The sequence below is a fragment of the Stenotrophomonas sp. 2619 genome (genome assembly GCF_040548725.1).
GTDB classification, from domain to species: Bacteria; Pseudomonadota; Gammaproteobacteria; order Xanthomonadales; family Xanthomonadaceae; genus Stenotrophomonas; species Stenotrophomonas maltophilia_AP.
On sequence record NZ_JBEPSF010000024.1, the window covers coordinates 1 to 57671 of the forward strand.

Annotated in this window: 46 protein-coding genes and 1 rRNA gene (1 of these 47 running past the window's edge); 34 read left to right on the forward strand and 13 right to left on the reverse strand. The window is 68.6% G+C overall.

Annotation, left to right across the window (positions count from 1 at the left end):
• Window positions 1–76 (forward strand): 5S ribosomal RNA (gene rrf / locus ABIA71_RS20880); the annotation flags it as partial.
• Window positions 77–580: 504 nt separating this feature from the next.
• Here rrf and ABIA71_RS19400 read toward each other — a convergent pair.
• The 4 genes from ABIA71_RS19400 to hemH all read right to left on the reverse strand — a co-directional run bounded on the left by ABIA71_RS19400 (window position 581) and on the right by hemH (window position 4568).
• Entirely contained in the window at window positions 581–2347 is a 1767-nt protein-coding gene (locus tag ABIA71_RS19400) for a methyl-accepting chemotaxis protein (RefSeq protein WP_354287457.1), read from the reverse strand.
• A 14-nt stretch (window positions 2348–2361) separates the two neighbouring features.
• Entirely contained in the window at window positions 2362–2523 is a 162-nt protein-coding gene (locus ABIA71_RS19405; protein ID WP_354287459.1) for a hypothetical protein, read from the reverse strand.
• Between the two features lie 237 nt (window positions 2524–2760).
• Entirely contained in the window at window positions 2761–3609 is an 849-nt protein-coding gene (locus tag ABIA71_RS19410; RefSeq protein WP_354287461.1) for an alpha/beta fold hydrolase, read from the reverse strand.
• The gene (gene hemH / locus ABIA71_RS19415) at window positions 3606–4568 is read right to left on the reverse strand and encodes a ferrochelatase (RefSeq protein ID WP_354287463.1); all 963 of its coding nucleotides are present in this window, start codon (window positions 4566–4568) and stop codon (window positions 3606–3608) included. The genes ABIA71_RS19410 and hemH overlap by 4 nt, the downstream gene beginning before the upstream one ends.
• A gap of 185 nt (window positions 4569–4753) precedes the next feature.
• Here hemH and ABIA71_RS19420 point away from each other — a divergent pair, with 185 nt between their 5' ends.
• The 4 genes from ABIA71_RS19420 (at window position 4754) to tatC (ending at window position 7260) form a co-directional block, all read left to right on the forward strand.
• Window positions 4754–5644: a lipid-binding SYLF domain-containing protein gene (locus ABIA71_RS19420; RefSeq protein WP_354287465.1), complete on the forward strand. Its 891-nt coding sequence runs from the start codon at window positions 4754–4756 to the stop codon at window positions 5642–5644.
• 75 nt (window positions 5645–5719) lie between these two features.
• Window positions 5720–5947: a Sec-independent protein translocase subunit TatA gene (gene tatA, locus ABIA71_RS19425; RefSeq protein ID WP_038685414.1), complete on the forward strand. Its 228-nt coding sequence runs from the start codon at window positions 5720–5722 to the stop codon at window positions 5945–5947.
• Window positions 5948–5962: 15 nt separating this feature from the next.
• Window positions 5963–6517: a Sec-independent protein translocase protein TatB gene (gene tatB, locus ABIA71_RS19430; RefSeq protein WP_354287466.1), complete on the forward strand. Its 555-nt coding sequence runs from the start codon at window positions 5963–5965 to the stop codon at window positions 6515–6517.
• Window positions 6514–7260, forward strand: coding sequence for a twin-arginine translocase subunit TatC (tatC, locus tag ABIA71_RS19435; protein ID WP_038685419.1), 747 nt, complete (start codon window positions 6514–6516; stop codon window positions 7258–7260). The genes tatB and tatC overlap by 4 nt, the downstream gene beginning before the upstream one ends.
• Window positions 7261–7314: 54 nt before the next feature.
• Here tatC and ABIA71_RS19440 read toward each other — a convergent pair whose 3' ends face one another.
• The 3 genes from ABIA71_RS19440 to ABIA71_RS19450 all read right to left on the reverse strand — a co-directional run bounded on the left by ABIA71_RS19440 (window position 7315) and on the right by ABIA71_RS19450 (window position 10889).
• Window positions 7315–8217, reverse strand: coding sequence for a BPSS1780 family membrane protein (locus ABIA71_RS19440; RefSeq protein ID WP_354287468.1), 903 nt, complete (start codon window positions 8215–8217; stop codon window positions 7315–7317).
• A 130-nt stretch (window positions 8218–8347) separates the two neighbouring features.
• On the reverse strand, window positions 8348–9067 hold the full coding sequence (locus ABIA71_RS19445) for a glutamine amidotransferase (protein ID WP_354287470.1): 720 nt from the start codon (window positions 9065–9067) through the stop codon (window positions 8348–8350).
• Window positions 9039–10889 (reverse strand): GspE/PulE family protein, encoded by a 1851-nt coding sequence (locus tag ABIA71_RS19450; protein WP_354287472.1) that lies wholly within the window; start codon window positions 10887–10889, stop codon window positions 9039–9041. The genes ABIA71_RS19445 and ABIA71_RS19450 overlap by 29 nt, the downstream gene beginning before the upstream one ends.
• Window positions 10890–11005: 116 nt before the next feature.
• On the opposite strand from ABIA71_RS19450, the gene glyQ reads away from it, so the two are divergent.
• The 6 genes from glyQ (at window position 11006) to ABIA71_RS19480 (ending at window position 25791) form a co-directional block, all read left to right on the forward strand.
• Window positions 11006–11917 (forward strand): glycine--tRNA ligase subunit alpha, encoded by a 912-nt coding sequence (gene glyQ, locus ABIA71_RS19455; protein ID WP_354287473.1) that lies wholly within the window; start codon window positions 11006–11008, stop codon window positions 11915–11917.
• On the forward strand, window positions 11914–14010 hold the full coding sequence (gene glyS, locus ABIA71_RS19460; protein ID WP_354287475.1) for a glycine--tRNA ligase subunit beta: 2097 nt from the start codon (window positions 11914–11916) through the stop codon (window positions 14008–14010). The genes glyQ and glyS overlap by 4 nt, the downstream gene beginning before the upstream one ends.
• Window positions 14011–14258: 248 nt before the next feature.
• Complete coding sequence (locus tag ABIA71_RS19465) at window positions 14259–16064, forward strand: autotransporter assembly complex protein TamA (protein WP_502961286.1); 1806 nt, start codon at window positions 14259–14261, stop codon at window positions 16062–16064.
• Window positions 16061–19903, forward strand: a complete 3843-nt coding sequence (locus tag ABIA71_RS19470; RefSeq protein WP_354287479.1) for a translocation/assembly module TamB domain-containing protein — start codon at window positions 16061–16063, stop codon at window positions 19901–19903. The genes ABIA71_RS19465 and ABIA71_RS19470 overlap by 4 nt, the downstream gene beginning before the upstream one ends.
• Window positions 19904–20010: 107 nt before the next feature.
• Complete coding sequence (locus tag ABIA71_RS19475) at window positions 20011–22158, forward strand: S46 family peptidase (RefSeq protein ID WP_354287481.1); 2148 nt, start codon at window positions 20011–20013, stop codon at window positions 22156–22158.
• A 183-nt stretch (window positions 22159–22341) separates the two neighbouring features.
• Window positions 22342–25791: a hybrid sensor histidine kinase/response regulator gene (locus ABIA71_RS19480; RefSeq protein ID WP_354287482.1), complete on the forward strand. Its 3450-nt coding sequence runs from the start codon at window positions 22342–22344 to the stop codon at window positions 25789–25791.
• A 25-nt stretch (window positions 25792–25816) separates the two neighbouring features.
• On the opposite strand, the gene ABIA71_RS19485 is transcribed toward ABIA71_RS19480, so the two are convergent.
• The 3 genes from ABIA71_RS19485 to acs form a co-directional block, all read right to left on the reverse strand.
• Entirely contained in the window at window positions 25817–26395 is a 579-nt protein-coding gene (locus ABIA71_RS19485) for a manganese efflux pump MntP (RefSeq protein ID WP_128098162.1), read from the reverse strand.
• Window positions 26396–26759: 364 nt separating this feature from the next.
• The gene (locus tag ABIA71_RS19490) at window positions 26760–27425 is read right to left on the reverse strand and encodes a response regulator transcription factor (RefSeq protein WP_128098161.1); all 666 of its coding nucleotides are present in this window, start codon (window positions 27423–27425) and stop codon (window positions 26760–26762) included.
• Window positions 27426–27604: 179 nt separating this feature from the next.
• Window positions 27605–29548: an acetate--CoA ligase gene (acs, locus tag ABIA71_RS19495; protein ID WP_354287483.1), complete on the reverse strand. Its 1944-nt coding sequence runs from the start codon at window positions 29546–29548 to the stop codon at window positions 27605–27607.
• A 426-nt stretch (window positions 29549–29974) separates the two neighbouring features.
• Here acs and ABIA71_RS19500 point away from each other — a divergent pair, with 426 nt between their 5' ends.
• From ABIA71_RS19500 to ABIA71_RS19510, 3 genes are all read left to right on the forward strand, one after another.
• Window positions 29975–31402 carry a DcaP family trimeric outer membrane transporter gene (locus ABIA71_RS19500; protein WP_354287485.1) on the forward strand — a complete coding sequence of 476 codons (1428 nt, stop codon included), beginning with the start codon at window positions 29975–29977 and terminating at the stop codon, window positions 31400–31402.
• Window positions 31403–31502: 100 nt separating this feature from the next.
• Complete coding sequence (locus ABIA71_RS19505; RefSeq protein WP_354287487.1) at window positions 31503–33152, forward strand: MFS transporter; 1650 nt, start codon at window positions 31503–31505, stop codon at window positions 33150–33152.
• A gap of 277 nt (window positions 33153–33429) precedes the next feature.
• Window positions 33430–34845: a coniferyl aldehyde dehydrogenase gene (locus ABIA71_RS19510; protein ID WP_354287489.1), complete on the forward strand. Its 1416-nt coding sequence runs from the start codon at window positions 33430–33432 to the stop codon at window positions 34843–34845.
• Between the two features lie 36 nt (window positions 34846–34881).
• Here the strand turns inward: ABIA71_RS19510 and ABIA71_RS19515 are convergent, their stop codons facing one another.
• Window positions 34882–35208: a hypothetical protein gene (locus tag ABIA71_RS19515; RefSeq protein ID WP_354287491.1), complete on the reverse strand. Its 327-nt coding sequence runs from the start codon at window positions 35206–35208 to the stop codon at window positions 34882–34884.
• A 64-nt stretch (window positions 35209–35272) separates the two neighbouring features.
• On the opposite strand from ABIA71_RS19515, the gene xth reads away from it, so the two are divergent.
• A complete protein-coding gene (gene xth / locus ABIA71_RS19520) occupies window positions 35273–36040 on the forward strand; it encodes an exodeoxyribonuclease III (protein ID WP_354287493.1) in 768 nt (255 codons plus the stop codon).
• Between the two features lie 79 nt (window positions 36041–36119).
• Here the strand turns inward: xth and ABIA71_RS19525 are convergent, their stop codons facing one another.
• Window positions 36120–36371, reverse strand: coding sequence for a GlsB/YeaQ/YmgE family stress response membrane protein (locus ABIA71_RS19525; RefSeq protein ID WP_038685456.1), 252 nt, complete (start codon window positions 36369–36371; stop codon window positions 36120–36122).
• A 90-nt stretch (window positions 36372–36461) separates the two neighbouring features.
• Here ABIA71_RS19525 and ABIA71_RS19530 point away from each other — a divergent pair, with 90 nt between their 5' ends.
• The 14 genes from ABIA71_RS19530 (at window position 36462) to ABIA71_RS19595 (ending at window position 50952) form a co-directional block, all read left to right on the forward strand.
• Window positions 36462–37061: a 4'-phosphopantetheinyl transferase family protein gene (locus tag ABIA71_RS19530; protein ID WP_354287495.1), complete on the forward strand. Its 600-nt coding sequence runs from the start codon at window positions 36462–36464 to the stop codon at window positions 37059–37061.
• 119 nt (window positions 37062–37180) lie between these two features.
• A complete protein-coding gene (gene rsmG, locus ABIA71_RS19535) occupies window positions 37181–37819 on the forward strand; it encodes a 16S rRNA (guanine(527)-N(7))-methyltransferase RsmG (RefSeq protein WP_038685460.1) in 639 nt (212 codons plus the stop codon).
• Window positions 37820–38030: 211 nt separating this feature from the next.
• Window positions 38031–38828, forward strand: a complete 798-nt coding sequence (locus ABIA71_RS19540; RefSeq protein WP_038685462.1) for a ParA family protein — start codon at window positions 38031–38033, stop codon at window positions 38826–38828.
• On the forward strand, window positions 38828–39751 hold the full coding sequence (locus ABIA71_RS19545) for a ParB/RepB/Spo0J family partition protein (protein ID WP_038685464.1): 924 nt from the start codon (window positions 38828–38830) through the stop codon (window positions 39749–39751). Before ABIA71_RS19540 ends, ABIA71_RS19545 begins: the two co-directional genes overlap by 1 nt.
• Window positions 39752–39786: 35 nt before the next feature.
• On the forward strand, window positions 39787–40095 hold the full coding sequence (locus ABIA71_RS19550) for a helix-hairpin-helix domain-containing protein (protein ID WP_128095871.1): 309 nt from the start codon (window positions 39787–39789) through the stop codon (window positions 40093–40095).
• 41 nt (window positions 40096–40136) lie between these two features.
• Window positions 40137–40862, forward strand: coding sequence for a suppressor of fused domain protein (locus ABIA71_RS19555; protein WP_354287497.1), 726 nt, complete (start codon window positions 40137–40139; stop codon window positions 40860–40862).
• Between the two features lie 50 nt (window positions 40863–40912).
• On the forward strand, window positions 40913–41878 hold the full coding sequence (locus ABIA71_RS19560; RefSeq protein WP_354287499.1) for an NAD-dependent epimerase/dehydratase family protein: 966 nt from the start codon (window positions 40913–40915) through the stop codon (window positions 41876–41878).
• A gap of 87 nt (window positions 41879–41965) precedes the next feature.
• Window positions 41966–42688, forward strand: coding sequence for a glycosyltransferase family 2 protein (locus ABIA71_RS19565; RefSeq protein ID WP_354287501.1), 723 nt, complete (start codon window positions 41966–41968; stop codon window positions 42686–42688).
• A complete protein-coding gene (locus ABIA71_RS19570) occupies window positions 42688–43029 on the forward strand; it encodes a lipid-A-disaccharide synthase N-terminal domain-containing protein (protein WP_128095875.1) in 342 nt (113 codons plus the stop codon). The genes ABIA71_RS19565 and ABIA71_RS19570 overlap by 1 nt, the downstream gene beginning before the upstream one ends.
• A 141-nt stretch (window positions 43030–43170) precedes the next feature.
• A complete protein-coding gene (locus tag ABIA71_RS19575) occupies window positions 43171–44955 on the forward strand; it encodes a DUF885 domain-containing protein (protein WP_354287502.1) in 1785 nt (594 codons plus the stop codon).
• A gap of 100 nt (window positions 44956–45055) precedes the next feature.
• Window positions 45056–45424 carry a DUF2946 family protein gene (locus ABIA71_RS19580; protein WP_354287504.1) on the forward strand — a complete coding sequence of 123 codons (369 nt, stop codon included), beginning with the start codon at window positions 45056–45058 and terminating at the stop codon, window positions 45422–45424.
• Between the two features lie 56 nt (window positions 45425–45480).
• The gene (locus ABIA71_RS19585) at window positions 45481–46776 is read left to right on the forward strand and encodes a TolC family protein (RefSeq protein ID WP_354287505.1); all 1296 of its coding nucleotides are present in this window, start codon (window positions 45481–45483) and stop codon (window positions 46774–46776) included.
• The gene (locus ABIA71_RS19590; protein WP_354287506.1) at window positions 46773–47750 is read left to right on the forward strand and encodes an efflux RND transporter periplasmic adaptor subunit; all 978 of its coding nucleotides are present in this window, start codon (window positions 46773–46775) and stop codon (window positions 47748–47750) included. Before ABIA71_RS19585 ends, ABIA71_RS19590 begins: the two co-directional genes overlap by 4 nt.
• Entirely contained in the window at window positions 47740–50952 is a 3213-nt protein-coding gene (locus ABIA71_RS19595; protein ID WP_502961287.1) for an efflux RND transporter permease subunit, read from the forward strand. Before ABIA71_RS19590 ends, ABIA71_RS19595 begins: the two co-directional genes overlap by 11 nt.
• A 534-nt stretch (window positions 50953–51486) precedes the next feature.
• On the opposite strand, the gene ABIA71_RS19600 is transcribed toward ABIA71_RS19595, so the two are convergent.
• The gene (locus ABIA71_RS19600; protein WP_354287507.1) at window positions 51487–52746 is read right to left on the reverse strand and encodes a glycosyltransferase; all 1260 of its coding nucleotides are present in this window, start codon (window positions 52744–52746) and stop codon (window positions 51487–51489) included.
• A gap of 307 nt (window positions 52747–53053) precedes the next feature.
• On the opposite strand from ABIA71_RS19600, the gene rpmB reads away from it, so the two are divergent.
• The 5 genes from rpmB to bla form a co-directional block, all read left to right on the forward strand.
• Window positions 53054–53290, forward strand: a complete 237-nt coding sequence (gene rpmB, locus ABIA71_RS19605) for a 50S ribosomal protein L28 (RefSeq protein WP_005411638.1) — start codon at window positions 53054–53056, stop codon at window positions 53288–53290.
• A 10-nt stretch (window positions 53291–53300) separates the two neighbouring features.
• The gene (rpmG, locus tag ABIA71_RS19610; protein WP_172407465.1) at window positions 53301–53468 is read left to right on the forward strand and encodes a 50S ribosomal protein L33; all 168 of its coding nucleotides are present in this window, start codon (window positions 53301–53303) and stop codon (window positions 53466–53468) included.
• 659 nt (window positions 53469–54127) lie between these two features.
• A complete protein-coding gene (gene cls, locus ABIA71_RS19615) occupies window positions 54128–55546 on the forward strand; it encodes a cardiolipin synthase (protein WP_354287509.1) in 1419 nt (472 codons plus the stop codon).
• A 36-nt stretch (window positions 55547–55582) separates the two neighbouring features.
• Window positions 55583–56983, forward strand: coding sequence for an FAD/NAD(P)-binding protein (locus ABIA71_RS19620; RefSeq protein ID WP_354287553.1), 1401 nt, complete (start codon window positions 55583–55585; stop codon window positions 56981–56983).
• Between the two features lie 146 nt (window positions 56984–57129).
• Window positions 57130–57671, forward strand: the 5' portion of a protein-coding gene (bla, locus tag ABIA71_RS19625; RefSeq protein ID WP_354287511.1) for a subclass B3 metallo-beta-lactamase. Its footprint extends 466 nt past the window's final position; only the first 542 of its 1008 coding nucleotides appear in the window; the start codon lies at window positions 57130–57132; the stop codon falls past the right edge of the window.

Here is a 57671-nt window from a genome sequence, read left to right on the forward strand (position 1 = left end):
CCGAACTCGGAAGTGAAACGCAGCTGCGCCGATGGTAGTGTGGCTCAAGCCATGCGAGAGTAGGTCATCGCCAGGGTTTATACCCAAAAACCCCGCTGCTCACGCAGCGGGGTTTTTTCTTTGTGCGTTTCGCACGCCCGGTAGAGCCGACCGTTGGTCGGCTGCACGTCGTGATGGCGTTGTGGCGTACGTGGAATGCCCCTGCCGACCAACGGTCGGCTCTACCCCCGAGGGTGTCACAGGGAAGCCGACCAACGGTCGGCTCTACCCCCGAGGGTGTCACAGGGAAGCCGACCAACGGTCGGCTCTACCCCGGAGGTGTCGCAGGGAAGCCGACCAACGGTCGGCTCTACCCCGAAGGTGTCACAGGGAAGCCGACCAACGGTCGGCTCTACCCCGAGCGTGTGACAGGGAAGCCGACCAACGGTCGGCTCTACCCCCGAAGGTGTCACAGGGAAGCCGACCAACGGTCGGCTCTACCCCCAGGGTCACACGCAAACAAAAACGGCGCCCTCACGGGCGCCGTTTTGTTGTGTCAGCTGCTGCCCGCGCCACGCGCGGGCCAGCCGGGACGCTCGCCTCAGGCTACGGCGGCGATTGCACGCCGCGCCGGCGCTGCCGTCTGTGTGGCCTGTCCATGCCGGAATACCGCAACCGCTTCGCTCAGCTCTGCCGCCTGCTCTTCCAGCAGGCGAGCCGCAGCGCTGGCCTCTTCGACCAGGGCAGCATTCTGCTGGGTGGCATCGTCCATCTGAACCACCGTCTGGTTGACCTGGTCGATGCCGCTGGCCTGCTCCTGCGATGCGGAGGAGATCTCGGCCATGATGCCGCTGACCGCCGCGACGCTGCCGACGATCTCGGCCATGGTCCTGCCGGCATCCTGCGCCAGGTGCGCGCCGTCGGCGACCTGCTCCACCGATGCATCGATCAGGCCCTTGATCTCCTTGGCCGCCTCGGCGGAGCGTTGCGCCAGCGTGCGCACTTCGCTGGCCACCACTGCGAACCCGCGGCCCTGCTCACCGGCACGTGCTGCTTCCACTGCCGCGTTCAAGGCCAGGATATTGGTCTGGAACGCGATCCCGTCGATGACGCGGGTGATGTCGCCGATCCGCCGCGACGCGGTCTGGATGGCCTCCATGGTGGTGACTACCTGGCCGACCACCGCGCTGCCGCGGCCGGCCACGTCCTGCGCGCCCTGGGCCAGCGTGCTGGCCTGGCGCGCGTGCTCGGCGTTCTGGCGCACGGTGGAGGTCAGCTCTTCCATCGAGGCGGCGGTCTCTTCCAGGTGCGCGGCCTGGCGCTCGGTGCGCTCGGACAGGTCACTATTGCCGCTGGCGATCTCGCCGGCGGCCTGCGCGATGGCGCCGGTGCACTGCTGGATACGCTGCACCATGGCGGTGAGCTGTTCGGCGGTGGCATTGGCATCGCGCTGCATGGCAGCGAACGCGCCCTCGAACTGGCCGTGCATGCGCTGGTCCAGGTCACCGCGGGCCAATGCAGCCAGCACGCGGCGCACTTCGCCCACGGTGCCCCCCACGCTCTGCAGCAGCTGGTTGATGCCGCCGGTGAGGCCGTCGAGGAAGCTGGCCGTGCCCTCGGCCGACGGCAGGCGGCGGTCCAGGTCGCCCTTGGCGGCCGCGGCGACGATGTCGGCCACGGCAGTTTCCAGCTGCAGTTCCGCCGTGCGGTCATGCCATTCCACGGCAAAGCCGAGGCGTTGGCCATGGTCATCGAACACAGGCGTCACCACCTGGGCGAAATGCACCGGGCCGATCCGCACGCGGCCGTGGTGCACCTGCTGCAGCGTATTGAGGATGGCGCGGATGCGATCGGGGTTCACGTGGAAGCGGTGGATGCTGCTGCCCACCAGCGTGTCGACGTCGAAGTCGGGGAACGCCTCACGCAGGCTGGCCTGCTGGTTGCGCAACAGCGTCACCACCGACCGGTTCACGTAGCGGATCACGTGGTCGTTATCGGCGAGCATCATCGCGGTACGTGAGACATCCAGTGCGCGGTGGATCTGCGCGTCCTCGGCATGCACGGCGGCGGCGCGCTGCTGCTGGTCGGCCAGTGCACGCGCGGCGGCGTCGGCCTGCTGCAGGTCGCGCTGCCAGCGCTCGGCCTGCCGGCGGGTACGCAGCGCCAGCACGGCCAGCAGCACCGTGGCCACCAGGATGGTCAGCGCCACCCCCCACTGCCGCTGCCACAGCGCGGTACCGCAGCCAGCGGCCAGCAGCAGCGCGGCGGCGACCGCGACGGTGCCATCCAGGCGCTGCAACAGGGTGGGCGGACGGGCCGCGCGGGCACGGTCGGGTGGGCGCGGTGCAACAAGCGGAAGGGCAGACATGGCGACTCCGGGATTCAGAAACAGGGACGGCCGGTCGCGCGCGGACGCGGACAGGCCAAGGGCGCGCCGATCACCGTCGATGCGGTGGGCGCTGCGGGGAAGACGAGGAGGGAAGAAGCGCGCAGGCCGCGTGCCATCGATACCGACGCGTCGACGGTGCGGAACACCGCCGGCATGGCCCGGTCCTGTGGGCGATGGCACGGCCAACACGGCATTGCGACGACCTTCCCTGAAGCCTTGGAGTGATGCGCGGCTTCGCGACGGCGGAGCAAGCGGCGACACAGGCCGAACGTGCCGGTCTGCCTTACGGGTATCGGCCGGGCAGCGGGGAAGTTGAGTGCGTCAGGATGCCGCAGGGCAGTCCGCAGGGGCCGGCCGCGGTACGGCGCGGGACAGGCGACCGATGGCCGCCGTCAGCCGGCGAGGAAGGCGTTGATGACTTCGGCCACCACCTGCGGATGTTCCATGTGCAGGTGGTGGGTGCCGGGGAACACGGACAGCCGGCCATCGCGCAGCAGGCCGATGCGCTCGCTGCGCAGGGGTTCGGGGTAATACGACTGCGCGGGCGTGGCGTAGATCACCTGGGTGGGGCACGCGATCGCCGCCAGCAGGTTGTCGATCTGCGCTTCGCTCAGGCGCAACGCGGTGGGCAGCATCAGGCGCGGGTCGCTGCACCAGCTGTAGCCGCCCTCGACCGGCTTGACCCCGCGTTCGACCAGCAAGCGGGCGCAGGGCTCGCTGAGCTGGTTGGCCATCATCCGTGCGCGGATCGGCGCGGCCAGGTCGGCAAACACCCGCAGGTTCCTGCCCGGCAGCGCACGGGCGGCGCGCACGTGGTCGCGCAGCCGCTGCGCGGTTTCATCCTCGGGACCGCGCAGGCCGCCGAGCGCTTCGATCGCCACCAGGCGCTCGACCCGCTCCGGCGCGGCCGCGGCGGTGAGGCTGGCGATGCCGGCGCCCATCGAATGGCCGAGCAGGGTGAAGCGGTCCCAGCCCAGTGCATCGGCGACATCCAGCACGTGGCAGATCGCGCCGGGCGTGTTGTATTGGGTGCCCGGCGGCAGGTGGGCGCTGTGGCCGTGGCCGGGCAGGTCCAGGGCGACCAGGTCCAGCGCCGGCAGCTGCGCTGCCAGCGGTACGAAGCTGGCCGCGTTGTCGAGCCAGCCGTGCAGGGCCAGCACCCGCGTGCCCTGGCGCTGTGGCGCACGCAGTCCCGCGGCGTGCACGCCCTGCACCTCCAGCGTGAAGGGCTGCAGGGTCATGCGAGCGCGGCGATGCTCAGCCGCGACAACGCCAGGGCGTGTTCGGGCGCCGCATTGAGGCAGGGGATGTAGCGCATCTGCGCGCCGCGCGCGGCTAGGGTTTCGGTGAAGCCCAGCGCCACTTCCTCCAGCGTTTCCAGGCAGTCGGTGGCGAACCCGGGGCAGACCACGTCGATGCGGCGCACGCCACTCTCGGCCATGGCCCACAGGGTGGGTTCGGCATAGGGCTGCAGCCACTTCTCGCGGCCGAAGCGCGACTGGTAGGTCAGCTGCCAGGCATCGTCGGGCAGGCCCAGTGCGTCGGCGATGGCGCGCGCGCTCGCTTCGCAGCGCTGCGGGTAGGGATCGCCCGCGTCGGCCAGGCGCTGCGGGATGCCGTGGAAGGAAAACACCAGCTTTTCGCCGCGACCGTGCTGCTGCCACGCCTGCTGGATGCTGCCGGCCACGGCCGCGACCCAGTCCGGGTCCACCGCGTAATCGCGCACCAGGGTGACGGTGACGGCAGGGTGGCGCGGCTGCCACGCGCGCACCTGGTCTTCAATGGAGGCGGTGGTGGTGGTGGAATACTGCGGATACAGCGGCAGCACCACGATCCGGCGCATGCCTTCGGCGGCCAGCCGGTCCAGCTCGGCGGTCAGGGCCGGGGCGCCGTAGCGCATCGCATGGCGTACCCGCAGGGTGGGCATCAACGCCTGCATGGCCTGCGCCAGCTGGCGCGTGTAGACCATCAGCGGGGAGCCGTCGGGCAGCCACACCTGGGCGTACTTGGCCGCCGAGCGACCGCTGCGCAGGGGCAGGATAAGCCCGTACAGCAAGGGTTTCCACAGTATCGGCGGGATCGCGACCACGCGCGGATCGCTGAGGAATTCAGCCAGGTAGCGACGCACCGCCGGGGCGGTTGGCGTCTCGGGCGTGCCTAGATTGACCGCCAGCACGGCGGTGTCGGGTGCGTCGAGCATGGGCCCATTCTCGCAGGTCTGCGCGATTGGCGGGATGGATTCCACCCATCGTTGTCATGCGTTCGGCATATCGATAGGCGGCATCACTCATTGCGGATTCATCGCCGGGCTTCTAACGTCGGGAAGCGTATCGACCAATGGTCCTACCTACCGCTATCTTGTGTGATCGACTTCTGGAGCCACCCATGCGCCGCCTCAGCCTTGTTCTGCTGATCTCCGCCAGCCTGCTGCTGTCCACCCAGGCAATGGCCGGACCACAGGAAGACCAGCGCGCCCGCAATGCGGTGCGTGTGCTCAATGAAATCCAGAACATCCCCGAACAGGGCATCCCGGACAAGCTGCTGGACGAAGGCCGCGCGATCGTCGTCATTCCGGACACGATCAAGGCCGGCCTGGTGATCGGCGGGCGCCGGGGCCATGGCCTGATGTCGGTGAAGAACGCCGATGGCAGCTGGTCCAACCCGGTGTTCGTGAAGCTCACCGGCGGCAGCATCGGCTTCCAGGCCGGTGTGCAGTCCTCGGACGTGGTGCTGGTGTTCCGCAACGACCGCAGCCTGGACAACCTCGTCAACGGCAAGTTCACCCTCGGCGCCGACGCCGGCGTGGCGGCCGGCCCGGTGGGGCGCAATGCGGCGGCGGCTACCGATGGCCAGCTGAAGGCCGAGATCTGGTCGTGGTCGCGTGCCCGTGGCCTGTTTGCCGGTGTCGCGCTGGATGGCGCGGTGCTGCAGATCGACGATGCCGCCAACCTGGACGCCTACGGCAGCAACACCACGCCGCGGATGGTGTTCGAGGGCCGCATGGGCGAAGCGCCGTCTATCGACGTAGTCGCCTTCCGCGACCGCCTGGAAGAAGCCACCTACACCGCCCGCGAGAAGCGCGGCACCGCTGGCAGCGCCCCGGCGCCGGCCGTGCGCCAGGCCGCTCCGGTCGCCGCACCCGTGGCTGAACAGGCACCGGCGTCGGGTGCGACCACGGCACCGCTGCAGCCGACCCCGGCCCAGCCCGCCGCCCAGCAGGGCTTCCAGTCCGTGGGCGAAGGTGAAGTACGCACCGAATCGCTGGACGGCAACTGACTTTCGTCACGCGCGCCGGCTAACACCCGGTGCGCTATGCTCAACCGTCTGATCACTACGTAACGCGAGCGGCTCATGGGCAGTTTCAGCATCTGGCATTGGTTGGTCGTGCTGGTCATCGTTCTGCTGGTGTTTGGCACCAAGAAACTGACCAGCGGCGCCAAGGACCTTGGCAGCGCCGTCAAGGAATTCAAGAAGGGCATGCACGACGAGGACAAGCCGAAGGCGCAGCTCAACGACGCCTCGCGCCCGCAGGACTCGACGACGACGTCGCAGACCGAGCACGATCGCGACCCGCGCTGATCGGGACCGGCGGGCGTGTTCGATATCGGTTTCAGTGAACTGCTGGTCATCGCGGTCGTGGCCTTGGTCGTGCTCGGTCCCGAGCGCCTGCCCAAGGCCGCGCGCTTCGCCGGGCTGTGGGTGCGGCGTGCGCGCACCCAGTGGGATTCGGTGAAGCAGGAGCTGGAGCGGGAACTGCACGCCGATGAGATCAAGCGGCAGTTCCGCGACGTGCAGGCGTCGGTGCAGGACACCGAGGCGCAGCTGCGCGCCAGTGGCGAAGCAGTGCGCCGCGAAGCCGAGCTGATGCGCCAGGACGTGGCCCGACGTGGCGATGACCTGGTCGCTGCGGCGGACGAGCCGGTGATGACCGGCCCCGCGCCCGGTTCCCCGGCGAGCGTGGCCCAGCACGTGGTGGCGGACGATCCCATCGACGTGGCCGCGCCGGTGCGTGACGCGATGGCCCCGCCCGGCATCGATGGCACTGCGCCGCGTGCGGCCCACACGGTGGAACCGGCGCCGGTTGGCGCGCTCCACCCCGACACCGCACAGGACGCGCCGCTGCCGCGCGACGAGCAGGCACCGCGATGAGCGAACACGAGTACCCGGAAAGCTCGCTGGTGGAACACCTGATCGAGCTGCGTGCGCGCCTGGTGCGCGCGATCGTCGGCCTGCTCGCGGTACTGCTGGTGCTGCTGCCGTTCTCGCGCAAGATCTACACGTGGCTGGCCGAGCCGCTGATCTCGCAGCTGCCCAACGGGCAGACGATGATTGCGACCAACCCGGCCGGCGCCTTCTTCGCGCCGTTGAAGCTGACCTTCTTCGTGGCCCTGTTCGTGGCCGTGCCGTGGCTGCTGTACCAGCTGTGGTCGTTCGTGGCGCCCGGCCTGTATGCGCGCGAAAAGCGCCTGGCGGTGCCGCTGCTGGCGTCGTCGGTGCTGCTGTTCTACCTGGGGTGCGCGTTCGCCTACTTCCTGGTGCTGCCGGCGGTCTTCCACTTCCTGACCACCTTCCGCCCCGAAGTGATTGCGATCACCCCGGATGCCAACGCCTACCTGGATTTCGTGCTGGCGATCTTCTTCGCGTTCGGCACCAGTTTCGAGCTGCCGGTGGCGATGGTGATCCTGGTGCTGCTGGGCTGGGTGTCGCCGCAGCAGTTCAAGGAAAGCCGTGGCTATGCGGTAGTGGGCATCTTCGTGGTGGCCGCGGTGTTGACCCCGCCGGACGTGGTGTCGCAGCTGCTGTTGGCCATCCCGATGTGCGTGCTGTACGAGCTGGGCATTCACGCGGCGCGGTGGCTGGTGCCCTCGTCGGTGGTGAAGCCGGCCGGGTGATCGGGTCGCACACAAAAAACCCCGGCAGATGCCGGGGTTTTTTGTGGGTGTCGATCAGGCCGCGAACACGTTGCCGGGGCCGCCCGGCACCGGCGGTGGGGTGCGACCGCGGTGCGCGAACATCTGCTTCCAGGCGGCGTACACCGCGCCGACGTACAGCGGCATGATCACGGTGGTCATCGACAGCTGCATGACGAATGCGGCCGCTCCCATGCCGCCGAGCAGCAGCGCCACCTGCATCAGCACGAACACCAGGAAGTAGATGCACATCGCCGCGATCAGGCCCAGCACCATGAACACGGCCATGGCCGGGAAGTTCTCGATGCAGCCCTGCAGGCTCATGCGCAGCGCATGCATGCCGCTCTGGCGGTCGAACACCACCAGCGCCGGCTGCGCGAACATGGCCATGCTCAGCGCCACGAAGGTGGCGAAGGCGATCAGGATCCACAGCATGATGCGCTTGACCGGCACGTTGGCCATCAACGCCAGGGTCTCTTCGTTGCTGAGCTGCTTGCCGGACTGCTGCAGTTCCTGCGCGCGGTGCAGCAGGTCGTTGAAGGCACCGAAGCCTTCGCTGCCGATCAACGCAAACAGCAGCGTGCCCAGGGCGATGATGGCAATCAGCTGGATCGCCAGTGGCACCAGCAGGTGGGTGACGCGACGGTCGCGGATGGGCTGCAGCAGGTGGGTCGGCAGGCCGGGACGGCCCTGGTCGATCTCGCTGACGGCCCACAGCATGCCGCCGAACATCAGCGGGCCTACCGCCAGCGACAACAACTGCACCATCAGCCCCAACCAGCCCGGCAGCAGCTGGGCCAGCAGCAGGATCAGCGAGGTGGTCAGCATCCACACCACGCCGATCACGGCCAGTTGCATCGGTGCGCGGGCATACAGGGAAAACGCGTCCAGCAGCCATTGGGCGCCGGCCGATGCGGGCAGCTTGCGAATCTCGCTCATACCATTCCGGAAGCAGGGGGAAGGGGCGCAGCCGCCCCGAATCCGTTCGATTATCCCTGTTTTCCGGACGCGCCACCTGAAGGCCGGGCCGCATCGCCGGGACGCTGCGTCGCAGTGCCCGGCAGGCGGCTCAGGCGTTGCGGGCCTGGCGCACGAAACGACGCAGCAGCTGCCGCGCCAGCGGGGCCGCGCTGACCCCGCGGGCCACGCTGCGGGCGCAGCCGCCGTGGCTGCGGATGCACTCGGCGCGGGCACGCACGTAGCCGCGCATGTGGTGGGTGGCGAACTCCGGGTGGAACTGCACGCCCCAGGCCTGGCGGCCGAAACGGAAGGCGTGGCAGTTGTCCTGCGCCGAGCGCGCCAGGATCGACGCGCCCTCCGGTGCGCGCAGCACCGTCTGCATGTGGGTGGCGTGGGCCGGGAAGCGCTCGGGCAGGCCGGCAAACAGCGGGTCGCTGCTGGCCGACGGGTCCAGGGCCAGCTCGATGGTGCCGGACTCGCGGCCAGCCGGGTTGTAGGCCACCTCGCCGCCCAGGGCGTGGGCCAGCAGCTGGTGGCCGTAGCAGATGCCAAACACCGGGCGCTCGTCGTGGACCGCGCCGCGCAGCCACTGCGCGCTGCGCTCGCTCCAGTCGGCACGATCGGTGACGTAAGCGGCCGAGCCGGTGACGATCACCCCGGCGAAGTGGCGGTGGTCGGGCAGGGCGCCGCCATGTTCGACGTCCACCACCACCGTTTCGTCGGCATCCAGCCCGGCGGCGACGCGGATCCAGTGCGGAAAACGCCCGTACCGACGCAGCGAGGCGACGGGTTGGCCGGTTTCAAGAATCAGGAACGGGGCGGAATTCATCCGGGGGCGGCAGCACTGACAGGACTTCCTCGATTGTAGTCAGCCCTGCGGCCACCTTTTCAAGTCCCGCGCGGCGCAGGGTTCGCAGCCCTTCAGCGCGCGCGGCACGGTTGAAAGCGGCCAGATCCATGTCCGCGCGGATCAGGCTGCGCAGGCGCGAACCCAATGGCAGCAACTCATACAGCCCTACCCGGCCCAGGTAACCGGTACGCCGGCAGTCGATGCAGCCGGCCGGTGCATATGGCGTGGGTGACTCAGGTAATGCTTCATCGGCATCAGCCAGCACCGCCCATTGGGCGGCGCTGAGCGGGCGCGGCACCTTGCAGTTGGGGCACAGGGTGCGCACCAGGCGCTGGGCCAGGATGCCGTTGAGGGTGGACGCCAGCAGGTAGTGCGGCACGCCCAGGTCGAGCAGGCGGGTGATCGCCGAGGGCGCGTCGTTGGTGTGCAGCGTGGACAGCACCAGGTGCCCGGTGAGCGAGGCCTGCACCGCCATCTGCGCCGTTTCCAGGTCGCGGATTTCGCCGATCATGATGATGTCCGGGTCCTGCCGCAGCAGGGTGCGCACGCCGCTGGCGAAATCCAGGTCGATGTTGGTCTGCACCTGCATCTGGTTGAATTCCGGCGCGATCATCTCGATCGGGTCTTCCACCGTGCACACGTTGACGTCCGGCGTGGCCAGCCGCTTGAGCGTGGAATACAGGGTGGTGGTCTTGCCCGAGCCGGTGGGGCCGGTGACCAGCACGATGCCGTGCGGGCGCTCGACCAGGGCGGTCCAGCCGGCCGCTTCCTGCGGGCTGAAGCCGAGCTGGTCGATGCTCTTGAAGGCGGCATCCGGGTCGAAGATGCGCATCACGCACTTCTCGCCGAACGCGGTGGGCATGGTGGACAGGCGCATTTCGACCTCGCGCCCGCCCGGCGAGCGGGTCTTGATGCGGCCGTCCTGCGGGCGCCGGCGCTCGGCCAGGTCCATGCGCCCGAGCACCTTGATGCGGCTGACCACGGCGGTCATCACCGCCGGCGGCACTTCGAACACCTTGTGCAGCACCCCGTCGATGCGGAAGCGCATGCGGCCCATGTCGCGGCGCGGCTCCAGGTGGATGTCCGAGGCGCGCTGTTCGTAGGCGTACTGCAGCAGCCAGTCGACGATGTGCACGATGTGCTGGTCGTCGGCGTTGACGTCGCCGGCGCGGCCCAGTTCCACCAGCTGCTCGAAGCTGGGCAGGGTGCCGTTGGTTTCGCCGCGCACGTCGCCACGCGCGCCGCGCACCGAGCGGGTGACCCCGAAGAACTCCATGGTGTAACGGTGCAGGTCGAGCGGGTTGACCATCGCCAGCTCGATGCGGCGCCGGGTCAGGTGCTGCAGGTCGCTCAGCCATTCCTGCACCAGCGGCTCGCTGGTGGCCACCAGCAGGCGCTCGCTGTCCACCGCCAGCGGCAGGAAGCGGTGGCGGCGTGCGTAGGCATGGGACACCACGGCGGTCACCGAGGCCACGTCCACGCGGGTCGGGTCGATGCGCAGGTAGCGGCTGCCGGTGCGGGTGGCCAGCCATTCGGTCAGCCGCTCCAGCCCGAGTTCACCGCCGCCGGCGGCGGCCAGCTTGAGGTTGGCCAGCAGCACCAGCGGGTGCACTTCACTGGCGTTGCGCGCGCCCTGGGCGGAAAAACGGATGCGCTCCAGGTCGGTCTCGGCCACCAGGCCATCGGCCACCAGTGCGGCGGCCACCTGGTCGAAGCCCAGCCGGCCCGGCGGCAACGGCACCGACGCGGCGGGACCGGGGCCTGCGGCGGGGGCGAAAGATACTGGGGGGCGCTGATCCATCCGCCAAAGTCCTCGAAGCGCGCCAGGCGCGCAGTAATGGGGTGGGCCGTCCGGAAGGCGGCAACGCGGTCGCTGGCTATACTAGCGCACCCCTCCTGCAGGCAAGAATCCGCCGCATGTCCGTCACCACGAACGTTGCCATCACTTTCCAGGGCCTGATCCAGACCCTCAACCAGTATTGGGCGCAGCAGGGCTGCGTGCTGATCCAGCCGCTGGACCTGGAGGTCGGTGCGGGCACCTTCCACCCGGCCACGTTCCTGCGCTCGATCGGTCCGGAAAGCTGGAATGCCGCGTACGTGCAGCCTTCGCGCCGTCCCACCGACGGCCGCTATGGCGAAAACCCGAACCGCCTGCAGCGGTATTACCAGTACCAGGTGGCGATGAAGCCCAGCCCGGACAACATCCAGCAGCTGTATCTGGATTCGCTCAAGGCGCTGGGCATCGACCCGCTGGTGCATGACCTGCGCTTTGTCGAGGACAACTGGGAATCGCCCACGCTGGGCGCCTGGGGCCTGGGCTGGGAAGTGTGGCTCAACGGCATGGAGGTGACCCAGTTCACCTACTTCCAGCAGGCCGGTGGCCTGGAGTGCAAGCCGGTGCTGGGCGAGATCACCTACGGTCTTGAACGCCTGTGCATGTACCTGCAGAACTGCGACAACGTCTATGACCTGGTGTGGACCTACGGGCCGGACGGCACGCCGGTGACCTACGGCGATGTGTACCTGCAGAACGAGATCGAGCAGAGCACCTACAACTTCGAGTACGCCGACGTGGAGGAAATGTTCCACCGCTTCGACGCCTGCGAAAAGGAAGCCCAGAAGCTGGTCGATGTGGGCCTGCCGCTGCCGGCGTACGAGCAGGTGTGCAAGGCCAGCCATGCCTTCAACCTGCTGGACGCGCGCCGTGCGATCAGCGTGACCGAGCGCCAGCGCTACATCCTGCGCGTGCGCGCGCTGGCCCAGGCGGTGGCCAGGCTGTACGAGGCCAAGCGCCTCGAAGCCGTCGCCGCCAAGGAGGTGCAGGCATGAGCACGATGCAGCCTCTGCTGATTGAACTGGGCACCGAAGAATTGCCGGTGAAGGCGCTGCCGGGCCTGGCCCAGGCGTTCTTCGATGGCGTGGTCGATGGCCTGGCCAAGCGGGGCGTGGCCGTTGAACGCGGCGATGCCAAGCCGTTGTCGACCCCGCGCCGGCTGGCCGTGCTGCTGCCCGGCGTGGCCGTGGAGCAGCCCGAACAGCACAGCGAAGTGCTGGGCCCGTACCTGAACATCGCGCTGGATGCCGAGGGCCAGCCGACCAAGGCGCTGCAGGGCTTCGCGGCCAAGGCCGGGATCGACTGGAGCGCGCTGGAGCGCACCAGCGACGCCAAGGGCGAGCGCTTCGTGCACCGTTCCACCACCCCGGGCGCGCGCACCGCCGCACTGCTCCCGGAGATCCTGCGCGAGGCAATCGCGGCGATGCCGATCCCCAAGCCGATGCGCTGGGGCAGCCACGCCTACGGTTTCGCCCGCCCGGTGCATTGGCTGGTGCTGCTGCACGGCACCGAGATCATCGAGGCCGAGGTGCTGGGCCTGAAGGCCGACCGCATGAGCCGCGGCCATCGCTTCATGCACGACAAGACCGTGTGGCTGTCCTCGCCGGAGGACTACATCAGCTCGCTGCAGGCCGCCTTCGTGCTGGTGGACGCCGACGTGCGCCGTGCGCGCATCGTCGAGCAGGTCAACGCCGCTGCTGCCACGGCCGGTGGCCAGGCGCGGATCACCGATGACAACCTGGACCAGGTGGTCAACCTGGTGGAATGGCCGGCACCGGTGCTGTGCAGTTTCGAACGCGAGTTCCTGGCGGTGCCGCAGGAAGCGCTGATCGAGACGATGGAGATCAACCAGAAGTTCTTCCCGGTGCTCGATGCCGGCGGCAAGCTGACCGAGAAGTTCATCGGCATTGCCAACATCGAATCGAAGGACGTGAACGAGGTGTCCAAGGGCTACGAGCGGGTGATCCGCCCGCGCTTCTCCGACGCCAAGTTCTTCTTCGACGAAGACCTCAAGCAGGGCCTGGAATCGATGGGCGACGGCCTGACGACCGTGACCTACCAGGCCAAGCTGGGCAGCGTGGCCGACAAGGTGGGCCGGGTGGTGGCGCTGGCCGGGGTGATCGCCCCGCAGGTGGGCGCCGATCCGGTGCTGGCCAAGCGCGCCGCGCTGCTGGCCAAGAACGACCTGCAGTCGCGCATGGTCAACGAATTCCCGGAGCTGCAGGGCATCGCCGGCCGGCACTACGCGCTGACCGGCGGCGAGTCGCCCGAGGTTGCGCTGGCCATCGACGAGGCTTACCAGCCCCGCTTCGGCGGCGATGACATTGCGCTGTCGGCGCTGGGCAAGGTGCTGGCCATCGCCGAGCGGCTGGATACGCTGGCCGGTGGCTTCGCCGCAGGCCTGAAGCCGACCGGCAACAAGGACCCGTTCGCGCTGCGCCGCAATGCACTGGGCCTGGCCCGTACGATCATCGAATCGGGGTTCGACCTGGACCTGCGCGCGCTGGTGGACAGCGCCCTGGCCGGCCTGCCGGCCGCCGTGCAGCCCAGTGCCGAGCGCAAGACCGAGGCGCTGCCGCAGGAACTGTACGACTTCATCCTGGACCGCCTGCGCGGCTACTACGCCGACAAGGGCGTGCCGGCCACGCACTTCAACGCGGTGGCCGAGCTGAAGCCGGCGTCGCTGTATGACCTGGACCGTCGCATCGACGCCATCGGCATCTTCGCGGCGCTGCCCGAAGCCGATGCGCTGGCCGCGGCCAACAAGCGCATCCGCAACATCCTGCGCAAGGCCGAGGGTGACATTCCCGGCATGGTCGACCCGGCGCTGCTGGCCGAGCCGGCCGAGAGCGAGCTGGCCGAGGCGGTGGAAGCGGCCATCGACGACAGCAACGCCAGCCTGCACCACAAGGACTACGTGAGCGTGCTGAACCGCCTGGCGCGCCTGCGCCCGCAGGTGGATGCGTTCTTCGATGCGGTGATGGTCAATGCCGAGGACCCGGCGCTGCGCGGCAACCGCCTGGCGCTGCTCAAGCGCCTGGGCGACCGCCTGGGCAGCGTGGCGGCGATCGAGCACCTGTCCAGCTGAAGACGGCGGGCGGGCGCGCGAATGCCCCGCTTCACGGAAGGCGCGACGGCTTCGGCTGCTCGCGCCTTCTGCGTTCATGGACCGTGCGGGCCGCCCGCAGGATCCGGCCACACGCGTCGTGGACGGTCGTGTCCGAACGCGGTGTCGCCATCGAAAGAGAAGAAAACGACAGAAGCGATCTTCTGCGCGAATTTAACGGGTCCTTCACCGCCGTTCTGAAACAGCCGGCTCGATTTCGCATGCTCGCAATGGCCCGTTATGCTGTCCCCATGCAGCCAAAGAATTACGCCCTTCCCCTGATGTTCCTGTCGCTGGTCACCGCCTCGGTGGCCCACGCACGCGGGACCATCGACAAGGTGGAAATCAAAGGACTGGACAAGGGCGACGACGCCGAGATGATCGAGAACATCGAGGTCTCGCTGTCGCTGTACGACACCATCGGCAAGCCCCAGGGTGAGTCGCGGCTGGAGTATCTGTTGTCCCAGGCCGAGCGCCAGACCCGCGAAGCCCTGGAGCCGTTCGGCTACTACAACCCGGTGATCAAGGTGGACAGCCCGCGCGAGGGCGAGAACCTGCGCGTGGTGATCCAGGTCGACAAGGGCCCGCCCACGCTGGTGCGGCGCGAGCACATCGACATCACCGGGCCGGCGCAGCTGGACCAGTACCTGCAGGAAGACCTGGAGAAGTTCAAGCCGCGCAAGGGCCAGCGCTTCGAACATACCCAGTACGAAGCCAGCAAGATCACCGTGACCCGGCGCCTGGCCGAGCGCGGCTATTTCGATGCCGACTACACCCAGCGCCAGGTACAGGTCACCCGCGCCGAGAATGCCGCCGACATCGACCTGACCTGGGACAGCGGCCGCCGCTACAACATGGGCGATATCCGTTTCCACCAGGATTACTTCGTCGACACGCTGTTCGACCCGCTGGTGTACTGGGAAAAGGGCAGCTATTTCCACGAAGGCAAGCTGGACCGCCTGCGCGAGTCGCTGACCAAGCTGGACTACTTCAGCGTGATCGACATCCAGCCCCGCCCGGACCAGGCCGATGCCAACGGCGACGTGCCGGTGGACGTCAACCTGACCCGCGCCAAGCGCTCGATCTACACCGCCGGTCTGAGCTACGGCAGCGAGAGCGGCGCCGGTGTGCGCGGCGGTCTGGAGCGGCGGTTCCTGAACAGCCGCGGCCACAAGATGAATACCCAGCTGGACTATGCGCAGAAGCGCAAGAGTCTGGTCACCAGCTACCGCATTCCGGCCTTCGCCTGGCTGGATGGCTGGTACGCCTTCACCGCCAGTGCCTACGATGAGCAGACCGACTACATCGACCTGCGCAACTTCAAGCTGTCGGCCAGCCGCAGCGGTGAGATCAACGAACACTGGACGGCGATCGCCTCGATCAACGCGCTGCGCGAGCGCTGGCGCTACGCCTCGGGCACCGAGTTCAACGATGCGCTCTACAACACCTCGACCCTGGTCTACCCGCAGTTGGTGGCCGACTACGTCAACGTGGACGACGAGCTGTTCCCGCGTCGCGGTATCAGTGGCAGCGCGACGCTGCGCGGTGGCGTGGAAGGCGTGGGTTCGGACACCAGCTTCGTGCAGGCCAACATGGTGCTGCGCTGGTACGTGCCGATCGGCGACAACGACCGCCTGATCCTGCGCGGCGAAGGGGGCACCACCTGGACCAGCGACCTGGTGGCGATGCCGCCCAGCCTGCGCTTCTTCGCCGGTGGCGACCGCAGCATCCGCGGCTACGCCTTCCGCGAAGTCGGGCCGCGTACGCCGGCGCCGGACAAGTTCGCGCTGGGTGCCAAGAACCTGGTGGTCGGCTCGGCCGAGTATGAGCATTACTTCAAGGGCGGCCCGTGGGGCGCGGCGGTATTCGTCGACACCGGCAGCGCGTTCGACAACACCATCGACCTGCACACCGGCGTGGGCTTCGGCGTACGCTGGAAATCGCCCGTGGGCCCGGTGCGCGTGGATATCGCGCACGGCCTGAACAACCCTGATTCGCAGTTCCAGCTGTACCTGAACATCGGAGCGGACCTGTGAGCACGCCGACCCCGTCCGCACCCGCCACGCCGCCGCCGCGCGTGCGCTTCTACCGCAAGCGCCGCTTCTGGGCGTGGTCCGGGTTCACCGTGCTGGGCCTGGTGCTGCTGGCGCTGCTGCTGGTGTACTGGCTGCTGCAGACCGTGGCCGGTCGCGACGTGCTGCTGGCCCAGGTGGTGGCGCGGCTGCCGGTAGGCGCCACGCTGACGTGGAGCAAGGTCGATGGCCCCGTCGCCGGGCCCCTGGTGCTGCACGACCTGGAATTCCGTTACGACGATATCCACTTCACCGCCGAGCGCGCCTATCTCGATCCGGACATCCGCCCGCTGCTGGGGCGCAAGCTGCAGCTGGACGCGCTGCAGCTCAAGAACGCCTCGCTGAACCTGGCCAAGAGCGATGAGCCGTTCGAACTGCCGTCGTGGCCGGACTCGCTGCCGCAGATTGAAATGCCGCTGGCGATCCAGGCCGATACCATCATCATCGATGGCTTCCGCATCACCCAGGCGCAGCAGCCGCTGATCGCCATCGACACGCTGCGCGGCGGGGTGGAAATCGCCAATGGCGAATTCCGCGCCAGCCAGCTCAAGATCGACAGCGACCTGGGCTACTTCCGCGTGGACGGGCGTTACCTGCCGCGCAGCGATTACGACACCGACATCACCATCGGCGCGCGCCTGCCGGCACCGCTGGGCCGCACGCCCGCGCGGCTGGGCCTGGTGGCACGCGGCGACCTGGGCCATATGGAAGTGGCGGTGGCCGGCAACGCGCCGGCGCCGCTGCAGGCCAGCGTGGTGTTCGACGGCCGCACCGACCCGGTGTGGACGGCCAGCGCACGCACCCGCGAGCTGGATCTGTCGCTGCTGGTACCGGGCATGGATGCCGGCACCAGCACGCCGATGGCGCTGGACTTCAAGGCCGACGGCAAGGGCGGCCAGGCCAACCTGCAGGGCAGCTTCAAGCAGGGCGACATCGCGGTGGAACTGGCACCGTCCAAGGTTGGCCTGGCCGACCAGGTGCTGACCGTGGCGCCGTTGCAGGTGAAGGCCTTCGGTGGCCAGGCGCGCCTGCAGGGCAAGGCGGATTTCACCGACAAGGAGAATGCCAGCCTGCGCTTTTCGATCGTGGCCAACGACCTGACCTTCGTGCCGGCCGCCGACACCACCACCGCCGGTGCCGCCGCGCCGGTACCGGTGACGCTGAAAGAGGCGCGGATGGGCCTGGCCGGTACGCTCAAGAACTGGGCGGCGGTGGGCAAGGCCTCGGTGGAGCGCGAAAAGCAGACCGCCGACCTGACCTTCGATGTGCGCGGCAACGACCAGGCCGCGTCGATCAAGCAGCTGCTGGCCAGCACCCCGGGCGGGTCGCTGGACGTGACCGGCCAGGTGGCCTGGGCGCCGCAGCTGGACTGGGACGTGGCCGCCAAGCTGGCCGGGTTCGACCCGGGCTATTTCGCACCGGGCTGGGACGGCAAGCTGTCCGGCGCGCTGGCCTCCAAGGGACGGCAGTTGCCGCCGCCGGCCGGCAGCCCGGCCGGTACCGCGGGCGCGTATGAAGCCACCGTGGACGTGCCCGGCATCAAGGGCATGCTGCGCAAGCGCACGGTGGATGCACAGGGCAAGTTCGCGCTGCGCGGTACGCAGGGCGAGGGCAACGTGAAACTGGCGGTGGGCAACAGCCGCCTGACCGCGAAGGGCTCGGTGGGCGACCGGCTGGATATCGACGCGCAGCTGGAGCCGGTGAACCTGGACGACCTGCTGCCGGGCAGCACCGGCAGCCTGCGCGGCCACGTGCTGGTGAAGGGGCCACGCACCGCGCCGGACATCAGTGCCGACCTGGTGGGCAACGGCCTGCGCTGGAATGACTGGAGCGCCGAGGCGATCAGCATCAAGGGCCTGCTGCCGTGGCAGGGCGACAGCGGCACGCTGGCGGTGCAGGGCCGCAAGGTGCAGGTGGGCATGCTGCTGGACACGCTGAACGTGGATGCGCGCGGCAGCCTGTCCAACCTGCGCCTGGATGCGCAGACCCGAAACGAGCTTGGCGCGGTCGCCCTGAGCGGCGGCGTGCGCCAGCAGGGCCAGGCGTGGCGGGGCGACCTGACCGCGCTGCGCATCGCCCCGATGAAGGGCGATGCGTGGAGCCTGCGAGCGCCGGCCACCTTCAGCGTGCAGGGCAGCAACTTCACCCTGAGCGATGCGTGCCTGGGCGCGGCTACCGGCGGGGCGCTGTGCGCCAGCGCCAACTGGCCGCGCGAAGGCCTGCTGGTGCGCGGTGATGCGTTGCCGTTGGCGCTGGTGCAGCCGTGGCTGCCGCCGCAGTCGGGGCGGCGCATGTACCTGCGCGGCGAACTGACTCTGGATGGCCGCATCCGCCCGCGTGGCAACGCCTTTGAGGGCAACTTCAAGGTGGCCTCGATGGAGGGCGGCATCCGCCTGGGCGACAACGCGCGCGGTGAGCTGGTGCGCTACGACCACTTCTCCGCCGACGTGGAAATGACCCCGGCGCAGATCAACGCCAAGCTCGGTGTCGGCTTCCAGGGCGACGGCTTCGTGGACGCCAAGGTGCAGACCGGGTGGGATGCCAATGCGCCGCTCACCGGCGAGCTGTACATGAACATCGCGCGGCTGTACTGGCTGGAGCTGTTCTCGCCGGACATCGTGCGCCCGACCGGCCTGATCGAAGGCCACGTCAGCCTGCGCGGCACGCGCGGCACGCCGTCGCTGGGCGGGGAGGCCACGCTGAGCAAGTTCAAGGGCGAATTCCCGGCGCTGGGCCTGACCTTCGACGAGGGCAAGGGCAGCTTCACCGCACAGCCCGATGGTTCGGCCAAGATCACCGCGCAGGCCAATTCGGGCCAGGGCACGCTGTTCGTCGATGGCGGGCTGTCGTGGTTCGGCGATGCGCAGCCGTTGCAGCTGCACATCCACGGCGAGAACGTGCTGCTGGCCAATACCTCCGAACTGCGGGTGATCGCCAACCCCAACCTCGACTTCACCCTGGCCGGCACCGCCATGCAACTGCGGGGCAGCGTGCACGTGCCCGAGGCCGACCTCGATCTGGAACGCCTGGACCGCGGCACCTCGGTGTCCGAGGACGTGGTGGTGCTGGACCCGGTGGATCCGGAAGAAACCCCGACCTCGCCGCTGGACATGGACCTCACCGTCAGCCTGGGCGACAAGGTCAAGATGAGCGGCTTCGGCCTGAAGGGCGCGCTGGGCGGCAAGATGCAGGTATGGTCGCGGCCGGGCCGGGAAATGACCGCCAACGGCGGGCTGGAGGTCAGCGGACGCTACAAGGCCTATGGCCAGGACCTAACCATCACCCGCGGCAACCTCAGCTGGAACTACAACGCGGTGGCCGATCCGCGCATCAACATCCGCGCCGAACGCACCATCGGCGACGTGGTGGCCGGTATCGACGTCACCGGCCGCGCGCAGTCGCCGCGGGTGGATGTGTGGTCGACCCCGGCGATGTCGCAGTCCGAGGCGCTGGCCTACCTGGTGCTGGGACGCAGCCTGACCGGGGCCAGCAGCGACCAGGCCCAGCAGGTGAACGCGGCCTCGGCGGCGATCTCGGCCGGCAGCGGCCTGCTCGCCTCGCAGCTGGGTGCCAAGCTCGGCCTGGACGATGCCGGGGTGAGCCAGTCGCGCGCGCTGGGGGGCTCGGTGATCGGCGTCGGCAAGTACATCTCGCCCAAGCTCTACGTGGGCTACGGCGTGTCGCTGGTCGGCAGCGGCTCGGTGCTGACCCTGAAATACCTGCTGCGGCGCGGCTTCGACGTGGAAGTGGAGTCGAGCACGGTGGAAAACCGGGGGTCGTTGAACTGGCGAAAGGAAAAGTAGATCACGACCGCTGGTCGTGATGCGGGGGCGTGCCCAACCATCGGCCGTTGCCCCTGCCGGGCGCAGCGGCTATGGTCCCGGGCTGTTCTGACGTACCGGAAGTGCCCATGTCGCCACGTAAACCCCTGACCGCCGCCCTGGCCCTTGGCCTGACCCTCGCCGCCGGCGCCCACGCCGATGAAGGCATGTGGATGCCGACCCAGCTGCCGGACCTGGCCAAGCCGCTGAAGGCGGCCGGCTTCAAGGGCAACCCGGCCGACCTGGCCAACGTCACCGCGCCGCCGCTGAGTGCGGTGGTGCGTGCCGGTGGCGGCACCGGTTCGTTCGTGTCCGCCGACGGCCTGCTGCTGACCAACCACCACGTGGCGATGGGCGTGATCCAGTACAACAGCTCGCCCGAGCACAACCTGATCGACAACGGCTTCATCGCCCAGGGCCGCAGCGACGAACGCGCGGCCAACCCGGACTTCCGCGTGCTGGTCACCACCGGTTTCGACAAGGTCACCGACGAGGTGCTGCGCGACGCGCGCGGCAAGACCGGGCGCGCCTATTTCGATGCGGTCGACCGCGCCAGCAAGCAGCTGGTGGCCGACTGCGAGAAGGAAGGCAACGTGCGCTGCAGCGTGGCCGACATGTACTACGGCACCGACTTCTACCGCATCCGCCAGCTGGAGCTGAGCGACGTGCGGCTGGTGTACGCGCCGCCGCGCGCGATCGGCAACTACGGCGATGAAATCGACAACTTCATGTGGCCGCGCCACACCGGCGACTTCACCCTGCTGCGCGCCTATGTGGGCAAGGACGGCAAGCCCGCGCCGTACAGCCCGGACAACGTGCCCTACCAGCCGCCGGCGCACCTGAAGATGGCCATCGACGGGCCAAAGACGGGCGACTACGCGATGCTGGCTGGCTACCCGGGCATCACCTACCGGCACCGCACCGCCGCCGAGTTCGCCAGCCAGATCGACGCCGTGCTGCCGCGCCGGGTGGCGGTGTTCCAGCAGATGATCGACACCATCGAGGCGGCCACCGCCAAGGACGCGCAGGCGCGGACCCGCTACGCCTCGCAGCTGCAGTCGCTGAAGAACAACCGCAAGCGTGCCGCCGGCGAGCTGGAAGGCCTGCTGCGCAGCGACGCCAAGGCCCAGCGCGCCAGCGATGAAGGCGCGATGCTCGCGGCCACCGATGCCAGGTACAAGGACGACATCCAGGCCCTGCTGGGCTCGCTGTCGCAGGGCGCGTCGGTCGGCGAACGCGATCTGCTGCTGGACCTGCTGTCGGCGCAGAGCCAGCTGCTGCGGTCGGCGCTGACCCTGGAACGCCTGCGCATTGAATCGGCCAAGCCCGATGCCGAGCGCGAGAGCGGCTACCAGCAACGCGACCTGGCGCTGATCGAAGGGACCCTGAAGCAGGTGCAGCGCCGCTATTCGCCCGAGGTGGAAAAGGCCGTGCTGACCACGCTGCTGACCCGCTACCAGCAGCTGCCGGAGGCACAGCGCGTGCCCGAGTTCGACGCTGCCTTCGGGCGTACCCCGGCAGCGCTGGCCAAGGCGCTGGACGGCCTGTACGCCAGCACCACGCTGGGTGACGAAGCCCAGCGCCTGTCGCGGTTTGCCGCGGCAAAGGACGGCAAGCCGCTGGCGCGCGACCCGCTGATCGACCTGGCCGGCCCGCTGGTGGCCGCGCAGCTGCGCCTGGATGACCAGAGCAAGGCACGCGCCGGTGAACAGCTGCGCCTGCGCCCGGCCTACATGCAGGCGCTGTTTGCCTGGCGCGCCAAGCAGGGGCGCGCGGTGTACCCCGATGCCAACCGCACGCTGCGCATCAGCTACGGCAAGGTGGAAGCGCTGTCGCCGCGCGATGCGGTGCATTTCGACCCGGTGACCACCGTGGCCGGCATCGTCGAGAAGAACACCAACGCCTACCCGTTCGATGCGCCCAAGCCGCTGCTGGCCGCGATCGCCAAGGGCGACTTCGGCTCCACCGCCGATCCGGTGCTGAAGACCCAGACGGTCAACTTCCTGACCAACCTGGACACCACCGGCGGCAATTCCGGCTCGCCGGTGCTCAACGCCAAGGGCGAGCTGATCGGGCTGAACTTCGACAGCAACTGGGAATCGGTGAGTGCCAGCTGGTGGTTCGACCCGCGCTACAAGCGCGCCGTGCACGTGGACATGCGCTACCTGCGCTGGTTGCTGGCCAAGGTGTACCCGGCCCCCGAGCTGCTGAAGGAAATGGGCGTTCCGGCGGAATGACCCGGGGCGGTCACGGCCAACGGTCGTGACCTTCCGGTGGGTGGGCGTGACCGGCCGGTCGGGCGGCGGTGGACGATGTTTCCGTCAGGACCCACGGTCATGCCGACCCGTGAGCCGGTGGCGATGTTTCCATCACGGCCAACGGTCGTGATCTACTGCTGTTTACCCTGACGGAATCACCTCGTGGTCTCCAGCTGGATCCTGCTGTTGGTATCGGTGGCCTATGCCGCGCTGTTGTTCGGCGTGGCGTGGTGGGGCGACCGACGCCCGATGTACCCCGACCGGCCGTGGCTGCGGCCGGTGGTCTACAGCCTGGCGCTGGCGGTGTACTGCTCGTCGTGGACCTTCTACGGGGCGGTGGGCACGGCGGTGCGCAACGGCATCGGCTACCTGCCGATCTACCTGGGCCCGCTGCTGCTGTGGCTGTTCGGCTGGCGCATCATTGAGCGCCTGGCGCTGATCGCGCGCAGCCAGAACGTGGTCTCCATCGCCGACTTCATCTCCTCGCGGTTCGGGCGCTCGCGGCGGCTGGCCGCGCTGGTGGCGGTGATCGCGCTGATCGGCATCGTGCCGTACCTGGCGTTGCAGTACAAAGCCGTGGCGATGAGCCTGCAGGTGCTCACCGGCAATGTCGGGCCCACCGGCTTCTTCACCGATCCGGCGCTGTACGTGGCGCTGCTGATGGCGCTGTTTGCCACCTTGTTCGGTACCCGCCAGGTGGATGCCACCGAGCATCACCACGGCATGATGCTGGCCATCGCGCTGGAGTCGCTGATCAAGCTGATCGCGATGGTGGCGCTGGGATTGTTCGCCTACCTGTGGCTCAACGACCGCACCGACGCGGTGCTGCAGTCGGCGCATACGCTGTTTGCCGGGTTGCCGCCGGTCGGATTCATCTCGCAGACCCTGCTCAGTTTCCTGGCCATCATCTGCCTGCCGCGCCAGTTCCACGTGGCCGTGGTGGAGTGCGGTGACGTGCGCGACATCCGCCGCGCGCGCTGGATGTTCGGTGCGTACCTGGTGATCATCTCGGCGATGGTGATCCCGATCGCCACCGCCGGCGTGACCCTGTTCGGCACCGGCGGCAGCGTGGCCGACGACAGCATGGTGCTGGCCCTGCCGCTGGCCGAAGGCCGCAAGTTCCTGGCGTTGGTGGCCTACGTGGGCGGCTTCTCGGCGGCCACCGGCATGGTCATCGTGGCCTCCATCGCGCTGGCCACCATGGTCAGCAATGACCTGGTGATGCCGGTGCTGCTGCGCCGCAGTGGCGACCACCAGGAAGCGGCCGACGTGGCCTCGCGGGTGCTGTGGATCCGCCGCACCGCGATCCTGCTGCTGGCGCTGGCCGCCTATAGCTACTACCGCGGCAGCAGCAATGACAGCACGCTGGCCTCGTACGGGTTGATGGCGTTCGCGGCGGTGGCGCAGTTCGCGCCCGGGCTGATCGGCGGCCTTTACTGGCGCGGGGCCAGCCGCCGGGGCGTGGAAGTGGGCATGCTGCTCGGCTTTGCCACCTGGGTGTACACGCTGCTGCTGCCGGCGCTGACCCATGCCGGCTGGATGGACGCGGCATGGCTGGTGCAGGGGCCGTTCGGCATCGACTGGCTGCGGCCGCAACGCCTGTTCGGCATGAGCGGCTGGGACCCGCTGACCCATGGCACGTTCTGGTCGCTGCTGGTCAATGCCGCGGCGATGCTGCTGGTGTCGGTGCGCTGGCGCCCGGGCGTGGACGAACGCCTGCGCGCGGCGCCGTTCCTGGACCCGTACGCACAGCGGCCGTCGGTGGCCGGGGCGTGGCCGGGCCATGTGCACGTGGAAGACCTGCTGGCACTGGCCTCGCGGGTGGTCGGCGACCGCCATGCGCGGCGCTCGTTCTTCGAGCAGGCCCAGTCGATGGGCCGCGAGCTGCAGGCGTCCGCGCCGGCCGACCGGGCCTGGGTGCAGTTCACCGAGCGCCTGCTGGCCGCCTCGATCGGTGCGGCCTCGGCGCGCCTGTTGCTGACCAGCCTGCTGCGCGGTTCGGGCATGGACCTGGGCGAAGTGGTGGCGGTGCTGGACGAAGCCGGCCAGGAGCTCCGCTTCAACCGCGAGATTCTGTCCACCACGCTGGAAAACATCAGCGCCGGGGTCAGCGTGGTCGACCCGGACATGCGCCTGACCGCGTGGAACCGCCGCTACCAGCAGATGTTCGGCTACCCCGACGGCATGCTGTACGTGGGCCGCCCGGTGGCCGACCTGATCCGCTACAACGCCGAACGCGGCGAGCTGGGCGAGGGCGACATCGATGTGCAGATCAACCGACGCATCGGCTACATGCGCGCCGGTTCGCCGCACATCTTCGAGCGCACCCGCAGCGACGGCAAGGTCATCGAAATGCGGGGCCAGGCACTGCCCGGCGGCGGCTATGTCACCAGCTACAACGACATCACCGATTACAAGCACGCCGAAAAAGCGCTGCTGGAAGCCAACGAAACCCTGGAACAGCGCGTGGCCGAGCGCTCGCACGAAGCCGAGGTGGCGCAGCAGTCCAAGACGCGCTTCCTGGCGGCGATCAGCCACGACGTGCTGCAGCCGTTGAACGCGGCGCGGCTGTTCGCCTCCGCGCTGCGCGAAAGCCACCACAACAACGAAGAGCAGCGCCACCTGGCCGAGCGCGTGGATGCCTCGCTGCGCGCCGCCGAGGAGCTGCTGGACGGCCTGCTGGACGTGTCGCGGCTGGATGCGGGTGGGCTGCACCCGGTGATCGGCGATTTCGACGTGAGCGTGCTGATGCGCGAGCTGGCCGCGCAGTACTCGCCGGTGGCGGCCGGTCGCGGGCTGCGCCTGGACCTGTTCGCGCGCCCGGCCTGGATCCGCAGCGACCGCCGGCTGCTGCGCCGGGTGCTGCAGAACTTCCTGGCCAACGCGTTGCGCTACACGCGGCAGGGCCGGATCGTGCTGGCGGTGCGCCACCGTGGCAACGAGGTGGAACTGCAGGTCTGGGATACCGGGCCGGGCATTCCCGAGCACCACATGCAGCAGATCTTCGACGAATTCCACCGCTACCAGCAGCCCTTCGACTGGGGCGAGCAGGGGCTGGGGCTGGGCCTGTCGATCTGCCAGCGCATCTCGCGCCTGCTCGACCACCGGCTCAATGCACGCAGCCGGGTGGGCAGTGGCAGCATGTTCTCGATCATGCTGCCGCGGGTGGACGCGCCGGTGCTGCCGCAGTCGGCCCAGGCCTCGCCGACGCCCGCCCCGACCCGCACCGATTCCCTGGCCGGCATGCGCGTGCTGTGCGTGGACAACGACCAGGAAATCCTGGACGGCATGCGCGCGCTGCTCGGACGGTGGGGAGTGGAGGTGATCACCGCCAGCACCGTGGACCAGGCGCTGGAGAAGGTGGACCTGCATCCGGACGTGATGCTGGTGGATTACCACCTGCACGACCGGCTGGATGGACTGGATACGCTGGTGGCGCTGCGCGACAAGGCCGGGCGTGCGATTCCCGGTGCACTGTTGACCGCCGACGGGCGCGATGAACTGAAGCGGATGGCGCGCGAGCGCGGCTACCGGTTGCTGACCAAGCCGATCAAGCCGGCCTCGCTGCGCGCCTTCCTGGCCGCCTTCCACGCACCGCGCGGCGACATGTAGCCGCGCGGCGGTGGGGCAGGGCGCATCAGCCCATGGCGCCGCTGAGGTGTTCGTACAGGATGGTCGAGCCGATGATGATCAGGATCAGGCCGCCGATGATCTCGGCGCGCTTGCCGACCATGTTGCCCAGCACGCGGCCCAGCATGACCCCGGCGGTGACCATGGTGAAGGTGCACAGGCCGATCACCAGCGCCATCACGCCGATGTGGACATCCAGGAAGGCCAGGCCGATGCCGACCGCCATCGCATCGATGCTGGTGGCAAAGCCGGTGACCGCCAGGCGCCAGAAGCCGTGGTGCTTGCTGGTGTCTTCGTCCTCGGCGCCGTCATCGGGGCGGATGCCGTTGATGATCATGTGCACGCCCAACGCACCGAGCAGGCCGAAGGCGATCCAGTGGTCGAACGCTTCGACGTATTGCAGGGCGGCACGGCCCAGCAACCAGCCGATCACCGGCGTGATGCCTTCGATGACACCGAAAATGAGGCCGGCGCGCAGCGCATCGGGGAAGCGTGGCTTGCGCATGGCTGCGCCTTTGCCGATCGCCGCAGCGAAGGCATCGGTGGACATGGCAAAGCCGATCAGCAGGATCGAAAGGGGGGACATTGGGGTACACGGCAGGTCGGGCGATTGCGAGCAACGGACCGCGAACGCGCCCAACCTGTCGTTGCGCACGCGGACCGCTGGTCTCGCCAACCACGATGGCTACCCGCACCACGGCGCACTGGCCGAGTATGTTGATGCGGGCGATTCCTGCAGCAGGAATCCGGCTACTCCCCAAGGGGACGCGAAGCTTAGCACCGGGTCCGCCGGATCGAGCATTCACCGGCAATTGCGCAGGCAACGCTGGCTTTCATAGCCCCGGCTATAAGCGGGGCGGGTAGAGCCGACCGTTGGTCGGCTGCGCGACCTGATCGGGCTGTGCAGCCGACCAACGGTCGGCTCTACGCCACCGATCCGGGCGGTGCCCTCACTCCTCTTCCGGCGGCAGCACGATCTGTTCGTCGTCGATGGCGAGCTTGCCGGCCATCAGCACGGCCTGGGTGCGGTTGGTCACCCCCAGCTTGCGCAGGATCGCGGTGACGTGGGCCTTGATCGTCGCCTCGGACACGTTGAGGTCATAGGCGATCTGCTTGTTGAGCCGGCCGGCGCCCAGCATCTGCAGCACGCGGAACTGCTGCGGGGTGAGTTCGCGCAGGCGCTGGCCGATTTCGCGTTCCTCGCGCCCGGTGGGCGGCACGTTGTGCGCTTCCGGCGGGGCCCAGGTTTCGCCATCGAGGATGGTGCCCAGCGCATGGCCGATGGTGTCCGAATCGGCGGATTTGGGAATGAAACCGAACGCGCCATGGTCCAGCGCACGGCGCATCACCGTGGGTTCCTCGCGTGCGGACACCACCACCACCGGCAGCTGCGGGTGCAGGGCGCGCATGTGCACCAGCGCGTTGAAACCCTGCGCGCCGGGCATGTTGAGGTCCATCAGCACCAGGTCGGCGTCGGTGTGCTGGTCGGCCAGCTGGTACAGCGCTTCCACGCTGTCGGCTTCGAACAGCTGTACGCCGGGAATGACGCGTTGCACGGCCCCGCGAAGGGCTTCGCGGAACAGCGGGTGGTCGTCGGCAATCAGGAGGGTAGGCATGGTGGGGGCCATGTTGCGAAAGGGGTAACACGCTGAAACGGAACGAGTGTATCGACACGACAGCCCCCTGAGTCAGGGGGCGGCCGCGCAGCGGCGAGGGTGTGGGTGATGGTGAGAAGGGGCCCACGGTCCGCTTGCGGACCGTGGGAGCGACAGCGCGAATGCGATGGGGCGACCCCTCACTTCACTTTGCGCTCTTCCACCAGCGAGGCCACCACCGACGGATCGGCCAGGGTCGAGGTGTCGCCCAGCTGGTCCGGGGCGTTCTCGGCGATCTTGCGCAGGATGCGGCGCATGATCTTGCCCGAGCGCGTCTTGGGCAGGCCCGGCGCCCACTGCAGGTGGTCGGGCGCGGCGATCGGGCCGATCTCCTTGCGCACCCAGGCGATCAGTTCCTTGTGCAGTTCATCGCTCGGTGTTTCTTCAGCGATCAGGGTGACATAGGCGTAGATGCCCTGGCCCTTGATGTCATGCGGGAAACCGACCACGGCCGCCTCGGCCACCTTCGGGTGCGAGACCAGCGCGCTTTCCACTTCGGCGGTGCCGATGCGATGGCCGGACACGTTGATCACATCGTCCACGCGGCCGGTGATCCAGTAGTAGCCGTCTTCATCGCGACGGCAGCCGTCGCCGGTGAAGTAGCTGCCCGGGTAGGTGCGGAAATAGGTGTCGATGAAGCGCTGGTGGTCGCCGTACACGCTGCGCATCTGGCCCGGCCACGAATCGCGGATGATCAGGTTGCCCTCGGTGGGGCCATCCTGGATCTCGCCGTCGGCATTGACCAGCGCCGGCTGCACGCCGAAGAAGGGCAGGGTGGCCGACCCCGGCTTGAGGTCCACCGCACCGGGCAGCGGCGAAATCAGGATGCCGCCGGTTTCGGTCTGCCACCAGGTATCCACGATCGGGCAGCGGCTGTCGCCCACCACCTCGTAGTACCAGCGCCAGGCTTCGGGATTGATCGGCTCGCCGACGCTGCCCAGCAGGCGCAGCGATGCACGCGAGGTGCGCTTCACCGGCGCTTCGCCTTCCCGCATCAACGCGCGGATGGCGGTGGGCGCGGTGTAGAAGATGGTCACCTGGTGCTTGTCGATCACCTCCCAGAAGCGCGAGGTGGTGGGGAAGTTCGGCACGCCTTCGAACATCAGCGAGGTGGCGCCGTTGGCCAGCGGTCCGTACACGATGTAACTGTGGCCGGTGACCCAGCCGACGTCGGCGGTGCACCAGTAGATGTCGTCCTCGCGCAGGTCGAACACCGCTTCATGGGTGTAGGACGCATACAGCAGGTAGCCGGCGGTGGTGTGCAGCACGCCCTTGGGCTTGCCGGTGGAACCGGAGGTGTACAGGATGAACAGCGGGTCTTCGGCGTTCATCCGCTCCGGTTCGCACTGCGCCGGTTGCGCGTCCACCACGTCATGGAACCAGCGGTCGCGCGGGGCCTGCATGTCCACCGCGCCGCCGGTGTGGCGGACCACCAGCACGGTTTCCACGGTGGTGGTGCCGGGGAGCTTCAGTGCCGCATCCACGTTGGCCTTGAGCGGAATCCTGCGGCCACCGCGCAGGCCTTCGTCGGCCGTGATGATCAGCTTGCTGGCGCAGTCGATCACGCGGTCGGCGATCGAGTTCGGCGCAAAGCCACCGAACACCACCGAGTGCACCGCACCGATGCGCGCACAGGCGAGCATGGCCACGGCGGCATCGACGATCATCGGCAGGTAGATGGTGACCCGGTCGCCCTTCTGCACGCCCAGGTTGCGCAGCGCATTGCCCAGCCGGCACACGCGTTCGTACAGCTCGCGGTAGGTGACACCCTGCGACGGTGCATCCGGGCTGTCCGGTTCGAACAGCAGCGCCACCTTGTCGCCGCGCTGCGCGAGCTGGCGGTCCAGGCAGTTGACGCTGGCGTTGAGCTCGCCGTCCTCGAACCACTTGATGCGGAAATCGTCGAGGTTGTAGCTGACGTTCTTGATCGTGGTCGGCGGCTTGAACCATTCCAGGCGCTGCGCGGCCTTGCCCCAGAAGGCATCCGGGTGCTCGATCGATTCACGGTAAAGCGTTTCGTACGTGTTCTTGTCAATGCGCGCCTTGGCGGAAAAATCCGCCTTGACGGGGTAAAGATCGGCCATGGCACCCTCACTTGCAACAGGACTTGGGTTGTGCGGTCGCAACATAAGGTGCGACCTCTCCCCCTCAGTTTGCCGCATCCACCCTGCTTCGCGGTGGCTGGGTGGTTAGACCATGGTCGAACGCGGTGGCGTGCGACGGTGGGGCGCGCGGGGCGGTGTGCCGACCCGTCGGGACGCCCGCCGCGGGCGATTGGGGAGGGCTGTTCGCTGGTGGGCGTGGGGTGGGGGCGAAAAGCGTACCGACCAACGGTCGGTACCTGCCCAGGTGCCTGCGGCACCTGCCGTCCGCTGTTGGCGTCCGGGTCGTGCTCGCCCAACGGGCGAGTACGACTAATGGCCAATAGCCGGTGCGGGCGCGGCGGCCCCACTGTCGGCTCGACCGTGCCCAGCGCGGCGTTCGCATTGCCACCCGGGAGAGAGGGCAACATGAGCCACCGTTTATTGAAGACGACACGCCGGCCGTTGGCGGCCGCCCTGTTCGTTGCATTGATCGCACCAGGCGTCGCATTCGCCGATACCGCCAAAGAGAAGGCGCTGGAAGCACGTATCGCCGAGCTGGAGCGCCAGGTGCAGATGCTGGTCAACACCAGCCAGCAGCAACAGACCCAGATCAGCCAGGCCCAGACCGACGTCACCGCGGTGAAGACCGTGCAGGCCCAGCAGCCGCTGGCGGCGCAGGTGCCGGCCGGCAAGCAGCCGATCCAGGTCACCACCATCACCCCGGGCGCCGCGCCGGGCACCACGGTCAAGATCGGTGGCTTCATCAAGGCCGACTTCCTGGCCACCCAGACCGGCGATGGCCAGCTGGCCGACGACGCCACCGGCCGCGCGCTGTACCTGCCGGGCCAGACCCCGGTGGCCGGTGCCGGCGGCAGCGGCGAACGCTCGGACGTGGACTACAACGCCCACGCCAAGTTCTCGCGCTTCAACCTGGGCATCGACAACGTCAGCGAAGGCGGCAACAAGGCCGGCGCGTTCTTCGAGATGGATTTCTTCGGCAACTCGCTGGGCAACCAGACCGCCACCAATACCTACGGCGTGACCCTGCGCCACGCGTACATGTACTGGAACAACTGGCTGGCCGGCCAGACCTGGTCCAACTTCATGGACGCCGCGTCGCTGCCGGAAGCTGCCGACTTCGTCGGGCCGACCGACGGCGTGCTGTTCGTGCGCCAGGCGCAGATCCGCTACACCCAGGGCGGCTTCAGCGTCGCGCTGGAAAACCCGGAAACCACCGTGCTCACCGGCACCCGCAACCCGATCACCGGGGCGTGGACGAACGTGGCCAGCAACTCCGACCGCGGCGCGCTGCCCGACCTGACCCTGCGTTACGGCTGGAAGGGCGATTGGGGCACCTTCGGCGTGGGCGGCGTGGTGCGCCAGCTGCAGATCGACAACCAGACCACCGGTGCCAAGGCCGACAAGATCGGCGGCGGCCTGACCCTGGGCGGCAAGTGGGTGATGGGCGGCAGCGACACGCTGCATTACCAGATCAGCGGCGGCGAAGGCATCGCCCGCTACGTGGGCCTGGGCGTCACTGCCGACACCGCCTATGACATCGCCCGCGACGAGCTCAACCCGACCGGCGTGCTGGCCGGCTACGTCGGCTGGCGCCATGCCTTCACCCCGAAGCTGCGCACCAACCTGATCTACGCGCGCAGCGACTACGACAACGACGGCAGCCTGGGCCCGCTGGTCACCAAGAGCGTGCAGAGCATCCGCGGCAACATCTTCTACACGCCGATGCCCAAGGTCGATATCGGTGCCGAGTACATGTACGGCGTGCGCGAGATCGAGGACGGGCGCAAGGGCGACATCAACCGCCTGCAGTTCACCACGAAATACAGTTTTTAACGGAGTGCCGACCCACGGTCGGCACCTGCACAACTAGAAACCACCCGACCAACACTGCGATTGCCGACCAACGGTCGGCACTACCGAGGGGATGCTTCCCATGTCAACGACACCCGCACCAGCCACGCTTACCCAGGGACACAAGAAGGTCATCTTCGCGTCCAGCCTGGGGACGGTCTTCGAGTGGTACGACTTCTTCCTGTACGGCTCGCTGGCGGCGATCATCGCCAAGCAGTTCTTCAGTGGCGTCAACGAAACCACGGGCATGATCTTCGCCCTGCTGGCCTTCGCCGCCGGCTTCTTCGTGCGTCCGTTCGGCGCGGCCTTCTTCGGCAGCCTCGGCGACCGCATCGGCCGCAAGTACACCTTCCTGGTCACGATCCTGATCATGGGCATCTCGACCTTCCTGGTCGGCGTGCTGCCCAACTACGCGTCGATCGGGTTTGCCGCGCCGGTGATCCTGATCATCCTGCGTCTGGCCCAGGGCCTGGCAATGGGCGGCGAGTACGGTGGCGCGGCCACCTACGTGGCCGAGCATGCCCCGGCTGACAAGCGTGGCCTGTACACCAGCTTCATCCAGTGCACCGCGACGCTGGGCCTGTTCATGTCGCTGCTGATCATCCTGGCCTGCCGTTACTTCCTGGGCAACGAAGCCTTCGAAGCCTGGGGCTGGCGCATTCCGTTCCTGGTGTCCATCGTGCTGCTGGGCGTGTCGGTGTGGATCCGCCTGCAGCTGAGCGAGTCGCCGCTGTTCCAGCAGATGAAGGCCGAAGGCAAGGGCTCCAAGACCCCGTTCCGTGACAGCCTCAAGGGCGGCAACCTCAAGCTGATGCTGCTGGTGCTGCTGGGTGCCGCGGCCGGCCAGGCCGTGGTGTGGTACGGCGGCCAGTTCTACGCGCTGTTCTTCCTGAGCAGCATGCTCAAGGTCGATGCCACCACCTCCTACCTGCTGATCGCCGCCGCGCTTGCCCTCGGCGTGCCGTTCTTCATCTTCTTCGGCTGGCTGTCCGACCGTATCGGCCGCAAGAAGATCATCCTGGCCGGCTGCCTGCTGGCCGCCATCACCTACATCCCGATCTTCAAGGGCCTGACCCACTTCGCCAATCCGGCCATCGAAGAAGCCCGCACCAACTCGCCGGCGCTGGTCGTGGCCGATCCGAACACCTGCTCGTTCCAGTTCGATCCGGTCGGCATGCGCAAGTTCACCAGCTCCTGCGACGTGGCCACCGCCGCGCTGACCAAGGCCGGTGTGCCCTATGAAGTGAAGCCGGCCGCCGCCGGTACCCTGGCGATCGTCAACGTGGGCAGCGCCAGCGTCACCTCCTACGAGTCCGCCGGGCTGACCAAGGAAGAAGGCAAGGCCAAGGCCGATGCGTTCGGGGCCGAGCTGAAGACCGCACTGACCACCGCCGGCTACCCGGCCAAGGCCGACAACGCGCGCGTCAACATCCCCGGCACGATCTTCATGCTGTGGCTGCTGGTGCTGTACGTGACTATGGTCTACGGCCCGATCGCCGCCTACCTGGTCGAGCTGTTCCCGACCCGCATCCGCTACACCTCGATGTCGCTGCCGTACCACATCGGCAACGGCTGGTTCGGTGGCTTCCTGCCGGCGATTTCCTTCGCGCTGGTAGCCGGTACCGGCAACCTCTACTACGGCCTGTGGTACCCGATCATCATCGCCCTGATGACGGTCGTGGTGGGCGGCCTGTTCCTGCGCGAAACGCGTGGGGTGGATATCACCAAGTAACGGTGCGCCACACAGAATGAAGAAGGGGCCGCGATGCAGATCGCGGCCCTTTTCGTTCCCGGTAGTGCCGGCCGCTGGCCGGCAACCACGCACACCCTTCCGAAGGCGACGTACTGCCGGCCGCTGGCCGGCAACTACGCACACCCTTCCGAAGGCGACGTAGTGCCGGCCGCTGGCCGGCTCTCCATGCGCTTTCGGAGACACGTGCGACGTTGCCGGCCAGCGGCCGGCACTACCGGTGACACGCGCTCACGCAGCGTCCAGCTATAGTCGGCCCATGAGCGACGCCCACACCGATCCCGCCGCGCTACCGGCGATCCTGCAGACCCTGCGTAGTGCCTGGCAGGCCCGGCGCCCGTCGCTGGACCAGCGCGAGGCCGATCTGCGCCGCCTGCGCGCGGCGCTGAAAGAGAGGATGGACGAGATGGCGCAGGCCATCTCGGCCGACTTCGGCCACCGCTCCCCCCACGAATCCATGATCGCCGACGGCATGACCGTGCTCGGCGAGATCGACCACCTGCTCAAGCACCTGCGCCGCTGGGCGCGCCCGCGCCGGGTCGGGGTGGGCTGGCGGTTCTGGCCGGCGCGCGCGCAGACCCGCGCGGTGCCGCTGGGCGTGGTTGGCGTGATCTCGCCGTGGAATTATCCGGTCAACCTGGCGCTGATTCCGCTGGCCACCGCCATTGCCGCCGGCAACCACGTCATCCTCAAGCCGTCCGAACACACGCCGCGTACCAGCGCGTTCCTGCAGGCGCTGCTGGCCGAGGTGTTCCCGGCCGACCGCGTGGCGGTGGTGCAGGGCGATGGTGCGTTGGCCAGTGCGCTGGCGGGCTCGCCGCTGGACCACCTGGTGTTCACCGGTTCCACCGCCATCGGCCGCAAGGTCATGGCCGCCGCGGCCCAGCACCTCACGCCGCTGACCCTCGAGCTGGGTGGCAAGTCACCGGCCATCGTCTGCAGCGACTACCCGCTGGACAAGGCCGCCGCACGCCTGGCCACCGGCAAGTGGTTCAACGCCGGCCAGACCTGCATCGCCCCGGATTACGTGCTCATCGATGGCGCCCGCCAGCGCGAGCTGGTGCAGCAGCTGCAGACCCAGGTGCGCACGCGCTACGGTGACTTCAGCGATGCCACCGACTACACGCGGATCATCCATGAGGGCCAGTACCAGCGGCTGCGCGGGTACCTGGACCAGGCCCGCGCACGCGGCGTGCCGGTGATCGAGCTGGCCACGGTGGATCCCGAGCGCGCCGCGCGCGAACGCCTGATCGTGCCGACCATCGTGCTCGACCCGCCGGCCGACCTGGACCTGATGCAGGAGGAGATCTTCGGCCCGATCCTGCCGGTCTGCGCGTATCCCAGCCTGGACGCCGCACTGGCCGAGGTGCAGGGCCGCGACCGGCCGCTGGCGCTGTATGTCTTCAGCCAGCAGCGTGACACGGTCGAACGTGTGCTCGGGCAGGTGGTGGCCGGCGGCATCACCGTCAACGACACCCTGCTGCACTTCGCCATCAACGACCTGCCGTTCGGCGGCGTCGGCCCGAGCGGCATGGGCGCCTACCACGGCCGCGCCGGCTTCGACGGGCTCAGCAAACAGCTGCCGATCCTGTGGCAGTCGCGCTGGGCCGCCAGCGACCTGCTCAAACCGCCGTATTCGAAGATCGCCGGGATGCTGAAGGCGCTGGTGCGCTGACCCGCGGCCGGTTGCGTCGCCCCGCAGCGGACGGGGTCAGCGCGAGGACCGGCCTTCGTGGAACCACGCGTAGGCGGCTGCCTCCAGATCGCCTTCTTCGGCGATCACCGAACCGTCTTCGTCCAGCACGGTGTAGTGGCGCTGGTCGCCGCCCAGCGCCGCGCTGCCATCCAGCCCGAGAAGCAGGGTGTACATGGCATCGGTGGCGAACCCATCGAGCACGTCCCGCAACTGCTGCGCCTGCACGGGTGACAGTGCCATCGCGGTGATCCGCGCCGCCGATTCCGTCCCCGGGGCCCAGGCGGCGGCCAACAGCCGTTCTTTCTCGGCGTACCACTTGGCTACGAAGGCATCTGCGTCCATGGGGGTTCCGTGCGATCGGGGGGCCACAGCCTAACGTCGGTGGCTACCCGGTAGAATGGCGCCCATGAAAATCGCCTCCTGGAACGTCAATTCGCTCAACGTGCGCCTGCCGCACCTGGAACAATGGCTCACGGCGTTCGCGCCGGATGTGGTCGGTATCCAGGAAACCAAGATGGAGGACCACAAGTTCCCCGACGCGGTGCTGGCCGGGCTGGGCTACCGCAGCGTGTTTGCCGGACAGAAGACCTACAACGGCGTGGCGCTGCTGTCGCGCGAACCGGCGCAGGACGTGCAGATCGGCATTCCCGGGTTCGAGGACGAGCAGAAGCGCGTGATCGCCGGCACCGTCAATGGCGTGCGCATCATCAACCTGTATGTGGTCAACGGCCAGGACGTGGGTACCGACAAGTACGCCTACAAGCTGCGCTGGCTCGAGGCCGTGCATGCCTGGGTCGAGGCCGAGCTGGCCCGCTACCCCGAGCTGGTGGTCATGGGCGACTTCAACATCGCCCCCGACGCGCGGGATGTGAACGACCCGCTGGTCTGGAACGAGAACCACATCCTGACCTCCACCGCCGAGCGCGGCGCCCTCAACAAGCTGCTCAAGCTGGGCCTGCACGATGCGTTCCGCCTGCACAGCGAGGAAGAAGGCGTGTTCAGCTGGTGGGACTACCGCGCCGCCGGTTTCCGCCGCAACCTGGGCCTGCGTATCGACCTGACGCTGGTGTCGGACGCACTCAAGGCGCGTGCCGTTGCCTCGGGCATCGACCGCGAGCCGCGCACCTGGGACCGCCCCAGCGACCACGCCCCGGCGTGGGTGCAGTTGGGGTAGTGCTGGCCGCTGGCCGACGCACATACAACAAGGCCCGGCAGTGCCGGGCCTTGTCGATCAAGCGGTGCAGGTACGTGGGTTACCGGACGCTTCGACGCGTAAACAGATTCACGATCGCGAGCAGGATCACCGCGCCGATCAACGAGAACAGGAACGTACGGATCGTGATTGCTTCGTTGATGCCACCGCCGAACAGCCAGCCGGCCAGCAGGGCGCCGATGATGCCGACCACGATGTTGAGGATGATGCCTTGTTGCGCGTCGCGCTTCATGATGATGCTGGCAAGCCAGCCCACGATGCCGCCGACGATCAGCCAGATGATGATGCCCATAGCGTTGACTCCCGGTTTGCGTGAACGACCGGGCCAGTTGACGGCACCCCCCGTGAAATCACCGTGCAGCCGTCCTCACCGGGTGGTGGCATGACCGTGCCGGCCCCTCCCGGCGGTCCGTGGCAGTTCGGCCCGGTCACGGTCTGGTGCCTGCCGCACGTCAACGGCACCCGGGGCGAGCCGCAGGCCCGGGTACTGCTGGCCGACCAGCTGGGTGGCACGCCGGATGCCTTGCCGCTGCAGCGCGACGCCCGCGGCCGCCCGGAACTGCACGGCCCGCTGGCGCATATCGGCACCGGCTGGAGCCACAGCCATGGGTTGCTGCTGGTGGCGATGGCCGAACGGGTCCGGCTGGGCGTGGACCTGGAGCCGCTGCGCCCGCGCCCACGCATGGTGGAAATCATCGAGCGCTTCTTCCACCCGGCCGAGGTTGCCTGGCTGCTGGGGCTGGACGAGGCGGCCCGCACGCCGTGGTTCTTCCGGGTCTGGTGCGCCAAGGAAGCCATCCTCAAGGCGCAGGGCCAGGGCATTTCCTTCGGTCTGCACCGTCTTCAGCTGGCCCCGGACGCTGCGGGCCGCCTGCACCTGGCCTGGTGCGACCCGGAACTGGGCGACGCGGCGCGCTGGCACCTGCACGAATGGCAGGCGGCGGTGGATTTCCGCGCGGCGCTGGCCTGGCATGTGATGTGAGCGGGGTGGGCCAGGCCAACGGGTGGGGTGACGGGCAGCGCCCGCCGACCAACGGTCGGCTCTACCAGGGATGCGTAGCCGGCCAACGGTCGGCTCTACCGGGGTGCGATAATGGCGCCATGAAAGAACACACCCTCCCTGCCGGCGTCGCCGACGCGCTTGAGCGCGGCCTGGCCGCCATGCAGCTGGACGCCGCGCTGGCGCCGCCGCTGCTGACCTACCTGACCCTGCTCGACCGCTGGAACCGCACCTACAACCTCACCGCCATCCGCGACCCGCTGGAGATGGTCACCCGCCATCTGCTCGACTCGCTGGCCATGCAGCCCTACCTGGAGGCCGGCACCCTGGCCGACCTGGGCACCGGCCCCGGCCTGCCCGGCATCCCGCTGGCCATCGCCCGCCCGCAGCTGCAGGTGACCCTGGTGGAAAGCAACGGCAAGAAGGCGCGCTTCATGCGCGAGGCTGTGCGCCAGCTCGGCCTGACCAACGCCCGCGTGGCCGAGTCGCGGGCCGAAGCGTTGGCCGAACCCGGCGCCTACGACCACCTGACCGCCCGCGCCATGGACACCCTGGCCGGCATCATCGCCGTTGGCGGCCATCTGCTGCGCCCGGGTGGCCGCCTGCTGGCCATGAAAGGCGTGCACCCGCACGACGAAATTGCCCAGCTGCCGGCCGGCTGGACCGTTGAGCAGGTGCTGCCGCTGCACGTGCCCGGCCTGACCGGCGAGCGCCATCTGGTGGTGGTGGCCGGTCCCTGACCGGTTCCGGGCGCGCGCCGGCCTGCCGCTGCGCGCGCGCCCCGATATCGGCGGCAACGCCCGCCACAGCTGCCGCTGCGGTGTCCACCGGGCGCATGCGAGGCGCCCCATCGAGGTCGCGGGCGCCCGCCGGCGCGCATCTCACAGTGCATGACACGCCCCATATACGCATAATGACCAGTCCCACTCCCTGCCGATGAGGCTCACACGCATGGCCCGCATCATCGCCATCGCCAACCAGAAAGGTGGCGTCGGCAAGACCACGACCGCCGTCAATCTGGCCGCCTCCCTGGCTGCTGCACCCAAGCGCGTGCTCCTGGTCGACCTGGATTCCCAAGGCAATGCGACCATGGGCAGCGGCGTGGACAAGCGTGAAGTCGCCGCGTCCACCTGCGACCTGCTGCTGGGCGAAGCCACCGCCGCCGAAGTGCGGGTCACCACCCCGGAAGGCTTCGACCTGCTGCCGGGCAACATCGACCTGACCGCCGCCGAGATCCAGCTGATGGACCAGGGCGAGCGCGAGCAGCGCCTCAAGCGCGCCCTGGCCCCGGTCCGCGACGAGTACGACTTCATCCTGATCGACTGCCCGCCGGCGCTGTCGCTGCTGACCCTGAACGCCCTGGCCGCCGCCGATTCGGTGATCGTGCCGATGCAGTGCGAGTACTACGCGCTGGAAGGCCTGAGCGCGCTGGTGGAAACCATCGAAGCGCTGCGCGCCAACCTCAATCCCAGCCTGGAGATCGAGGGCGTGCTGCGCACCATGTTCGACGTGCGCAACAACCTGGCCAACGCGGTGTCGGCCGAGCTCACCGAACACTTCGGTGACCGCGTGTTCCGCACCATCGTGCCGCGCAACGTGCGCCTGGCCGAAGCACCCAGCCACGGGCAGAGCATCGTCGGTTACGACCGCGCCTCGCGCGGCGGCGTTGCCTACCTCGGCCTGGCCGGCGAGATCATCCGCCGCCACCAACAACGCAACACGGCCGATAAAGCCCTGGAGACCGCCTGATGAGCACCAAGCCCGCCCTCGGCAAGAAACGCGGCCTCGGCCGCGGCCTCGATGCGCTGCTGGGGCCCAAGGGTGCGGTGACCCAGGTACAGGCTGCCGCGGTGATCGAGCCCATGCCGGGTGAAGTGCTGCGCAAGCTGCCGGTGGGCCAGCTGCAGCCGGGCAAGTACCAGCCGCGCCGCGACATGGACGAAACCAAGCTCGCCGAGCTGGCCGAATCCATCAAGGCGCAGGGCGTGATCCAGCCGATCCTGGTCCGCCAGCTCGGCCCGGACAGTTTCGAGATCGTCGCCGGCGAACGTCGCTGGCGCGCCTCGCAGCTGGCTGGCCTGGACGAAGTGCCGGTGGTGGTGCGCGAGCTGGAAGACCGCACCGTCATCGCGATGGCGCTGATCGAGAACATCCAGCGCGAAGACCTCAACCCGCTTGAAGAAGCCGAAGCGCTGCAGCGCCTGATCAGCGAGTTCGCGCTCACCCACGCCGAGGCCGCCCAGGCCGTCGGCCGCTCGCGCGCGGCGGTGTCCAACCTGCTGCGCCTGCTCGAGCTGCCGATCGCGATCCGCCTGCTGCTGGAAACCCGCCGGCTGGAGATGGGCCACGCGCGTGCGCTGCTGACCCTGGCCCCGGAACTGGCCAGCAAGCTGGCCCAGGAAGCGGCCGACCAGGGCTGGTCGGTGCGCGAAGTGGAACACCGTGCGCAGCAGTTCGCGGCCGGCAAGGTGCCCGGTTCGCTGCGCAAGAAGCCGGCGGCCAGCGCGCCGCAGGCCGACATCGCCTCGCTGGAAACCGAGCTGTCCGAATCGCTGGGCGCCCGCGTGGCGATCAACCACGGCCGCGGCGGCAAGGGCAAGCTGATCATCCATTACACCGACCTGGACACGCTGGACGGCGTGCTCGAACGACTTCGCGCACAGAAGGGCTGAGTCCCCCACCGGCGCACGAGGATCCTCCCCCCGCAATGAACCCTGCCAAGGTCGACCGCAACCATCTGTTGCGTCTGACCGACCTGCCGAATGTCGGGCCGGCCTGTGAGAAAGATCTGCGTCTGATCGGCATCCGTGTGCCTGCGCACCTGCGCGGCCGCGATGCCTACGACATGTACGCGCAGCTATGCCTGCGCACCGGCGTGATGCATGACCCGTGCGTGATCGACGTGTTCCTGTCGGTCGTGCGCTTCATGCAGGGCGAAGCACCGCGCCCGTGGTGGAATTTCAGCAAGGAACGCAAGGCCACGCTGGCCAAGGAAGCGCCGCTCACGTTGTGGTGACGGCGTCCCGGCAGCCGGTCGCGACCCACAAGGAGTGACGGATGAGCGATACCTATGACGATGTCAGCCCGGGCGGCAGTCCGATGTTGACCCACACCCGGCCACGCGACTTCGCGCCGGCGGTCGGTGAGGTGTGCATCGAACAGATCAGCGCGCATATCGAGCGGCATCTTGGCCCGGTCTCGAGCGTGTTCCATGAAATCGTGTCCGACGCCGTGCACATCGACGTGCACGTGGTGCCGGCCACCGAGGAGTTCCCGCATTTGCGGCTGGTCACATCGGGCATGAGTGACCTGCCGATGACCCTGTCCGACGACGTCGATGCGCCGCGCTACATGGAGCTGATGGTGACCCTGCCGGCCGACTGGCCGCTGCAGCAGGCCGACCTCGAGGACGAGCGCCACTACTGGCCGATCCGCCTGCTCAAGATGATGGCGCGGCTGCCGCACAAGTTCGACACCTGGCTGGGGTTCGGCCACACCATTCCCAATTTCGATCCTCCCGTGCCCTACGCGCCGGGCGTCGGCTTCGACGGCGTGATCGTGCTGCCGCCGGTGAACGCCCCGGAAGACTTTGGCCACCTCGTCATCGACGCTGAAAAGACCATCGTGTTCATGTCGCTGGTGCCGCTCTACCCGGAAGAAATGGCGCTGAAGCTGAAGAAGGGCAGCGACGCCCTGCTGGATCGCTTCGATGCCAAGGGCGTCAGCGACATCATCGAACCGGGCCGGGTCAACGTCGCCAGGAAGCGCTTCGGCCTGTTCTGAGTGACATACCGCACGGCTATGCTGTTCCCCGTATTTCCAGGATTACTGCGATGACCATCCTCGTCACCGGCGCTGCCGGCTTCATTGGGGCCAACACGGTCCGCGCGCTGCTTGATGCCGGTGAAACGGTGGTCGGGCTGGACAACTACAACGACTACTACGACCCGCAGATCAAGCGCGACCGCGTGGCCGCGCTGTGCCCGGACGCCGACATCCGCGTGCTCGACCTGACCGACCGCGAGGGCCTGGCCGCGCTGTTCGAAGAAGTCGCGCCGCGCCGGGTGATCCACCTGGCCGCGCAGGCCGGCGTGCGGTATTCGATCGAGAACCCGCACGCGTACGTCGACAGCAACCTGGTCGGCTTCGTCAACATGCTCGAGCTGTGCCGCCACCGCGGCGTGGCGCACCTGGTGTATGCCTCCAGCAGTTCGGTGTACGGCGATTCGGCCACCCCGCCGTTCTCCGAAGACCAGCGCATCGACAAGCCGCGCTCGCTGTATGCCGCCACCAAGGCCGCCAACGAGCTGATGGCCTACACCTACGCGCAGCTGTACGGCCTGCATGCCACCGGCCTGCGCTTCTTCACCGTGTACGGCCCCTGGGGTCGCCCGGACATGGCACCGCTGCTGTTCTCGCGCGCGGTGCTGGCCGGGCGCCCGATCGACGTGTTCAACGACGGAAAAATGCAGCGCGATTTCACACATGTTTCCGACATCGTGGCCGGTATCCTCGGCGCGCTGGCGCATCCGTCCAGCGAGGATGTCCCGCACCGTGTCTTCAACCTGGGCAACCACACGCCGATCGAGCTCGAGCATTTCATCGGGGTCATCGAAGCGGCGGCCGGGCGCCCGGCGCACAAGGTATACAAGCCGATGCAGCCCGGCGACATGGTCCGCACCATGGCCGACACCACGCGTGCCCGTGACGTTTTCGGCTACGAGCCGGCCACCCCGATCGAGCAGGGCCTGCCGCCGGTGGTGGCCTGGTGCCGCGATTATTTCGGTACTCACGCCTGACACACATCTGCGGATTCATCTTTGGATAACCTTGGGTGCGGAAAATGCGCGCTCGTTTTCGATCCTGGCCCTCCGCAGAGCCCGACCATGAGCCAACCCCAGCTGTCGGTCGTTGTTCCCGTTTTCAATGAACGCGACAACGTGTCCCCCCTGATCGAAGAGATCACCGCCGCGCTGCGCGGGCAGGTGGTGTTCGAGATCGTCTACGTAGACGACCATTCGCGCGATGACACCCTGGCGGTGCTGCAGGGGCTCAAGGCCGTCCACCCCGAGCTGCGGGTGCTGCACCATGTCAGCCAGAGCGGGCAGAGCACGGCGGTACGCACCGGCGTCAAGCAGGCGCGCGCGCCCTGGATCGCCACGCTGGACGGCGACGGCCAGAACGACCCGGCCGATATTCCCAAGCTGCTGGCCGCGCGCGCCGCGGCTGTGCCGCAGGTGAAGCTGTTCGCCGGCTGGCGGGTGCACCGCCAGGACTCGGGCAGCAAGCGCTGGGCCAGCAAGTGGGCCAATGCCATCCGCGCGCGCATGCTGCGCGACGACACCCCCGACACCGGCTGCGGCATCAAGCTGTTCGAGCGCGAGGCGTTCCTGGACCTGCCGTACTTCGACCACATGCACCGCTACCTGCCGGCGCTGATGCAGCGTGCCGGCTGGCAGACCATCAGCGTGCCGGTCAACCACCGGCACCGCACGGCGGGGGTGTCCAAATACACCAACCTGGGCCGCGCGCTGGTCGGCATCCGCGACCTGCGTGGGGTGGCGTGGCTGATCACGCGCAGCAAGCGCACCGCCGTGGAAGAACGCTGATGGAGCTGCACTGGCTCGACCAACCGTTGACCTGGCTGTACTGGACCGGCCTGCACGTGACCGGCTGGAAGCTGATCGGCTACACCGGCGCGCTGATGTTCGGCGGCCGCTGGCTGGTCCAGTTCGTGGCCTCGCGGCGCGCCGGCAAGCCGGTGATCCCGCGGCTGTTCTGGTACATGAGCGTGGTTGGCAGCCTGATGACGCTGAGTTACTTCCTGTTTTCGGCCAAGCAGGACTCGGTGGGCGTGCTGCAGAACCTGTTCCCCGCGTTCACCGCCCTGTACAGCCTGAAGCTGGATATCGACCACCGGGGGTGGAAGCGGGACAAGGCGCCGCATTGAGGCCGCGCCCACCGACCAGCGGTCGGTGGCTACCGCGCGCCTTCGGCGCTGCCCGCGTCGCGTGCAGGACCTTTGATCCATGCGCGGGGGCTTCGGCGGGTGCCATGATCGGGGTTTGCCGTCCACCGGGAACCGCTGATCGTGAAATCGCCCCTCGTCACCGCGCTGCTGCTCGCCCTGGCCCTTCCTGCCGGCGCCGTCCTGGCCGCGCCGCCCGCTGCACCGGCGGCCGCACCGGCCAGCCTGGCCTCGGAAAGCCCCTCCGATGCGCAGTTCCGCAGCATCTACGAAACCGAATGGAAGTGGCGCCAGGATGGCGGTGGTGAAGCCAGCGAAGACGGCGACGGCCCGGCCAACGCCACCCGCATGCCCGACGTGGGCGCGGCGGCCCAGCAGGCCCGGCTGAAGGTCTGGGACGAGGTACTGGCCAAGCTCGGCAAGATCGACCCGAAGACGCTCTCGGCCGACAACCAGATCAACTACGCCATCTACCGCGACCAGGTCTTCAACCTGGCCGCCGAGGTGCGCCTGCGCGGCTATGAAATGCCGTTCAACGCCGACTCCTCGTTCTGGTCCAACCTGTCCTTCATGGCGCGCCGCGAGATGAAGACCGCCAAGGACTACCGCAACTACATCGCCCGCCTCAACGACGTGCCGCGCTACTTCGACCAGCAGACCGAGAACATGCGGGCCGGCCTCAAGCGCGGCTTCAGCGTGCCGCGCGCGGTGCTGGACGGGCGTGAGGTGTCCATCGCCACCGTGTCCGAACTGAAGGACCCGACCGCCTCGCCGCTGTACGCGCCCTTCAAGAAGCTGCCCGCCAGCATCCCCGCGGCCGAGCAGGCGCAGTTGCAGGAGCAGGCGCGGCAGGCCATCGGGGGCAGCGTAGTGCCGGCGTTCGCCAAGCTGCGCACCTTCTTCGTCAGCGAGTACGTGCCGCAGGCGCGCACCACCCTGGCCGCCGAAGCCATGCCCGACGGCAAGGCGTACTACAAGCAGCAGATCCACGAATACACCACGCTGGACCTCACCCCGCAGCAGATCCACGAGATCGGCCTGAAGGAAGTGGCGCGCATCCAGACGGAAATGAACGGCATCATCAAGCAGGTGGAATTCAAGGGCAGCTTCGCGCAGTTCCTGACCTTCCTGCGTACCGATCCGCAGTTCTACGCCAAGACCCCCGACGAACTGCTGCACCGCGCCGCATGGATCTCCAAGCGCGTGGACGGGGTGATCGGCAAGTACATGACCCTGCCGCGCGCACGCTTCACCATCGTGCCGGTACCGCCGGACATCGCCCCGTTCTGGACCGCCGGTCGCGGTGGCATGGGCACCTACTGGCTCAACACCTACAACCTGCCGGCCCGTCCGCTGTACAACCTGCCGGCCCTGACCCTGCACGAATCCGACCCCGGCCACGCGCTGCAGGGCGCACTGGCGGCCGAACAGGGCGAACAGCCCGAGTTCCGCCGCAACGCCTACATCTCCGCCTATGGCGAAGGCTGGGGCCTGTACTGCGAAAAGCTCGGCGTGGAGATGGGCATCTACGAAACTCCCTACGAGGACTTCGGCCGCCTGACCTACGAAATGTGGCGTGCCGCGCGCCTGGTGATCGACACCGGCGTGCACCACAAGGGCTGGACCCGCGCGCAGGCCATTGCCTACCTGCGCGACCACACCGCGCTGAGCGAGCATGAAGTGACCACCGAAGTGGACCGCTACATCTCCTGGCCGGGCCAGGCGCTGAGCTACAAGCTGGGCGAGATCGCCATCGTGCGCCTGCGCGCGCAGGCCGAGCAGGAACTGGGCGACCGGTTCGACGTGAAGTCCTTCCACGATGCCGTGCTCAAGCAGGGCTCGGTACCGCTGCCGGTGCTGGAGCAGCAGATCCAGGCCTATATTGCCCAGCGCAAGGCTGCCAGCTGACCGCAACGGGATCGGCCGCGACCCGGCCGATCCCGTCAACGTGAACCATCGCGCCGCGCTGCGATTGTGTAACGGGCAAGCCGCCCGCTACCCTGCCGGCATGTTCCGCCACGCCCGCCCCCGTCCGTCCCTGCTGCTGCGCCTGCTGATGCTGGTGGCGGTAGGCCTGGGCGTGTTCGGCACGGCCACGGCCTCGGCACTGGCCGACATCCATATCAGCCTGCACAGCGACGCGGCCCCGGCCGACACCGCGCTGCCCGGCGATACCGAACCCGATCCGGCCGACGGCGACCTGCTGCATGCACTGGTGCATTGCGGCCACTGCCACGGGCACGGTGGCGTGCTGCCGATGGCGTCACTGCCGTGGGTCCTGCCCGCTGCGCCGGCGCACAGCGTGCCGGTCGGGCTGGTCGCGCAGTTGCGTACCCAACCGCCGGAGAGCCTGCTGCGCCCCCCGATAGCGTCCTGATGCCACGCGGCTGCGTGCCGCCGTTGTCCATCTGAACCGTTATCTGGAGATTCCCCATGTGGATGCGCCTGGCAGCCTTGGCTGTCCTCGCGTTCGTGCCGTGCGTGTATGCGCAGGGCACGAAAACGCCTGACCCGTTGACCCTCGACGACGCCATCGCGCGCGTCGCCCAGTACCACCCCGACCTCCGCCTGGCCGAGGCGCAGCGCCCGATCTGGGAAGCACGCCGTGACGCGGCCGGGCTGCGCCCGCCGCTGAGCGTGGGCGTGGACCTTGAGAACGTGCTGGGCAGCGGCGATGCCAGCGGCCTGCGCAGCGCCGAGCTGACCGTCACCCTGGCCGGCATGCTCGAGCGCGGCGGCAAGCTGGATGCCCGCCGCGCCGTGGCCCAGGCCAACCTGGACAGCCTGGCCCCGCAGCGCGAAACCGCCCGGCTCGACCTGATGGCTGAGGTGGCGCGCCGCTATCTGGCGGTCATCGACGCCCGCCAGCAGTTGGCCATCGCCCGGACCGACATCGAGCAGCGCACGCGCGCGGTGGCGGCTGCGCGCCTGCGCCTGCAGGCCGGCGCCTCGCCCGAATCGGTGCTGCTGACCGCCCAGGCGATGCTGGCCCAGGCCGAGCTGGACCGCGACCGCGCCGCCCAGGCCGACCAGTCCGCGCGGGCCGCGTTGTCGGCGTTGTGGCGGCAGCGCGAGCCGGGCTTCGACGTCGTCACCGGCGACCCGCTGCAGCTGCCGGCGCTGCAGGACTTCGCGGTGCTGGCCGATCACCTGCAGCGCACCCCCGAGCTGGCGGTGCTGGCCGGCGAGCGCCGCATCCGCGAGGCCCAGGTGCAACTGGCCCGTACCGCGGCGCGGCCGGATATCAGCTGGCAGGTCGGTGTACGCAACAACCGCGAGAACCGTGACAGCGCCTTCGTGGCCGGCTTCAGCGTGCCGCTGGGCAGCGTGGCCCGCGCCGCGCCCGAGATCCGCGCGGCCGAAGCCGAACTGGCGCTCAACGCGGTCGAACGCGATGCGCGCGCGCTGCAGCTTTACGCCACCCTGGCCGAAGCCCATGGCCGCTACCTGACCTCGCGGCTGGAAGTCACGCGCATGGCGCGCGACGTGCTGCCACAGCTCACGCGTGCCGAAAATGCCGCCGAGAAGGCATGGCGCGCCGGTGCCATCAGCTACATGGAATGGGCGCAGCTGCAGGCCATGCGCATCGAGGCCCGCCAGCGCCAGCTGGAAGCGGCCATCGCCGCGCAGACCGCACTGATCGAAATCCAGCGTCTCACCGGGCAGAGCATGCTCGCCACCGGCGACACCCCCGCCACTGCCGCCGTGTCCACGGAGGACCGCCGATGACTACCTTCTCCCCCCGCACCGCACTCACCGCCGCCCTGCTGCTCGTCCTGCTGGCCCTTGCCGGCTGCGCAAAGGAAGCCGGCACCCCGGCCGCTGCCGACCCGGGCCACGGCGAGGCCGGTCATAGCGACGAGGACGCGCACGACGAGGACGCGCCGGAAACCACCACGATCACCGCCGCGATGGCCGAACAGGCCGGCATCCGCGTCGCCGCGGTCGCGGCCGGCACCATCGCCGACGAGCACGACGTGCAGGGCCTGCTGACCCCCGTTGATGGCCGCGTGGCGCAGGTGATGGCGCGCTTCCCCGGGCCGATCCGCTCGCTGCGCGCCAACGTCGGCGACCGCGTCGCGGCCGGGCAGGTGCTGGCCAGCATTGAAAGCAACCTCAGCCTGACCACCTACACCGTCAACGCGCCGATCAGCGGCGTGGTCCTGGCGCGCCAGGCCCAGGTGGGCGGCGTGGCGGGCGAGGGCACGCCGTTGTTCGAGATCGGCGACCTGTCCACGTTGTGGGTGGACCTGCATATCTTCGGCAACGACACCCAGCACATCACCGCCGGCGTGCCGGTCACGGTGGCGCGCATGACCGATGGGGTCAGCCAGACCACCACGCTCGAACGCGTGCTGCCCGGTACCGCCACCGCCAGCCAGAGCACCGTGGCCCGCGCCACGTTGCGTAATGACGATGGCCTGTGGCGGCCCGGTGCGGCGGTGAAGGCCCGCATCGTGGTCGCCACCCAAGCGGCCGCGCAGGTCGTGCCCCTGAGCGCGCTGCAGACCATGGACGGCAAGGACGTGGTGTTCGTGCGCAGCGGCGACACCTACACCGCGCGCCCGGTCCGCCTGGGCGCGCGCGATGCGGGCAAGGTCGAAGTGCTTGAGGGGCTGACCCCCGGCGAGCAGGTCGTGGTCGAGCAGAGCTACGTCGTGAAGGCCGACATCGGCAAGGCGGGGGCGTCGCATGAGCATTGAACGCGCCGGCGTGCTGGACCGCATCATCGGTGCGTCCATCGCCCACCGCTGGCTGATGATGAGCCTGACCCTGGTGCTGGTGGCGGTGGGCATCTGGAGCTTCACCAAGCTGCCCATCGACGCCACCCCGGACATCACCAACGTCCAGGTGCAGATCAACACCGCGGCCCCCGGCTACTCGCCGCTGGAGACCGAACAACGCATCACCTACCCGGTGGAAACGGTGATGGCTGGCCTGCCGCGCATGGAACAGGCACGCTCGCTGTCGCGCTACGGGTTGTCGCAGGTCACCGTGGTGTTCGAGGACGGCACCGACATCTACTTCGCCCGCCAGCAGGTGGCCGAACGCCTGCAGCAGGTGAAATCGCAGATTCCTGACGGCCTGGACCCGCAGCTGGGTCCGATCTCCACCGGCCTCGGTGAGATCTTCATGTACACCATCGACGCCGATCCGAAGGCGCGCAAACCCGATGGCACTGCCTACACCGCCACCGACCTGCGCACCCTGCAGGACTGGGTGATCCGCCCGCAGCTGCGCAACGTGCCGGGGGTGACCGAGGTCAATACGATCGGCGGCTTCCAGCGCCAGGTGCACATCACCCCGGACCCGGCTCGGCTGCGCGCGCTGGGCTTCACCCTGGAAGACGTGGCGCAGGCGGTGGAAGCCAACAACCAGAACGTGGGCGCCGGTTACATCGAACGCAACGGCCAGCAGTTCCTGGTGCGCATTCCCGGCCAGGTGGCCAACCTGGAGGAGATCGGCAACATCGTGCTGGCCCGGCGCGAAGGCGTGCCGATCCACGTGCACGACGTGGCGCAGGTGCAGGACGGCCCGGAGCTGCGCAGTGGCGCGGCCACCCAGAACGGCCACGAAGTGGTGATGGGCACGGTGGTGATGTTGATCGGCGCCAACAGCCGCGACGTGGCCCAGGCCGCGGCCGCACGGCTGCAGCTGGCACAGGCCAGCCTGCCCGAGGGCGTCACCGTGACCGCCAGCTACGACCGCACCGCGCTGGTGGACCGCACCATCGACACCGTGGCCAAGAACCTCATCGAAGGGGCGTTGCTGGTGATCGTGGTGCTGTTCGCGCTGCTCGGCAATTTCCGCGCGGCGTTGATCACCGCCGCGGTGATTCCACTGGCGATGCTGTTCACCCTCACCGGCATGGCACGCGGTGGCGTGTCGGCCAACCTGATGAGCCTGGGCGCGCTGGACTTCGGCCTCATCGTGGACGGCGCGGTGATCATCATCGAGAACTGCCTGCGCCGCTTCGGCGAACGCCAGCACGCGCTGGGCCGCGACATGACCGCCGCCGAGCGCTTCGCCGAAACCGCCAGCGCCACCGCCGAGGTGATCCGCCCGAGCCTGTTCGGGCTGGGCATCATCACCGCGGTGTACCTGCCGATCTTCGCGCTGTCCGGGGTGGAAGGAAAAATGTTCCACCCGATGGCGATCACCGTGGTGCTCGCGCTGACCGGTGCGATGCTGCTGGCGCTCACCTTTGTGCCGGCGGCGATTGCGCTGTTCCTCGGCGGCCGCGTGCAGGAAAAGGAAAACCGGCTGATGGCGTGGGTGCGCCGGCGCTATGCGCCGCTGCTGGCCTTCTCGCTGCGGCGCGGGCGCTGGATGGTGGCCGGGGCGCTGGTGCTGGTGGTGGGCTGCGGCCTGCTGGCGACGCGCCTGGGCAGTGAATTCGTGCCCAACCTGGACGAGGGCGACGTGGCCATGCATGCCATGCGCATCCCCGGCACCAGCCTGACCCAGTCGATCCAGATGCAGCTGCAGATCGAAAAACGGCTGGTGCAGTTCGCCGAGGTCGACAAGGTGTTCTCCAAGATCGGCACGCCGGAAGTGGCGTCCGACCCGATGCCGCCGTCGGTGGCCGACACCTTCATCATGATGAAACCGCGCAAGGCGTGGCCGGACCCGCGCAAGTCGCGGGCGGCACTGCTGGGTGAACTGGAAGCGGCGGTGGAGCAGTTGCCGGGCAACAACTACGAGTTCACCCAGCCGATCCAGATGCGCACCAACGAGCTGATCTCCGGCGTGCGGGCAGACGTGGCGGTGATGCTGTTCGGCGACGACCTGGACACGCTGCTGAGCGTGGGCAAGCGCATCGCCAGCGTGGCCGGCACGGTGCCGGGCGCGGCCGATGTGCGCGTGGAGGAAACCAGCGGGCTGCCGCTGCTGACCATTACCCCCAACCGCACCGCGCTGGCCGGCTACGGGCTCAATCCCGGCCAGGTGCAGTCCACCGTGGCCACCGCGGTGGGCGGGCAGGTGGCCGGGCAGCTGTTCGAAGGCGACCGCCGCTTCGACATCGTGGTGCGCCTGCCCGAAGCGCTGCGCCAGGACCCGGCTGCACTGGCCGACCTGCCGGTGTCGCTGGCCCCGGCGCTGGCCGGCGATGACGCCGACGAGTCCAGCCGCGCCGGCAGTTGGACCAGCGGCAGCGCCCGCACCGTGCCGCTGCGTGAGCTGGCCACGCTGGGCAACAGCGAGGGGCCGAACCAGATCAACCGCGAAAACGGCAAGCGCCGCATCGTGGTCACCGCCAACGTGCGTGACCGCGACCTCGGCAGTTTCGTGGCCGACCTGCAGCAGGCCATCGGGCGCGACGTGCAGGTGCCCAACGGCTACTGGATCGAGTACGGCGGCAGCTTCGAACAGCTGATCTCGGCCAGCCAGCGCCTGTCGATCGTGGTGCCGGTGACGCTGGCGATCATCTTCGCGCTGCTGTTCTGGGCGTTCGGCTCGGTCAAGGACGCGGCGATCGTGTTCAGCGGCGTGCCGCTGGCGCTCACCGGCGGCGTGCTGGCGCTGGCCGCGCGTGGCATTCCGTTGTCGATCTCGGCCGGTGTCGGCTTCATCGCGTTGTCTGGCGTGGCCGTGCTCAACGGGCTGGTGATGATCAGCTTCGTGCGCAGCCTGCGCGAGGGCGGCCTGCCGCTGGCCGATGCCGTGCGCGACGGGGCACTGGGCCGGTTGCGTCCGGTGCTGATGACCGCACTGGTGGCCTCGCTGGGCTTCGTGCCGATGGCCTTCAACGTGGGTGCCGGTTCGGAAGTGCAGCGCCCGCTGGCCACGGTGGTGATCGGCGGCATCGTGTCGTCCACGCTGCTGACGTTGCTGGTGCTGCCGGTGCTGTACCGGTGGTTGCACCGCAAAGACGATGCTACACCGGTCTCCGGTAGCACCTGACCGTTGGTCGGGTGATGCACGCTGCGGCAGGCATGCAACGTCATGCCTGCCGCGCAGCGGTGAACGTGCGCGTGTCCAACAGGATGCGCCACGATGCGACGTCGAGCGCAGTTGCCTGCTGAGTACTTCTGCACCGATATGGGCCACGGCGACATCATCTGGACACGTATCACGCGGCGGGCAGAACCCAATCGTGCCCACATCTGGGTTGCCAGTGCCTACAACCGCAATTGGCACGGCCAGGTCCTGCCGCATGGACATGGCGTGTTTCGCGTCACCAAAGTGCTCGCTACCAAGCTTGGAATCTCCAGGCCCTGAACGAAAAAAGCGCCCCATCTCTGGGGCGCTTTCAGATTTCGTTCTCGGTGCTTGTGAATCGCGTCGGCTTGCGCCTATCCCGCCAAAGGCTGAGGAAAGTCCGGGCCATGCCGGTCTTCGCAGCACTACTTTCCTGTTTCCAGGTCCCGATCAGCAGCACTTGAAGGGAATCATGCCATGTGGCCGATGGCGTGTAAAACCACCCGAGCGTCTTGGTTAATGTTCCCAGGGCAGGGTTTTGTGATCACTGCCAGCCTTGTGCTGGCGCGGGATCAGCCAGTGTTCGAGCCGCGTGATGGCCTCATCTACGCCGCATTCCTCGGCCATCGCCTGGCCTAGTGTGACCGCCCTGGTCCGGGTGCCTGGAGCCTCAGCGAACGCCAGTGCCTTGGCCAGCGTTTCTGCTCCCAACCGCTTCGGCGACAACGCCGCCGGCGCCACGCCCAACGCCTGCAGCCGCGCCGCCCAGAAGAACTGGTCGGCTGCGAACGGCATCACCAGCGATGGCACCCCGGCCCGGCAGGCCGAATGCGTGGTGCCGCTGCCGCCGTGGTGGATCACCAGCGCGCAGCGCGGGAACAGCGCCTCGTGCGGGGTGGGGCCCACCACGAACACGCCGGCGGGCAGGGGCGTGCTGGGCAGCCCCGCCCAGCCGGGGAACAGCAGCACCCGGCGCGGTGCCAATGCATCCAACAGTGCCGGCAGCACGCGGTCGCGATCGAAGCCGGTCATGCTGCCAAAGCCCAGGTACACCGGGGCCGGGCCGGCATCGAGGAAGGCCTGCAGGTCCGGTGGCGGTTGCCACGGGCTGTCCGGCAGGCGCCACTGGCCGCAGATGCGGTGGTTGGCCGGCCAGTCGGCCGGGGGCGGCAGCAGGCTGGGCGAGATGCCGTAGAGCATCGGGAGGTCGCGCCAGAGGCCGCGGCGCGGCGGCATGCCCAGCGCGTGCCGGGCCTGATTGATCGGCTGCCGGAAGGTGCGCCAGACCGCCTGGTTCACCAGCCCGTAGCTGAGCCGGTTCAGCGTACCGGGCAGGCGCAGTCGGGGCAGGAACGGGGAGGGGAAGTCGGCGGTGGGCGTCAGCGGAATCATGCCCAGCCCGATCGCGGGCAGGCCATGCCGCTCGGCCACGGTCATGCCGACGAAGGCGGCCAGGCCGCCGGTCAGCACCGCATCGCACCCGGCGGCGGCCGCATCGGCTTGCCGCGTCCACGCCGGCACGTGCCGCCGCGCCATCCGGGCCAGCCCGCGCGAGGCGGCCAGCGTGTTGTTGCCGCGCGACACCAGCGCCACCACCTCATCGTGGATGTCGCCTTCCAGCGCGGCGTGCGGCACGCCCAGGGCGCGCGCGCTGCCGAGGGTGCCGCCTTCGGCCAGCAGCATCACCTCGTGTCCGGCGGCCATCAGGCCGTGGCAGAGCATGACCAGCGGGCGGGTGTCGCCTTCGGTGCCGTAGGTGATCGCCAGCAGCCGCATCGTGGGGGTCCAGGGTGAACAGGGCGGCCAGTATCGCCGCCGCCCGCGGGTGGCCATGCGAACACCTGTCGCCCGCCCGGCCCTGGCCGGCGGCCATGGCCCTGTGGACAACTTGCGCCGGCCCACGGCCTGCGGCATAATGCGCGGCTCGCTGTGTCCGGAAATCTCTGGATCGGCGGCCGGGAACACGTCATCCGGCCCGCCCTCGACAGCGTAACCCTTTGATTCTCATGACGTGTGGCGGGAAACCGTCGAGGCCGCCGTCGCCCGGGCTATGGGCTGACAATTACTTTCATCGAGGTGCGCAATGTCCCGCGTATGCCAAGTTTCCGGCAAGCGAGTGCAGACGGGTAACAACGTCTCGCACGCCAACAACAAGACCCGCCGTCGTTTCCTGCCCAACCTGCACGAGCGCCGCTTCTGGGTTGCCAGCGAGAACCGCTGGGTCAAGCTTCGTGTTTCCGCGCATGCCCTGCGCACCATCGACAAGAACGGTATCGATTCCGTTCTGGCTGAGCTGCGTGCGCGCGGCGAAAAGGTCTGAGGAGTAAACGATCATGGCAGGCAAGCGCGATAAGATCCGTCTGATTTCGACGGCCAACACTGGCCACTTCTACACGACGGACAAGAACAAGAAGAACACCCCCGGGAAGATGGAATTCCTGAAGTACGATCCGGTCGTGCGCAAGCACGTCCTGTACAAGGAAGGCAAGATCAAGTAATCCGCAAGGGTACTTGAGCTTCCCCAGAAAAAAACCCGCCCGTGTGGCGGGTTTTTTTTTGGTTCTTCCTTCATCCGCGTGGCGAGCATGGGGCGCGCTGCGAAGCTTTTCAGACGCCGTCGTCGGTGGGTCGGCGGGTCGGGCGCTGGGCCCCCATCCCCTTTCCGGCGAATGTCCCCCGGCGTCGGCCTGCGGCCGCCCCCTCCTCCTTTACTTCGCCTCCAAGGGGATGGGGGCCCAGCGCCCGACCCACCGACAACGGCAGAAAAGCCTGGCTTCCCCTGCTCACCGCACGCCGAGCCCCGTAGCGGCCGGTAGGCCCCTGGGCAAAGTAAAGGAGGAGGCCGCCACGCGGCCGGGGGACATTTGCGCCAGGGGCCTATCGGCCGTTACGGGGCCCCCACGCGCGCGACAGACCTGACCGGAGACGCCACCCGATCCAAACGGCACCTGCACACCCGTGCACGCGCGCAGCGCCCTACGCAATCTGCTACGTCCCCTCGAAAAAAGGGTGTCCCTCCATTGGCAGTTGAATAGCTTCGATGGCAGAGCTCGATGGCTCTCCTGACGAATCGAAGAAGAGCCGGCCAGCGGCCGGCACTACCGGGCGCATGCACCGGGCATGTCAGAATGCCGGCCTACCTCCAACGGGCGACGCGATGCTGTTCGAGTGGCTGCTGGGTTCCTGGTTGTTGATGCTGGACTGGCTGATCCGGCTGGCCGCGCTGTTCTGGATTCCCACCCGCACCACGCCCGGTGCCGCGCGCAGCTGGTTGCTGCTGGTCGGCTTCGTGCCCCTGCTGGGCCTGCCGCTGTACCTGCTGTTCGGCCACCCGTGGCTATCGCGCCAGCGCGTGCAGCGCCAGGCCGAGGCCTCCCAGGTGATCCGCGAGGAACAGGCATTGCAGCCGCCGCTGCGCTGGACCCCGGTGCCCGACACCGCCACGGCCGAGATCGTGCCGCTGATCGAGCGGCAGGGCGACTTCATGCCCATCCACGGCAACGCGGTGGAACTGCTGGTGGACTACGACGCCTCGCTGCAGGCGCTGATCGCCGACATCGACCAGGCCCGCGAACGCGTGCACCTGCTGTACTACCTCATGTTCGACGACGCCGTGGGCGAGTCCATCGTGCAGGCGCTGCAGCGCGCTGCTGCCCGCGGCGTGCACTGCCGCCTGCTGCTGGACGCGGTGGGCGCCAAGCGCGGGCTGCGCCATTACCGGCACCGCCTGCAGGCGCTGGGCGTGGACGTGCGCGCAATGTTGCCCGGCGGCCTGCGCTGGCGCCGCAGCGGGCGCATGGACCTGCGCAACCACCGCAAGATCGCGGTGATCGACAACCGGGTCGGCTACATCGGTTCGCAGAACCTGGCCCAGCCGGAGTTCGTGCCCGGCTTTCCCAACAAGGAACTGGTGGCGCGCGTGCGCGGCCCGGGCGTGGCGCATTTGGAAGCGGTGTTCGCCAGCGACTGGTACATGGAAACCGGCCAGCGCCTGGACGTGATGACCGCCGTGCCGGTGTGCTCGGCCGACGTGGCCACCCAGCTCCTGCCCAGCGGCCCGGCGTATCCCTTCAGCAACGCGCGCGACGCGGTCAACGCGCTGATCCACCTGGCACGCCGCCGCATCGTGCTGGTCACCCCGTACTTCGTGCCCGACGAGGCCACCCTCAGCGCGCTGCGCATCGCTGCGCTGTCGGGCGTGCAGGTGCAGCTGATCCTGTCGGCCAGCAGCAACCAGCGGCTCACCGCGTGGGCGCAGGAGGCCTACTACGACGAACTGCTGCGCAGTGGCGTGCGCATCGCGCTGTACGAACCCTGCTTCCTGCACGCCAAGCACCTCAGCGTGGACGAGGACATCGCGCTGGTCGGGTCGATCAACCTGGACATCCGCTCGTTCGCGCTCAACGCGGAAATCGGCATGCTCTGCTATGACCGCGGCATCGTCGCCCAGCTGCTGCAGATCGAGAACGACTACCTGCTGCAGTCGCGCCAGCTGGACCTGAAAAGCTGGCGCAAGCGCCCAACCTGGCGACGCAGCCGCGAAGGCATCGCGCGGTTGGCCGATGCGCTGATGTAGCGCTGCGGTAACGGCCGACACGGAGCCATCGCGGGCATCGCCTACAATCGGGGCATGACGGCAACCCAATCCCCTCGCCAGTGTGACCTGGCCATCGTCGGCGGCGGTGCGGCGGGCGTGCTGGTGGCGCTGCATGCGCTGCGCACGGCAGCCCCTGCGCTCCATGTCGCCTTGTTCGAGCCGGCCTCGGCGCTGGCCCAGGGCATCGCCTACGCCACGCCGTGGCCTGAGCACCTGCTCAACGTGCCGGCCGGCAGGATGAGCGCGCTACCCGATGCGCCCGATGATTTCCTGGATTACCTGCTGCAGGTGGACGCGTTTCCCGGCATGCCGCGCGACGCAGTCGCCGCCGAATACGCGCCGCGCCGCTGCTACGCCGCCTACCTGCAGGCCCGCCTGGAACAGGCCCAGGCCAGCAGCCCCGCGCAGCTCAGCGTGGTGCATGAGGCAGTCACCGCGTTGCAGCCTGGCATCGCCACGCAGCGGCTGGTGCTCGCCGATGGCGAGGCCTGGCAGGCACGCCAGGTGGTGCTGGCCTGCGGCAACAGCATGCGCCCGTTGCCGGTTACCGGCGCCGACGCGCTGCCCCCGGGCAAAGTGGTCGACGCCTGGGATTACGACGGCGTGCGGCTGCTGGCTGGCGACGGCGACGTGGCCATCATCGGCTCGGGGCTGAGCATGGCCGACAGCGTGGTGGCGCTGGCCAATGCAGGGCACCGCGGCCGCATCCACGTGCTGTCCCGGCATGCACTGCTGCCGCTGCCACACGCGCATGGCGGCACGGCCAGCTTCGATCCGGGCCCGCTGCCGGGCCTGCCGTTGCGGCAGGCCGTGCGCACGCTGCGTGGGCATGCCCGTGACGCCCTTGCGCAGGGCCTGCCCTGGCAGAGCGTGATGGATCGCATCCGTCCGCTGGGCCAGGCACTGTGGCGTGGTCTGGAGGCCGCCGACCAGCGCCGCTTCCTGCGCCACGTGGTGCGGTACTGGGACGTGCACCGCCACCGCATCGCCGAAAGCGTCGAGGCGCAGCTGGCCGCGCTGGAGCAGTCGGGCCAGCTGCAGCGCCATCGCGCCCGGCTCGACACCGTGCTGGTGCTCGACGGCACCCTGCAGGTGCATGCGCACGGCGCCGCCGGTGGCCTGCCGCCGTTGCGCGTGGGCGCGCTGATCAATGCCACCGGCGTGGAGACCCGCGCCACCGCAATGCGCAATCCGCTGGTGCAGCAGTTGCTGGCCGACGGCTACGCCCGACCAGGGCCGCACGGCCTGGGGTTGGATACCTCGGTGGCACATGCCGAGCTGCTCGCCGCCAACGGCCAGCCGCACCCGGGTGTACAGGTGGTGGGCAGCCTGCGCATCGGCACGCTGTGGGAAAGCCTGGCCATTCCCGAGCTGCGGGTGCAGGCGCAGCAGGCCGCGGCGCGCGCGCTGGGCTGACGCCCTGCGTGGGTGGGCCAGCTGCGACACCACGCGGCAACGGCTGACGTGAGGCATTGAACCGGCTCATGCCTCTGGCTCGATCTTCGCATTGGTGACGGTGCGCCTACCGCTCTAGGCTGCTGCCTTTCAGACCGGGAATGCACATGACGCCTACCTCAGACCCGACCGCCCTACGCGGCCCTGCTGCCCCGGCCGTGATGGGCCGCGTAATCGCCGTACTGGGCATCGGCATGCTGCTGTCTGCCTGCCAGCCCGACGTCAGTGCCGATGCCGCCGCACCCGCCGCACCGGCCAGCGCCGCATTGCCCGCTGCCAGCGCAGTGGATCACATGCCGGCCTGCCCGGCGGGAGCCAGCGTCATGGACGGCTGGAACGATCGCGCGCCGCCGCGTCGCATCTTCGGCAACACGTGGTACGTGGGCACCTGCGGGCTGTCGGCGGTGCTGGTGACCTCCGACCAGGGGCATGTGCTGATCGACGGTGGCACCGTGGCGGCCGGTCCCCTGATCGAGGCCAACATCCGCGCGCTGGGCTTCGACCCGCACGCAGTGAAGTATCTGCTCAACTCGCACGAGCATTCCGACCATGCCGCCGGCCTGGCCCACCTGCAGGCGGCCACCGGGGCCCCGCTGCTGGCGCGTGCACCGGCGGTAGCCACGCTGCACAACGGCAGGGGCGACCGCAG

Coding starts and splice junctions, on each gene's coding strand:
- ABIA71_RS19400 (WP_354287457.1), bottom strand. CDS start 2,347: ATGTCTGCCCTTCCGCTTGTTGCACCGCGCCCACCCGACCGTGCCCGC.
- ABIA71_RS19405 (WP_354287459.1), bottom strand. CDS start 2,523: ATGCCGGCGGTGTTCCGCACCGTCGACGCGTCGGTATCGATGGCACGC.
- ABIA71_RS19410 (WP_354287461.1), bottom strand. CDS start 3,609: ATGACCCTGCAGCCCTTCACGCTGGAGGTGCAGGGCGTGCACGCCGCG.
- hemH (WP_354287463.1), bottom strand. CDS start 4,568: ATGCTCGACGCACCCGACACCGCCGTGCTGGCGGTCAATCTAGGCACG.
- ABIA71_RS19420 (WP_354287465.1), top strand. CDS start 4,754: ATGCGCCGCCTCAGCCTTGTTCTGCTGATCTCCGCCAGCCTGCTGCTG.
- tatA (WP_038685414.1), top strand. CDS start 5,720: ATGGGCAGTTTCAGCATCTGGCATTGGTTGGTCGTGCTGGTCATCGTT.
- tatC (WP_038685419.1), top strand. CDS start 6,514: ATGAGCGAACACGAGTACCCGGAAAGCTCGCTGGTGGAACACCTGATC.
- ABIA71_RS19440 (WP_354287468.1), bottom strand. CDS start 8,217: ATGAGCGAGATTCGCAAGCTGCCCGCATCGGCCGGCGCCCAATGGCTG.
- ABIA71_RS19445 (WP_354287470.1), bottom strand. CDS start 9,067: ATGAATTCCGCCCCGTTCCTGATTCTTGAAACCGGCCAACCCGTCGCC.
- ABIA71_RS19450 (WP_354287472.1), bottom strand. CDS start 10,889: ATGGATCAGCGCCCCCCAGTATCTTTCGCCCCCGCCGCAGGCCCCGGT.
- glyQ (WP_354287473.1), top strand. CDS start 11,006: ATGTCCGTCACCACGAACGTTGCCATCACTTTCCAGGGCCTGATCCAG.
- glyS (WP_354287475.1), top strand. CDS start 11,914: ATGAGCACGATGCAGCCTCTGCTGATTGAACTGGGCACCGAAGAATTG.
- ABIA71_RS19465 (WP_502961286.1), top strand. CDS start 14,259: ATGGCCCGTTATGCTGTCCCCATGCAGCCAAAGAATTACGCCCTTCCC.
- ABIA71_RS19475 (WP_354287481.1), top strand. CDS start 20,011: ATGTCGCCACGTAAACCCCTGACCGCCGCCCTGGCCCTTGGCCTGACC.
- ABIA71_RS19485 (WP_128098162.1), bottom strand. CDS start 26,395: ATGTCCCCCCTTTCGATCCTGCTGATCGGCTTTGCCATGTCCACCGAT.
- ABIA71_RS19490 (WP_128098161.1), bottom strand. CDS start 27,425: ATGCCTACCCTCCTGATTGCCGACGACCACCCGCTGTTCCGCGAAGCC.
- acs (WP_354287483.1), bottom strand. CDS start 29,548: ATGGCCGATCTTTACCCCGTCAAGGCGGATTTTTCCGCCAAGGCGCGC.
- ABIA71_RS19500 (WP_354287485.1), top strand. CDS start 29,975: ATGAGCCACCGTTTATTGAAGACGACACGCCGGCCGTTGGCGGCCGCC.
- ABIA71_RS19505 (WP_354287487.1), top strand. CDS start 31,503: ATGTCAACGACACCCGCACCAGCCACGCTTACCCAGGGACACAAGAAG.
- ABIA71_RS19510 (WP_354287489.1), top strand. CDS start 33,430: ATGAGCGACGCCCACACCGATCCCGCCGCGCTACCGGCGATCCTGCAG.
- ABIA71_RS19515 (WP_354287491.1), bottom strand. CDS start 35,208: ATGGACGCAGATGCCTTCGTAGCCAAGTGGTACGCCGAGAAAGAACGG.
- xth (WP_354287493.1), top strand. CDS start 35,273: ATGAAAATCGCCTCCTGGAACGTCAATTCGCTCAACGTGCGCCTGCCG.
- ABIA71_RS19525 (WP_038685456.1), bottom strand. CDS start 36,371: ATGGGCATCATCATCTGGCTGATCGTCGGCGGCATCGTGGGCTGGCTT.
- ABIA71_RS19530 (WP_354287495.1), top strand. CDS start 36,462: ATGACCGTGCCGGCCCCTCCCGGCGGTCCGTGGCAGTTCGGCCCGGTC.
- rsmG (WP_038685460.1), top strand. CDS start 37,181: ATGAAAGAACACACCCTCCCTGCCGGCGTCGCCGACGCGCTTGAGCGC.
- ABIA71_RS19540 (WP_038685462.1), top strand. CDS start 38,031: ATGGCCCGCATCATCGCCATCGCCAACCAGAAAGGTGGCGTCGGCAAG.
- ABIA71_RS19545 (WP_038685464.1), top strand. CDS start 38,828: ATGAGCACCAAGCCCGCCCTCGGCAAGAAACGCGGCCTCGGCCGCGGC.
- ABIA71_RS19550 (WP_128095871.1), top strand. CDS start 39,787: ATGAACCCTGCCAAGGTCGACCGCAACCATCTGTTGCGTCTGACCGAC.
- ABIA71_RS19555 (WP_354287497.1), top strand. CDS start 40,137: ATGAGCGATACCTATGACGATGTCAGCCCGGGCGGCAGTCCGATGTTG.
- ABIA71_RS19560 (WP_354287499.1), top strand. CDS start 40,913: ATGACCATCCTCGTCACCGGCGCTGCCGGCTTCATTGGGGCCAACACG.
- ABIA71_RS19565 (WP_354287501.1), top strand. CDS start 41,966: ATGAGCCAACCCCAGCTGTCGGTCGTTGTTCCCGTTTTCAATGAACGC.
- ABIA71_RS19570 (WP_128095875.1), top strand. CDS start 42,688: ATGGAGCTGCACTGGCTCGACCAACCGTTGACCTGGCTGTACTGGACC.
- ABIA71_RS19580 (WP_354287504.1), top strand. CDS start 45,056: ATGTTCCGCCACGCCCGCCCCCGTCCGTCCCTGCTGCTGCGCCTGCTG.
- ABIA71_RS19585 (WP_354287505.1), top strand. CDS start 45,481: ATGTGGATGCGCCTGGCAGCCTTGGCTGTCCTCGCGTTCGTGCCGTGC.
- ABIA71_RS19590 (WP_354287506.1), top strand. CDS start 46,773: ATGACTACCTTCTCCCCCCGCACCGCACTCACCGCCGCCCTGCTGCTC.
- ABIA71_RS19595 (WP_502961287.1), top strand. CDS start 47,740: ATGAGCATTGAACGCGCCGGCGTGCTGGACCGCATCATCGGTGCGTCC.
- ABIA71_RS19600 (WP_354287507.1), bottom strand. CDS start 52,746: ATGCGGCTGCTGGCGATCACCTACGGCACCGAAGGCGACACCCGCCCG.
- rpmB (WP_005411638.1), top strand. CDS start 53,054: ATGTCCCGCGTATGCCAAGTTTCCGGCAAGCGAGTGCAGACGGGTAAC.
- cls (WP_354287509.1), top strand. CDS start 54,128: ATGCTGTTCGAGTGGCTGCTGGGTTCCTGGTTGTTGATGCTGGACTGG.